This is a genomic window from Xanthomonas cassavae CFBP 4642 (genome assembly GCF_000454545.1).
In the GTDB taxonomy this organism is placed as follows: domain Bacteria; phylum Pseudomonadota; class Gammaproteobacteria; order Xanthomonadales; family Xanthomonadaceae; genus Xanthomonas; species Xanthomonas cassavae.
This window is the reverse complement of the sequence record NZ_CM002139.1, coordinates 2,017,179-2,073,564: the sequence shown is the minus strand read 5'-3', so window position 1 is coordinate 2,073,564 and position 56,386 is coordinate 2,017,179. Positions and strand designations below refer to the sequence as shown.

Here is a 56,386-nt window from a genome sequence, read left to right as displayed (position 1 = left end):
TGCAGCAGCGGCGGGACGCAGTTGACCTGCAAGTGCTCATGCGCATTGATCAGGCCCGGCGCCAGCACATGGCCCTGCAGATCCAGCCGCAAGGTTCCAGTGCCGACCGTGCCACCGAAGCGGCCGTTGCGCATGCCGACCGCCGCGTGCGACACCCCGGCCAGGGTGATCGCGCGCGCGCCCTGCAGACAGACATCGGCCATGGCCATCGAGCTCTCCACTCAGCGCTTGCGCATCACGATCAGGAAGTGATCGCCCATGTCGCGCAGCAACGGCAGTCCGCCCAACCGATCGTCCAACGCGCCCAGGCGCTGCGCCAGGCGCGGGTGGCGCTCGCAGACATCCACCAGGTACGGCGGCGGCAGGAACAGGCTCAACGCGCGATAGCGGTCCAGGACGAAGTGCTTGGCGAAGGCACGGTAGAACTCGCGCGGCAGGTGGTACCAGGTCCAGATGGTGTGGCCGTTCATGCCCACCGCGGCAACCCCGCGCGCGGCCCGCACCGCAGCGCGCTTGAACCGCCCGCGCACGCCGTAATGGCCGATTTCCCAGGGGCAGATGCGCCCGATCACCGAGAATACCAGACAGCCATCGGCGCGCAGCAGACGCGCGCATTCGGCCGCCACCGCCGGCAGGTCCGGTGCGCAGTTGAGCGGGCCGAAGTTGGAATACATGCCGTCGAAGGTGCCCTCCAGTTGGTCGAGCTGCTGGATGCCGACGTGGGCCGCGCTCAGGCGCTCTTGCAGGCCCCGCGTAGCCGCGCGGTGGCGGGTGCGCTCGACCATCGCCGGCGACCAGTCGGTGGCCAGCACGTTGTAACCGCGACGTGCGAATTCGCCGGCATCCAAGCCGGTACCGCAGCCCAGGTCCACCAGATGCGAGCCCACCGGCAGTTCGGCCGCGACCGTGTCCCACAATGTGGTGCGCATGCGCTGGATCAGCGCATTGTTGCCGCGCGGGCCGTCGTAATCGGGGGCGACGCTGTCGAACGCACGTTGCGTCTCCAGCAATTGCTCCGGTGCGACCGTCCCGCCACGCGCCGCATGCTCACTGACCACCGACATGCATCGCCTCCCACACCTGTCCTGCTGAACTCACGACACTCTCCGGACGCGGAGCCGCCGCTGCGGCATCGCTTGATAGACCCGTGAGTGCCAGCGCCCGCCGGTTTGGTTGCAGGCCGGTCGGCACACAGATGCGTGGGAATCACCTGCAAACTGCATTAATGGACTGGGGCCCGGCGCAATCCCGAAAGCAGCGCGCATGACAGCCGTGCGCACCGCAGCTTTGCCGCACGCCGGTCCCAAGCGCCAGCCTGCAGCAGCTGATGTCAGGCGACAGCCGCCGACGTCGCCAGCACACGGCGGCGCCAGGCATCGCGCAGTACCGCCACCAACACCCCCAGCCCCGCACCACCGAGCAGACCGAGCGCCCCCACCATCGCGGTGTTCGGAAATGCGCGCTGCTCTGGCACATACACCGGCCACGCCAGCGAGGTTTGATAGGTATAGCGGTCGGTCAGCCGCGCAACCAGATCGTCGCGCTCGGCCTTGATCGCGCGGATGTTGGTGTTGCTGTCGGTCAGCAGCACACCAGCCAGCACCTGCGCCGGGCTCGTCGCTCCACTCTGCCCGGCGTCGAGTTGCCGTTGCAGCTGTTCGCGGTTGCGCGTGGCAACACGCAGGTCCTCGCTCAGGCCCTGCAATCGGGTGCGGGCGAGCGTGAGCGCGGTGGTATTGGTGTCGCCATGCAGGCGTTTCAGCGTGTCCACCGTCGCCATGGTCAGGCTGCGCGCCTGCTGTGAGGAAGCGGCACGGATGGTGATGCCGATCAGATTGGCATATGGCTCGGGATCGGGCTTGAGGCTGCTCCGATACAGCTGCGCGGCGCGGCCCTTGAGCGGCACGCCGGCCCGCTGCAGTACCGCATCCTGAAACAGCCGCGTCTTCATGCGATCGATCACGCGCTGGAATGGCTCGACTTTCGGGTCGCGGCCGGCCGGCGTCGGGCCGATCTCACCCACCTGGATCCACGCAGCGGCTTCCCACTGTGGTTTGGCCACGCGCAGGAACACAACGCTGAGCCCCACGACCACGACGAACGCGGCCAGCGCCCAGCGCCATTCGCGGCGCAGGATGCGCCACAGGTCGATCAGATAGATTTCGTCGTGTTGATTCATGATGCGCAGGCTCTGCAACAGGAGGATGGAATCGCCGCGTTCACGCGGCAGACGGATATGCGGCGTGGCGGGTGGGCAACAGCACAGTGCAGGCATGCAGCACCAGGCACAGCGCGACAAAGCCGAAGTTGGTCCAGGTAAAGGCCTGCGGCGCGAATGGCGACATCAGGCAGGCATAGGCGATGCGCAGGAAGATCAGCACATGGAAGATCGACAGTGAGCCGTTGAGCAAGCGCACGCTCCACACCAGCCCTGCATACAACGCCAGCAGCGCCAGCAGGGCGCCCGGCGCGCCCCAGGCCATCAGGAACGGAAAGAATTCGGTCCCCACATTGATATTGGGCGCATCCAGCGGGATGCTGGTGCCGGCGGTGGCGACAGAGCCACTGAACGGCACCAGCTGATTGACCAGGAAGCTGGTGTTGACATAGCCCTTGGCCAGGATCGCGCCGAAGTTGTACGGCCCGGCGCTGATGTACAGCAGCAACCACTGCACGCCCTGCGGCATGGCGCGATACAACGCGCCGAACGGCAACGCCACCGTGGCCAACGAGCCCGAACGCAGCGCGCCCAGCACCGAAAATACCCCACCGCCGGCCAGCACCAGCACGCCGATCGTCTTCCACGGCAGCCGGCGCACCGGGTCTCGCCGCAGCAGCATCACCAGCACGAAGGAGAACAGCCCGGCAAAGATGCGATTGCGGTCGATCACCACGATCGGAAAGACGAACCCAAACGCCACCATCGCCGCACGCAAGCCGCGATGGCGCACACAAAGCAGCGCAATCGGCGGCAGGATCCAGCACATGTTGGAGATATGCCGCACATGCGAGCGCAGCGGGCTCAAGGTGGCATACGAGGACGGGTCGCTGAACAATGGAATCGGAAACAGCACCACGTCCGCAATGCAGAACAGCGTGACCACCGCGGCCAGCGTCAGCACCAGGAAGGCGTCGCGGGTGCCGGCGTAGCGGTAGGCGCGAAAGCGCTCCACCGCAGGCAACTGCACGCGCAGCACGGCGTCCAGCACGCAGGTCGTGGCGGCGGCGGCGGCCAGCAGCGCGATGCCGTCCGCGTAGTCGCCGGGCAAGCTGTAGGTCAGCAGCGTCAGCGCGCAACTGAACAGCATCGGCAGTGCCAGATAGGTCGCCGGTCGGCGCAACAGCGTGCTCATGCCGGTTTCACCGTGCTGCGCGCCTGCCTGGGCCGCCACCTGGCCGGCAGCGACACCCAGGCATAGGCGAGCAGATGCACGATCACCCGGTGCGGCCGGCGCTGCAGGAACGCCACCTTGGCCGCGATGTAGTGCGACTGCGCGTGCAGCAAGCTGCGCTCGGGTGCATCGAACAATTCCGCACAGCGCAGTGCCACCTGACGCGACTCGCTCAGGTTGGCAATCCGCGCGTGCACGTCCACGGTCTTGCTGAGATTATGGCCATGCAACCGGTACGCGCACACCGGCACGTCGACAAAACCCAGCGCATCACGCGCGGCCAGGCGCAGGAAAAAATCCCAGTCTTCGATCCGCAACGACTCGTTCCAGCCGGCGCGCGCATCGAAGGCACTGCGACGCAGCAAGGCCACCGCGCCGCCGACCCCCCACTGCTGGATCACCGCGCGACGGATACCGGACGCGGAGCGGTACAGGTCCACATCCACCCGATGCAGGTCGCGCATGGCGCTGCCGTGCAGCAGCTGCCCATGCTGGTCGACCACGCAGGCATCGCCGATCACCGCCAGCTTCTGCGGATGCGCACGCAGGTAGCGCACCTGCGCATCCAGCCCGCCGGCCAGCAGATAATCGTCGCTTGCGCCCAGCCGCAGGTACTCGCCGCGCGCACGCAGCGCCAGTTCGTTGAGCGTGGCCGCCACCCCGCGATTGGCGCGCTGCACGAACTGCACCGGCAGCCGGTGGCCATGGCTGGCGATCCACTGCGCAATCTTCTCGCCGGTCGCGTCGCTGGAGCCGTCGTCGATGATGACCAGTTCCTTGCACGGGTACGGGTCGTCCAGCACGCTGTCCAGGCAGCGTTGCACGAAGCGTTCGTGGTTGAAGGCCGGAATCAGCACCGATAGCAGCGGCCAGCGTGCGCGCCCGAGGGGTTGGGTGGAATCGCTCATGCCGGCTGCACCAGATAGCGCCGCACCACCACGATGTTGAACAGCAGATACAGCACGTAGTTGGCGAGGAAGGCATACATCGCGCCGATCAGCCCCCATTGCGCGGTGAACAGATACACCAGCGCCAGATAGCTGGCGGCAAACACGCATTCGGAGACCACGAACAGCCGCGTCATCGCCTTGGCCAGCATCACGTACGACAGCACGAAGGCGGCGATCTTGATCACATCGCCCAGCAGCTGCGGGGCATACAGCGGGATGGCCTGGGCAAACCGGGCGTCGAACAACAGCCAGGTCAGCCAATCGCGACACAGGTACACGCCTAGCGCCATCACGATCACCGCCGGCAGCACATGGCGATACGCGGCCCGCAGCTCGCGCCCGAGCGCTGCGCGCTCCTGCAGCGATGCCAGCTTGGGCAGGTAATACACGTTGATCGCAGTCGTAAAGAACAGCAGATACGCATCCGACACCCGGCTCACCGCCTGCCAGTACCCCACCTGCTGCCAGCCGAGTTGCAGCGCCAAATGGTCGCGCACCAGCACGGTCACCAGCTGCGGCACCAGCGTGGAGGTCAGCGTCATCACCGAGAACGCCGCCAGCCTGCGCGTCATCTGCGCATCGAAGCGCATGCGCAACATCTCGCGCCGAAAATAACTGCTGCGCCGCAGCGCCGGCACGCCGGCCAGCAACCACAGCACCTGGCCCAGCACCAGCGCCAGCAAGGCGCCCTGCAGTTGTGCCCGGCTGGACAGCCATGCCACCAGTGCCGTGCTCAGCACCGCACCGCTGACCTGCACGAATGCCAGGCGGCGCACGTCCATGAAGCCGTTGATCACCGCCAGGATGTAGTTGGCCAGTGCGATGCCCAGCTGCGCCACCGCCACCACGCAGATCAGCGGCCGGTACGCCGCATCGCCGAGCAGGCGCTCGGCGATGGCGCCACTGAACAGCAACGCCAGCACCGCCATCACGCAGGCCGCGCAGAACGCGTACCAGAGCGCCGCGCTGAGCAGACGTGCCAGCGCAGCCGTATCGTCACGATACTCGGCCACGTACTTGACGATGCCCGCACTGATGCCGCCGCCTGCCAGCACCGCCAGTACCGACATCAGATTGAGGAACTGGCCCAGCCGGCCGACCCCCTGCGGGCCGGCGTAGACCGCCACCAACTTCACAACCACCAGCGCGGCCAGCAGCTTGGCCAGCGTCGCAACGCCGGTGTAGGCGCTGCTGCGCACGACATTCATGCAGCGGCACCAAACGACTGGCATGCGGCAATTACGCGCGCAACCGACGCATCGTCCAGTGCAGGCCCCATCGGCAGGCTCAGCACCTCGCGGTGCAGTCGCTCGCTCACCGGCAGGCAGGCATCGCCCAAAGTGGTGTAGGCCGGCTGCCGGTGCGGCGGCACCGGGTAATGGATCTGGGTATGGATGCCCGAGCGCAGCAGATGCGCCTGCAAGGCATCGCGCTGGGCGCTGCGCACCACGAACAGATGCCAGACGTGCTGCGCTTCGGCCACCACCGTCGGCAGCGTGATCAGGGAGTTGTCGATGCCGTGCAGGTAGCGCTGCGCCACCGCGCGGCGGCGGGCGATCTCATCGTCCAGATAGCCCAACTTGACCCGCAGGAACGCCGCCTGCATCTCGTCCAGCCGCGAGTTCACGCCCTGGCAAAGGTAGTGATACTTCACCTGCGAACCATAGTTGCGCAGCGCGCGGATGCGCTCGGCCAGGCGCGTATCCGAGGTCACCACTGCGCCGCCATCGCCGAGTGCGCCCAGGTTCTTGGTCGGGAAAAAACTGAACGCCGCCGCATCGCCAAAAGCGCCGGCACGGCGCCCGTGCGCGCTGGCGCCATGCGCCTGCGCGGCATCTTCGATCAACAGCAGCCCGTAGCGATGCGCCAGCGTCTGTAGCGCCGCCATATCCACCAGCTGCCCGTACAGATGCACCGCCATGATGGCGCGCGTGCGCGGGCTGATCGCCTTCTCCACGCTGGCCGGGTCGATGTTGAAGGTCGCAGGGTCCGGCTCCACCGGCACCAGCACCAGGTGGTTCTGACTGATCGCAAGAAAGGTGGCAATGAAGGTATTGGCGGGCACGATGATTTCGTCGCCCTCGCGCAATACGCCCAGCTCGCGATAGCCGCGCAGGATCAGCGACAACGCATCCAGCCCGTTGCCCACACCCACCGTCTGCGCGGCGCCGCAGTAGCTGGCGAATTCTTCCTCGAAGGCGGCCAGCTCCTGCCCAAGCACATACCAGCCGGCATCGATCACCCGCGCCGCAGCGACCTTCAGCTCATCCGCATACCGCGCATTGACCGCGCGCAAATCCAGGAACGGCACATCCATTACAGCATCCACCGATAAAAATCCTGCACCACGGCGCGTGCGCCGAAACGTTCCTTTTGTTCGACCAGACCGTCGTTGAGCACCTGGCCGGCCTGCTCGGTCGAGATACCGAAGCTGAAGTAATGGCGCTGCGCATACACCTGGGTGATCAGCTCGGCCAGCAGCAGGCTCAGCGCATCCAGCTGGCGACCGCGCGCGGACACCGCCAAATACTGGGTGTGCACGCTGCGACCAAAATCCAGTACCAGCGCTGCCGCCAACAGCTCCCCTTCGGCCCGCGCCTCATGCAGCACGATCTGCTGCGGAAACCGGCGTTGCAGCAATTGCAGCTCGTCCAGCCGATGGGTCGGCGCCACGTGATGGCGCTGCAACACCTCGGTCAGCAGGGCATGAAATTCATCGAGTCGGGTGCTGGCCTGGATCTGCATACCGGCCTTGCGTGCCTTGCCCAGCGAGCGTCGACGTTCGGCGCTGAAGGCAAACGGCTCGCGCAACGCGATCGCCGAGGACAGATCGCGCCGGTACAGCTGCGCGCCCACGCGATGCAGGGCATACAGGTCTTCTTCGGCCGGATACGCATGAAAGATATGCGGCACCGGCTTGTACACAAGCTCGCGCATCCCGCACGCGCGATAGTGCGCGGCGATCTGTTCGAACACCTGCAAGGTCGCTCCCGCGCGCAAGGCCGTGGACGACAGCAGGCCAGCATAGGTCAGGCCGGCGTGGCTGCTGACACACTCGCCGTCCACGTTCGCCGGCAACACCGCCACCACCTCGCCACCGCGTTCGATCAGCAACGATGCGTCCACGAAGCGGTCGGCGTGATAGTCCATGTAGCCGCGCCGATGCAACACATTGCCATTGCGCGAGGACGCCACCAGGGCATCCCAGGCAGGCGCATCGCCGGGGAGATACGGCCTAACCGAAAACATGGCGCCCCTGCAAGCCCGGCGGCAACGCGGCATCGGCCAGGCCGAAGCCGGCCTGCCCCATCGCATTGCCGTTGTAGAACATCAACACCCGATCATGCTGCTGGATCAAGGCCGGGTAACAGAGCGTCTGCGCATCCCAGCCGTGCTCGGACCGCTGCAGCCCCAGCTGACTGTCATCGCGCTGCCACTGCACACCGTCGCGACTGGACGCGAAACCCGGGAAATAACCGCCGTGCGTATCGCCGCGGGTGAAATACATCAGATAGCGATCGCCCAGGCGATACACGCGCGGGCGGCCGATGCGGTATTCGTCGCCCTGCGGACGCAGGCACACTGCGTCGTCGGCAGGGATATGGCGCAGGTCGTCGGTCTCCGCATAGCGGATGTGGTAGCGCGGATACGGCTGGCCGCCGATGGTTTCCCAATCGTCGCCCACCGCGTACCACAGCCGCCACCGCCCCTCCTCGAAGCGTGCCGAATGCACCGCGGCGATCGTGCTGCGCCCGGGCGCGCGATCCAGCAGCGGGGTGTCCTGCAAGCGCTGGAAACGCTCGCCACCATCGCGGGACAGTGCAAGCCCGGTGAAGGCCAGGAACTTGGCCTTGGCCACACGCTGGAAGCCGACATAGAACATGTACAGCCCATCCGGCCCGGCCACCACATCGCCGAGAATCATGCCGTTGTCGTCGAAACAGCCAGCGCGGCCGATGTCCAGCACCGGCTGCGGGCTGACGCCGACGATCTGCGTCGGTGCTTCGGCGCGTACGTCCACATAGCCGATCCGGCTCACGCCCTGCGCATCGCGAAAGCCCGCATAGACACGCAGCACCTGCGCAGACAACCGATAGGGCGTCGGCGTCAGCGCGGCGTGCTGCATCCAGCCGCCCACGCCATCGCGTGCGACGTCGAAGACCAGGCCGCGCTTGGTCCAGGCAAACATGCTCACAGCTCCACGTCGAAGCTGGATCTGCCGGCCACCGCGCGCGCCGGCGAGCCGACGTAGACACGCTCTGCATCGGTGTGCCGGGTGACCAGCGCACCGGCGCCGATGATGTTGTCGGCGGCGATGCGCACCTTGTCGCTGAGCGTGGCGTTGACACCGATGAAGCTGCCGCGCCCGATCTCGCAATAGCCGGAAATCACCGCGTGCGAGGCGATGAAGACATTGTCCTGCACCACGGTGCGGTGGCCGACATGGTTGCCGCTCCACAGGATGCAGTTGTCGCCGATCCGGGTGAATGGCTGGATCACGTTGCCTTCGAACAGGAAACAGTTGGCGCCGATCTGCGCATTGCGCCAGACGAACGCACGCGAGCTGACATAGCTGGCGCAGCGATAGCCACGCCGTAGCATGTCCTGGAAAAAGCGCGTCCGCAGGCGATTGAGCTGCGTGGCCGGGATGGCGACGAAGACCTCGTACTGTTCGGGCGGATAGCGCTGCTCGAGCTCTTCGTAGGCCACCACCGGCAACTCGGCCAGCGTGGGCCGCAACAGGAAGTCGCGCTCCACGCTGAAGGCCACCACCGTGTAGTCGCTGTCGTGCTGAAAATACTCGCAGGCGATCTGCGCAAATTCGCCTGCACCCACGATCACCAGGGGCTTGTGCACGCTCATGCTTCCAGCCTGCGTGCATCCAGACCGCTGCCAGCGCGCACTTCGCTGAGGAACTGGTCGTAATCGAGAATGTAGTCGGCGGGATCGTAGAACTGGTCGGCCAGCACCATCAGCACGCAGTCGGGGCTGAAGCGATGCAGGTCGCGCCATACCATGCGGCCCAGCAGCAGTCCTTGCGACGGGTCGTCCAGGCGCACCTCGGTCGGGCCATCGCCCTTGCCGTCGTCGAGCAGAATCGTCACCGAGCCATGCAGGGCCACGGCCAGTTGATTGAGCTGCCGGTGCGCGTGCTGGCCACGATGCACGTCATCGCGCGTGCCGAACAGGTAGTACACGCGACGTATCTCGAACGGGACATTGCGCTGCTGCTCCAACGAGATGAGCAGCCCGCGATCGTCGCCGTGGGTATGCAACTGGATGGGTTCGAAGGCCATGATCGGATGGGCGTAACCACTGACTGCACGTAGTGCGACATGCCTGAGTGCGCCGGGATGCGCGAAAGGTTGCGCGACGTCACGACCCTGCGAAGCCGCGTCCGCGCAAGCGCAGCAACCGGTGCTACGCCTCATCGACCGCGCAACGATGCGATAAAAATTCGTTGGCGCGATGCAACCTTTCATCGGCATTGCCGCACATATCGGTGCACGCTCACTTGGCCGCCGTTCGGCCGGCGTGGGGAGCCAAGCCTGGCAGCACAGTGCGAACTGCCGGAACCAACGACCACCACCGGTGAGGACACCGACCAGATGCGTTCATCCCCTCAGGCGCCCGATACGGCAGCCACCGCCAGCGCCCCCACGCTGCCACTGCCGGAACAGACCGCGCCGGCCGCGCGCGTCGTTCCGCTGCCCAAACCCATGCGCGTGCTGCATTGGCTGACGGTGCTGTGCCTGGTAATGGCGGCCACCTTGATCCTGTTGCGCGCCGAGCTGGATGGGCGCGCACTGCGCCAATGGCTGCTGGAAGGCCACCGCCATTTCGGCCTGATGGTGCTGCTGTTGTTCGTGCTGCGGGTGGGCCTGCGCCTGCGGCTGCGCACGCTGCCGCCCGGCCCACCTGCATCGCTGCTCATGCGTCTGGCCGCCGGCGGCACCCATCTGGCGATGTACGGCCTGATGCTCGCGCTGCCGCTGATCGGCTGGTCGCTCAGCAACGCCTTCGGCAAGACGGTCTATCTGTTCGGCCTGGCCCTGCCCAACGTGGTGGAAGCCGACGCAGACCTGGGCGACACCCTGGGTGCCTGGCATCTGAATGCCGCCTGGGCGTTGCTGGCCCTGGTGCTGGTGCACATCGGCGCCGCGCTCTGGCACCACCTGGTACTGCGCGATGGCCTGCTGCGCCGCGTATTGCCCGGCAAGCACGCATGAGCACTACCGGTTCCCCCGCCCGCCGCCGTTTCCGCCCCGCCTTACCCCGTTCCGTCGAACAAGGACTTCCCATGCCTACTTCCCAGCCTGCTTCGCGCCGCGCCGCCGCATCGTGCACTGTCTCCCTGACGTCCTTGTTGTGCGTGTCCGGTCCGCTGTTGCTGCTGACCAGCACGCAGGCGCAGGCGATCCCCTCGTTCGCACGCCAGACCGGTTCTTCGTGCGCGGATTGCCATGTCGGTTCCTACGGCCCCTCCCTCACGCCCTATGGCATGCGCTTCAAACTGGGCGGGTTCACCGATACCAATGGCGAGGGCACCAAGATTCCGGTCTCCGGCCAGCTCACCTGGGCGCGCAGCAATCCCAGCCGCGGCGACAGCACCGCGCGGCTGACCCAGGCCGACCTGTATCTGGCCGGCCGGGTCAGCGACAACGTCGGCGGCTACTCCAAGATCCGCTCCAACAACAGCGGCAACGCCACCTTCGATACGCGCCTGGACGATGTGGATCTGCGCTTTGTCAGCAAGCCGTTCGAAATGGCCGGCAAAGACGCCATGATCGGTGTCAGCGTCAACAATAATCCGGGCATTTCCGACCCGATCCACGTGTTGCCCAATGCCTCCACGCTGACCCCGGCCTCCAACGGCGGCGCGTCCACCATGCTCAGCTCCTCGTCGCTGTCCAACCGCGTGATCGGCGCCAGCGTGTACGGGCTGTTCGACAAGAACTGGTATGGCGAAGTGGGCAGCTACAGTGCCTTGTCGCCCTCGGCGCAAGATCGCCTCGGCTGGCCGATCAACGGCGACCCGGGCAAGCTCAGCGACACCAGCTATGCGCGCCTGGCCTATATGAAGGACATGAAGCGGCAGTTCTTCTCGGTGGGCCTGACCGCGCTCAATACACGCCGCCAGCGTCCGCGCAACGGACCCAGCGACGACCTGACCGACTTCGGTTACGACCTGACCTATCAGTTCCTCGGCACCCGCGAGCATGTGCTCTCGCTGGCCTACGTCAACATCTACGAGCGGCGCAAATACGGCAGCCCACTGGTATCGGCCGACCCGACCTTGCCGATACTCGACCGCGGCAGCGTGCGTGACCAGACCATCAGCATGAACTACGCGTTCAAGCAGACCTACGGCGTGCTGGCCGCGCACATGATCAACAGCGGCTCGTTCGATGCGGCGCGCTACCTGCCGGTGGGCATCCCCGACACCACCAGCAACCTGATCCTTCTGTACTGGACTCCGTTCGGCAAGGACGGCACCTACACCTCGATGGCCAACCTGCGCCTGTCGGCCGGCTGGTTCCGTTTCGACAAGTTCAACGGCAGTACGTCCAACGTGTTCGGCGGGCCGCCACTCACCAATCCGCGCGATCTCAACAGCTTCACGATGTCGGTCAACCTGACGTTCTGACCTCCCCCACGCTGCACGCAACCGTACGGACCCACATGCATCCATTCAACAAGACCCTGATGTGCGCTTCGCTGGCCGGCCTGCTGCTGGCCGGCACCACCCTGGCTACCCCGGCACGTGCCGCCGATGGCAAGAGCGTGTTCACCACCGAATGTGCCGAATGCCACAGCGCCACCCAAGGCAAGAACAAGAAGGGCCCCTCGCTGTTCGGCATCGTCGACCGTCAAGCCGGCACCGTGGCGGACTTCAGCGGCTATTCGCCGGAACTCAAGGCAAGCAAGCGCACCTGGGATGCGGCCAGCCTGAAGGGCTTCCTCAAACAGGATTCCAAGAAGGCGCTGCCGGGCACCAAGATGAAGTACGAGGGCCTGGAAGACGAAAAGGAACTGGACGCCCTGATCGCCTACCTCAACACCTTGCACTGAACCGTGCCCTGGAGCACGGCACCGATGGCAAGATAGGGATGCAGGCAAGGATAGGGTGGGCCGGGTTCGGCGCTCCCTGGCGGAAGTGAGGACATTGCCCACCGCCCGTGCCTGCTTCAAGCCGGGTACAGCCGACGGGCCGCAGTCTTCGCCGCTGGCATACGGATACCCTGTCGCAGCACCGCACAGGTGCACGGGGCCGCGTTGCCTGATGCAGTCCCTTCGCGTATACGGACGAAACCGTCGCAGCTGCGGCGGTTTCGTCCTGCGTGATGGGTCACTATCGCGCCCCGCTCCGTGTCGCCGCCCCACTCTCTTGCCGAACGTGTCACCCGCCAAGCAGCCCCTCTTCCGCACGCGACGCCGCGGCGCCTGCGACGGGCACCCGTGGGCTGCGATCGGTGCGGCGTCATGGTGGCGGCGGCTGTTTTCCGGCGGCCTGCGCCGCCCGCACCCGTGTTGCCGGCAGCTGCGCCCGCCTCGCCGTACCCGGTTGCAATGGGGTTTGCTTCTTGCGTTGGTGGCCAGCCCCTGCGGCAGCGCGCTGGCAGACACCCTGGGCGGCGCAGTCGCCGTCGCGTCCACCCTGATCGACCGCGGCATCGCCATCGCCCCCAATCGCGTCACCCTGCAGGCGGCCGGCTACTGGCTGCCCGCACCCGGCTGGTCGATGTCGGCCTCCGCGGCGCTGCAATCGCCCTCCTTCAGCAGACCGGTGGCGCTCACGTTGCAGGGCGCGCGCGCCTGGATGCTGGACGATCGCTGGCAGATGCAGGCCAGTCTGCTGTACTACCCCTACCCGACCGACCGCCAGTCGCGCACCTTCGACCGCCAGGAGGCGAGCCTGGCCTGGTCCTACCGCGACATGCTCACCTTCTCGCTGTCCACCTTCAACTTCCCGCGTGCGCAGCGCTCGCCCTGGAACAGGGCGGTCGATGTCACCGCCAGTGTGCCGCTGTCGGCCAGTGTCAGTCTCTCGGCCGGCGCCGGCGTCTCGGACTTTCCGGCCATGGCCTACGGCGCCCCGCGTTCCGGCCGCTATCGGTATGGGCAACTGGGCCTGAAGTGGAACCACGCCGCGTGGACCGTGAAGCTGGACCGGGTATTGACCAGCAGCAACACCCCGCGCGCGCAGGGCGGCCCGGGCGAAACGCCGTGGGTGGGCATGGTGTCGCGCGCGTTCTGATCCAACCGCAACCTTTTGCCCGCTTGCGGGCACCTAGACGTGTCCTCTGCCATGCCTGCTTCGATGAATGATTCCGACACCCTCGGCGATGCCACCGATCGCATGCTGCTGCGCCGCATGGCAGCGGGCGATCGCGATGCCCTGGCGAGCATGTACCACAGCTACCACGGTCGGCTCTGCCGGTTCCTGTCGCGCCTGACCCGCCGGCCGGACATCATCGAAGAGGCCATCAACGACTGCTTCTGGATCGCCTGGCAGAAGGCCGGCGACTTCCGCGGCGATTCGCAGGTGTCCACCTGGATCATGGGCATCGCTTACCGCTGCGGGCTCAAATGCCTGCGCCAGCACGACGGCGAGGCCATCGACGACACCGCCGTGGTGGAAGACCACGCCCCCAGCACCGACGACGGCGACGACCGCGAGCTGCGCGACTGGCTGGACAAGGGCATGGAGCGGCTGTCGCCGGACCAGCGCCTGGTGATCGAGCTGGTCTACGGCGTCGGCCACAAGCTGGAAGAAGTCGCCGACATCATGCAGTGCCCGGTGGGCACGATCAAAGCCCGGCTGTTCCACGCCCGGGTCAAATTACGCAATGTGCTGCCCGGCTTGGCCGGCATCGCTCCTTACACGGAGACCCTGCAATGAAGACGTTTTTCATCGCGCCTGGCAAGGAATGCTCGCACGCCTGGGAGCTGATGCCAGCTGTCTTGCTGGATAGCGCCACCGAGGAAGAGAGTACCTGGCTGATCGCGCACGTGGCCAAATGCGCCTCCTGCAGCGCCGAGTTCGCCCAGCAGAACCGCCTGCGTCAGGCGCTGGCATTGCCATGCGCCGTCAAGCTCGACCCCAACGCCGGCTTGCAGCGCCTGCTCGGCCGCCTGGACGCGCCCGAACAGCGCATCGCGCCGCCGCCGGCCGCCCGCCGCTCCGGCAGCTGGACAGTGCGCGCCCTGGCCGCCGCTGCATTGGTACAGGCCATCGGCCTGGGCGTCATGGGCGTCAAGCTGGCTTCGCCGACGCCGTCGCACGACTACCGCACACTCAGCAGCGCCACCGCGTTGCCGGTGCCGCAAGGCGCCATCCGCGTGGTGCCGGATGCGAAGATGACCGTGGCCGACTGGGACCGCTTGCTGCATGCGCAGCAGCTGCAGGTGGTGGGCGGCCCCAACGACATGGGCGCTTACACCGTGGTGCCGGCCGCACCGCAGCCGCCGGCCCAGCCGCAGCAGACCGTGCAGCAACTGCGTGCCAATCCGGGCATCCGGCTGGCCGAGATCGTCTCCGCCCCATGAACCGTCTGTTTCCCATCGGCCTGGTCGCTGCCCTGCTTGGCACGGGCCTGCAGGGCGCCGCGCAGGCCACCGCAGCCCTGCAGGACACCGCGCAAACCGCTGCCGCCGGCACGGCGCCGGCAGCCGCTGCTACCGATGCGCACACGCCCGACAGCAGCCGCGACATCCTGCTGGCGGTGGCCAACCCGCTCAGCGCACCGCCGGCCCGTGCCGGCTCCAGCCTGATCGGCTATGCCTCCAGCTACTACGGCGCCGGCCAGAAGGCCGCCGTGCGCATGGAAGCCATCAAGCAGCGCTACAAGTTGCGTGAAGTGGCCGGCTGGCCGATCACCTCGCTGGGCCTGTACTGCGCGGTGCTGCAGCCGCCGCCGGGCGTCTCGCGCGATGAGCTGGTCAGCACGCTGGCCGACGACGAAGGCGTGGAGCTGGTGCAGCCGGTCCAGGATTTCTCGGTGTTCTCCGCCGATGCCGCCGCAGACAAGCACACCCCACTGTCCGGCTACAACGACCCGTATGTGGACATGCAGCGCGGCTTCATCGACACCGATGCCGCCAGCGCGCAGGCGGTAACCCAGGGCCGCGGCGTGGTCGTGGCGGTGGTCGATACCGGCGTGGACACCCGCCACCCGGACCTGAAGGCGCGCATCCGCGAAGTGCATGACCTGGTCGACAACACCCCGGTCATGACCAGCAGCGATTCGCACGGCACCGAAGTGGCCGGGATCATCGCCGCCGGCAGCAACAACCATCAGGGCATCGTCGGCATGGCGCCCAAGGCCATGCTCAACATCTACAAGGCCTGCTGGTATGCGCCCACCGTCGGCGCCACGGCACGCTGCAATACATTCACCCTGGCCAAGGCGCTGGCGGCGATCAACAACAGCTCCGCGCGTGTGGTCAACCTGAGCCTGGGCGGGCCAGCCGATCCGCTGCTGAGCAAGATGCTGGCGCACCTGGTGCAGCAGGGCCGCATCGTGGTCGCGGCGATGCCGCCCAATGGCCGGCTCGATGGGTTTCCCAATGATGTGCCGGGCGTGCTGGTGGTGCGCAGCAGCAGCGCCAGCGCGGCCATGCCCGGCGTGCTGAGCGCACCCGGCAAGGACATCCTGACCACGCAGCCGAACGGCCGCTACGACTTCACCTCCGGCTCGTCGATGGCCACCGCGCATGTCAGCGGCATGGCGGCGCTGTTGTTGTCGCTGCAGCCCTCGATGGATGCCAGTGCGTTGCGCGAGCTCCTGCAGCGCACCAGCAAGGTCTCCGACGGCCAGCTGCAGGTCAATGCCGGCGCCGCAGTCGATGCGCTGACGCCTTCCAGACATTCCAACTGACGACACCGGCATGACCACGTGGATCCCGTTGTGGCTGCACAAGCTCAGTTCGCCGCCGATGTTTTACCGCTTTGCAGGGGCCGTGCGCCCGTGGGCGCTGGCGCTGGCATTGCTGCTCGGCGCAGTGGCCGCTTATGGCGGGCTGGTGCTGGCGCCACCGGACTATCAGCAGCACGACGCCTACCGCATCATCTTCATCCACGTGCCCAGCGCCTGGATGAGCCTTTTCATCTACGCCGCGATGGGCGTGTCGGCGTTCATCGCGCTGGTGTGGCGGATCAAGCTCGCTGAAGTAGTGACCATGGCCTCTGCACCGATCGGCGCGGCGTTCACCTTCATCACCCTGTGCACCGGCGCGCTGTGGGGCAAGCCGATGTGGGGCACCTGGTGGACCTGGGACGCGCGGCTGACCTCGGAATTGCTGCTGCTGTTCCTCTACCTGGGCGTGCTTGGCCTGTACTACGCGGTGGAAGATCGCCGCCAGGCGATGCGCGCGGCCGGCCTGCTTGCGCTGGTAGGCCTGGTGAATCTGCCCATCGTGCATTACTCGGTGGTGTGGTGGAACACGCTGCATCAAGGCTCCACCGTGCGTCTGCTCGGCCCGTCCAAGATGGGCGCGGACATGCTGTGGCCGTTGCTGACGATGATGCTGGCCACCAAGTGCTACTACGTCGCCAGCCTGTTCGGCCGCGTGCGCGTGGACCTGCTGGCGCTGGAAAGCGGTAAGGACTGGGCACGCCGCATCGTATTGACGGAGCGCACCGCATGAGCACCTTTCTGGCGATGGGCGGCTACGGCCAGTACGTGTGGACGTCGTACGCAGTGTTCATGCTGGTGCTGCTGTCCGATCTTGCAGCACCGTGGCTGCGACGTCGGCGCCTGCCGCGTGAACTGCGTGGCCGGTTGCAGCGGCAAACCCCGCGGCGTCTGCGCGATCAGCCCGTACCACCGCTGGAGCGCGACGCGCCATGAACGCAACGCGCAAGCAACGCCTGTGGCTGGTGGTCGGGGTGCTGGCCGCCGCCGCGCTGGCTGGGACGCTGATCGTGCTGGCGCTGCAGCGGAACATGAGCTACCTGTTCACGCCCAGCCAGGTGCATGCCGGCGAGGCATCCGGCTATCGGCAGTTTCGCCTGGGCGGCATGGTCAAGGCCGGCTCGATCCAGCGCGCCAGCGACTCGCTGAAAGTCAGCTTCACCGTCATCGATAAACATGCAGCCACCCAGGTCGAGTACACCGGCATCCTGCCCGACCTGTTCCGCGACAACCAATCGGTGATCGCCAACGGGCGCATGCAGGGCGAGCGGTTTGTCGCCACCGAAGTGCTGGCCAAGCACGACGAAACCTACATGCCGAAAGAACTCAAGGACGCGATGGCCGAAGGCCATGTCGGCAAGCCGATCCCTGCCATCGCCGCGCCATTGACCGCGCCGCGTTGATGCGGCGTCGCCCGCGTCGTTCCGTCCCGATGACCTTCCTTCTGCCGCACCATGCGACTCGCCCATGACGCCTGAACTCGGCCAGATCGCACTGATCCTGGCGCTGCTGCTTTCGCTTGCCCAGGGCGTGTTGCCACTGATCGGCGCCTGGCGCGGTAATCCCGCATTGATGGCCATCGCACGGCCTGCCGTCGCCGGCCAGGCGCTGTTCGTGTGGCTGGCCTTCGGCCTGCTGGCCTGGTCGCTGCTGTCGCTGGATTTTTCGGTGGCCTATGTCGCCGCCAACGCCAACATCGCCCTGCCCTGGTACTACCGTTTTGCCGCGGTGTGGGGCGCGCACGAAGGCTCGTTGCTGCTGTGGATCGCCATCCTCGCCACCTGGACGGTGCTGCTGGCCGCCTTCAGCCGGCACCTGCCGCAGCATTTCGCCGCCCGCGTGCTGGCGGTGCTGGGGCTGGTGTCGGTGGGCTTTCTGGCCTTCATCCTGCTGACATCCAATCCGTTCGGGCGGCTGTCGCCGATTCCGCTGGACGGCAACGAGCTCAATCCGGTGCTGCAGGACCCGGGCATGACCTTCCACCCACCGGTACTGTACACCGGCTACGTGGGATTCTCGGTGGCTTTCGCCTTTGCCGTGGCGGCGCTGCTCGGCGGCGAACTGGAACAGGCCTGGGTGCGCTGGGCGCGGCCGTGGACCAATGTCGCCTGGGCCTGCCTCACCGCCGGCATCGTGGCCGGCAGCTGGTGGGCGTACGCGGAACTGGGCTGGGGCGGCTGGTGGTTCTGGGACCCGGTGGAAAATGCCAGCTTCATGCCATGGCTGGTGGGCACCGCGTTGATCCACACCCAGGCGGTCACCGAAAAGCGCGGCAGCCTGCGGGCGTGGACCATCCTGTTGTCGATCCTGGCGTTCTCGCTGTCGCTGCTGGGCACCTTCCTGGTGCGCTCGGGCGTGCTGACCTCGGTGCACGCGTTCGCCGCCGACCCGCGGCGCGGGTTGTACATCCTGATCTTCCTGGTCGCGGTGGTCGGCGGTTCGCTGCTGCTGTACGCGTTGCGTGCGCCCAAGATCGCCAGCGGCAAACCCTTCGCCGCCGCCTCGCGCGAGACCGGCATCCTGATCGGCAATTTGCTGCTGAGCGTGGCCGCGGCGATGGTGTTGCTGGGCACGCTGTTCCCGCTGATCGCCGACGCGTTCGGCATGGGCAAGGTCTCGGTTGGCCCGCCCTACTTCGGCCTGTTGTTTCCGCTGCTGATGCTGCCGGTGGTGCTGCTGCTGCCGTTCGGCCCGTACCTGCGCTGGGGCAAGGCCGAGGCCGCGCCGTTGAAGGCGCTGGGCACGCGGGCCGGCATTGCCGCCATCGCCTGTGCGTTGGGTGGCAGCTTGGTTGCCGACGGGCAGGCCAAGGCGATTGCCGGGATTGGTGTCGCCGCATGGGTGGCGGCCGGCACCGCGTTGTACGTGGTCAAGCGCTGGCGCGAGATGCCGCGCGGCCGCCGCTTTCCGGCGGAGATGGCCGGTATGCTGATCGCGCATGCGGGTGTGGCAGTGTTCGTGGCCGGGGTACTGGTGTCCGACAGCCTGTCGGTGGAACGCGACGTGCGGCTGTCGCCCGGCCAGAGCGCGCAGATCGCCGGCTACAGCTTCCGCTTCGACGGCGTGCAGCTGGTGGACGGGCCGAACTGGAAAGCCGAACAAGGCAGCGTGCAGGTCAGCCGCGATGGGCAGGTGGTGGCGCAGCTGCATCCGCAAAAACGCCTGTACAGCAGCGAGCGCATCCAGACCGAATCGGCGATCGACCCCGGCATCACCCGCGACCTGTACGTGGCGCTCGGTGAGCCGGTGGACGATCAGCACATCGAACACGACTGGACGCTGCGGCTGTACTACAAGCCGCTGATCCGCTGGATCTGGGCCGGCGGCCTGCTGATGATGCTGGGCGGCTTCGTCAGCGCCGGCGCCCGCCGCTTCCGCGCGCCGGTGTCCGCAGCCACGGCCGCTACCTCGCCGGCATACGGTGCGCGCCTCGTCGCGCAGGAGTCGCACCCGTGAAGCGCATGCTGCCCCTGCTGGGCTTCTTGTTGGTCGCCGCGCTGTTCGGCTTCGGTATCTACTGGACCATGCAGCACAACCCGCGCGAGGTGCCCTCGCCGTTGATCGGCAAGCCAGCGCCGGCGTTTTCGCTGCCGCGACTGGATGCGCCGGACCAGCGCGTCACCGGCGAACAACTGCTGGGCAAGCCCTATGTGCTCAACGTGTTCGGCAGCTGGTGCGCCGAGTGCGTGCACGAGCACCCGGTGCTGATGGCGCAGGCCGGCACGCTTGGCGTAGCGTTGATCGGCTACAACTACAAGGACGCACCGGCCGATGCCAGCGCGTGGCTGGCGCACTACGGCAACCCGTATGCGCTGGTGATCGCCGACGAGCCGGGCCAGACCGCGATCGACTTCGGCGTCTACGGCGCGCCGGAAACCTTCCTGATCGATGCGCAGGGCATGATCCGCTACAAGCATGTAGGCGTGCTCACCCCCGCCGTCATCGATGCCGAGTTGCTGCCCGCCATCGCCGCGTTGCCCAGGGGGGCGCCATGATTCCGGGCTATCGCCGCCTGCAGGCGCACCGCCGTCGACAGGCCCGGCAGCTGCGCCTGTTGCTGGTGTTGCTGCTGGGCGTGCTGCTGGCGCCGTGCGTGCAGGCGCAGGCAGTGGACCCGCTCCCCTTCAAGGACCGCAGCGAAGAAGCGCGCTATCAACGGCTGACCGCACAACTACGGTGCCTGGTGTGCCAGAACGAGAATCTGGCCGATTCCAACGCCAGCCTGGCACGCGACCTGCGCCATCAGGTATTTGCGCAATTGCAGGCCGGCAGGAGCGATGCGCAGATCAAGCAGTACATGGTCGAGCGCTATTCGGATTTCGTGCTGTACGACCCGCCGGTCAAGCGCGGCACCTGGCTGCTGTGGTTCGGGCCGCTGCTGATGCTGGGTGCCGGGGCCGGCGTGGTGATCCACACCGTGCGCAAACGCGCGCGGGTGGGCACACCGGCAGCACCGCAGGCAGAGGAAGAGTGGTGATGACCGGTTTCTATCTCGCCAGCGCCGTGCTGGTGGTCGCCGCGCTGCTGCTAGTGCTGTTGCCGCTGCTGCGCAACCCCACGCGCCATGGCGGCGGGCGTTACGCGCTGCCGGTCTTGTTGGTCATGGCCCTGCCGATCGCTACCGCCGGTCTGTATCGGCTGGTGGGCGCGCCCGAGGCGATCGTGCAACGTGTGGTCGCTGCGCCGCCGCAACCGGCCGCACCAGGCGCACAAGCCGTGCCCGTGGCCGCGCCTGCGCAAACGCAGGCTGCCAGTGCCGCGGCGGACGCGCAGATGCAGGCGCTGGAGTCGTGGATGCAACAGGCCAAGACGCATGAGCAGAACAACCGCCCCGCAGCGGCCCGCGATGCCTATGCGCAAGCGCTGACGATCGCGCCGCGGACCGGTGCCGCCATCGTCGGCTGGATCGCCGCCGACATGGCAACCCGCAGCGACTTCGCCATCGACGCGGCCTCACGCACGCGGCTACAGCAGCTGATCGCGCGCGAGCCGGACAACCAGCGCGCGCTGTGGTTGCTGGGCATCAGCGATTTCCAGCAGCACGACTACACTGCGGCCAGCGCGCATTGGCGCCATCTGCATGGATTACTGGAGAACGGCTCGCCCATGCAGAAGGCGGTCGCCGACAAGATTGCCATGGTCGAATCGATGGCCAGTGCGCGGCAATCCGGTCGCGCGGCGCGCTGAGCATTGCTGCGGCTGCCTTGATCGAAGCGCGATGTCATCGCGTATGCACGCTTCGAACAGCCCTGGTGTTCGGCAATGCTGCTCGGCACCCTGCACCCACGTCGCCAAACACGCCTGCAGGGGTGAGGCATGCCTGGCCATCCGCACAGCACCATGCCACGCCATGGCTCAGGACGACGGCCCCAGCACCTCGTGCAATTTTCCGCTGAACTCGCCCAGCGTAAATGGCTTGGCGATCATGCTCATGCCCTCGCCGAGAAATTCGCCGCGGTCGCGCGCGGTCTCCGCATAGCCGGTCATGAAGATCACCGGCAGATCGCCGCGCGACTGCCGCGCGATCTCCGCCAGCTGGCGCCCGTTGAGACCGGGCAGGCCGACGTCGGTGACCAGCAGGTCGATCCGTCGCGGCGACGCCAGGATCGGCAGCGCAGCGTCGGCATCGGCCACCACCTCGGCCTGGTAGCCCAACTCGCTCAGCAGTTCGGTGACCAGCAGGCGCACCTGTTCGTCGTCTTCCACCACCAGCACCTGCTGCCCCTGGCCAGCCAGCACCGTGTCGGTCTGCGGCTCCAGCGCCACGCTCTGCACGCTGATGCCGGCCGGCAGATACAGGCTGACCGTGGTGCCCACGCCCACCTGCGATTCCACCCACACCTGTCCATGGGACTGCTGCATGAAGCCATAGATCATCGACATGCCAAGGCCGGTGCCCTGCCCGATCGGCTTGGTGGTGTAGAACGGCTCGAAGACGCGTTCCAGCACATCCGCCGGCATGCCGGTGCCGGTGTCGGTCACCGACACCACCGCGTAATCGCCCGGCGCCAGGGCGATGCCACGCCCCAGTTCCAGCGCGCTGTCTTCCACACGCAGATGCCGTGTGGCGATACGCAACAACCCACCATCGGGCATCGCGTCGCGGGCATTGATGGCCAGATTGAGCAGCGCGCTTTCCAGCTGGTTTTCGTCCACATAGGCCTGTGGCAGCGCCTCGCTCAGATCGGCCTCCAGGCGCACCGACTCGCCAAGCGTGCTCGCCAGCAAATCCTGCAGCGAGATCACCAGATCGTTGACGTGCAGGTGCCGCGCTTCCAGCGATTGCCGGCGCGAAAACGCCAGCAGGCGCTGCGTCAGTGCTGCCGCACGCAACGCCGCTGCCGAGGCCACATCCAGAAAGCGGCCCAGCCCTTCGGTGCGCCCCTGATCGATGCGCAACCGCGCCAGGTCCAGTGCCGACAAGATGCCGGTCAGCATGTTGTTGAAATCGTGCGCAATGCCACCGGTCAGCTGACCCACCGCCTCCATCTTCTGCGCCTGGCGCAGCGCAGCCTCGCTGGATTCGCGCGCCAGCATCTGCTGCTGCAGCTCGGCAGTGCGCTCGGCCACCTTGGCCTCGAGCAGGCTGGCCTGGTGCTGGATCGATTCCATCGCCTGCGCGCGCACCGTGATATCGGTGGAAAACACATGAAACCCGTCCACCTGCCCGTCCGCATCGAAACGCGGCATGTAGCGGATCTCGGCATCACGACGGCGTCCGTCGGCGTGCGGCCAGCTCGCTTCCACGGTGAGCGCCTGGCCGGCCAATGCCGCCTCGATCCAGGCGCGACGCTCGGCCACCACCGCCGGCCCCATCACATCCACCAGCGGCCGGCCGATCACATCCTGCGGCGGAATACCGATCCAGTCTTCGTAGGAGCGGTTGGCGAAGCGGTACACCAGGTGTTTGTCGATAAAGGCGATCAGCACCGGCAAGGCGTCGGTGACCCGGCGCAGCTCGGCTTCGCTCAACGCCAGGGCAGCCCGGCTCTCGGCCAGCTGCGCCATCTGGTCGCGGATCACGAACTGCTTCTGCCGCGACCGCAGCGCGGTGGAGACCGCGCTCAACAAGGAGGCCGAACTGAGCGGCCGCTCCAGCTCGATGACATTGGTCATTTCGGTCGGCAGGTTGGCATGCCGGCCACCATGGCTGCCGCGCGGTGCGCGCAGCAGCACGAACGGGATATCCGACCATGCCGCCTGGTCTTGCAGGATCCGCCGCAGCTCCTGCAGATTGCCGCCCACCGCTTCTTCGGTCAGGACCACCACGCCGGAGCTGTCGCGCAGGTCGCCGGCCAGCGCGGTCAATGCGCCGTAGACCCTGCGCGTCAGCCCGCGCTTGCCGACGATGCTGGCAATGCTGTCGGCATCGCGCCCGAACGGCGCAATGATATGGACAACCGACCCATCTGCATCACACCTGGTCAAGTGCACGATCCAGCAACGGCGCACCGTCTCCAACGAATTGCGGCGTGCCGGTCAGCACCCCATGGAATTTCTCGAGCGGCTCGCTCAGGTGCAGGCCGGCGCTGCCGATCCGCATCTCGCGGATCGAATCTTCATGCGCACCGCTACGGTTCTTGATGACCGACAAGGCCTTGCGAATCCGCCCATGCGCTTCGAAGAAGCGGAACAGGATGACGGTGTCGGCCATGTAGGAGATATCGAGGTTGCCGGTGGACATCGTGCCCACCAGGCCATTTTGCGGATTGATCAGGAACGTGGTCACGCCGCTCTGGTTGAGATACGACAACAGCTCATGCATCTGCAACATCAGCTGCTTTTCCTGCGGCATCGATGACAGATAGCCGTTGAGGCTGTCGATCACCAGCACGCGGCAGTTGCGCGCCTCCACGCTTTCGCGCACCGCCCAGGCGAACTCGCCCGGGGTCAACTCGGCCGGGTCCATCTGATGCAGTTCCAGCAACCCCGAGGCCAGATGCTTGCGCAGCTCCATGCCCAGGTTCTCGGCACGCGTCAGCAGCGTGCCGGTGCGCTCGTCGAACTGCAGCACGCAGCAGTGCTCGCCCCGTTCGCAGGCCGCGCTCACGTATTGCAGGGCGACGTTGGTCTTGCCGGAGCCCGCCGGCCCGGTCAGCAGCGTGATGGTGCCACGCAACGGCCCGCCGTGCAGCAGCGCATCGATGCGCTCCACGCCGCTGGACACCGCATCACCGACGAACGGTACATGGTGGTCGGAGGCGATCAGGCGCGGATAGATCCGCATACCGCCGGTGGCGATGGTGATGTCGTGGTAGCCGGCGATGAAATTGACGCCACGCAGCTTCTGCACCTGCATCCGCCGCCGCGCCGCACCGAAATCCAGCGTCATCCGCTCCAGCGAGATCACCCCATGGCACAGGCTGTGCAAATGTGCGTCGCGCTGGCCATTCTCATCGGTCAGATCGTCCACCAGAAACACGGTGATATTGCGCGGCGCGAAGAATTGCTTGAGTGCCAGCACCTGCCGCCGGTAACGCAGCGAATCCTGCGCCAACAGACGCAACTCGGACAACGAGTCGAACACTACCCGCGTCGGCTTGACCCGATCGACCTCGGCCTGGATCAGCTTGATCGTGCCGTCCAGTTCCATCTCCCAGGGGTGCAGGATGGATTGCTGGCGGCCATCGCCCAGGAAGGCCTCTGCCGAGGCAAGCTCGAAGACGTGCAGCGGCTCCAGCGACCACTCATGCGAGGCAGCCACCTCGTTGAGCTCGTCGATGGTTTCCGACAGCGTGACATACAGGCAGCTCTCGCCCTTGGCGGCGCCATCGAGCAGGAACTGCAACGACATGGTGGTCTTGCCGGAGCCAGGTTGGCCCTCCAGCAGGTACAGCCGGTTGGCCGGCAGGCCACCGCGGAGGATGGTGTCAAGCCCCGTCGTCCCGGTGGTGATACGGTTTGCGATCATCGGCTTCACATTATCCATGCCGTCGAATTTATCACGCAAGCGTAATTGCCCATTGCCTGCAACTGAACTGATCAGCTCGCCTGGATTCAGGGCCGTTGACCGGGCTCACCGTGACCGGTGAGGCATTCTCGACGATTCGATTTGTTGCCGATATTTGCGGATGTGGACATTGGCGACTCTCTCACTCCCGTTGTGACGACTCCGACACATCCGTCACACATGCGCGCATAGCGTGGTACAGGAAGCGGCCGCGCTGTTGCGACCGCTCGAGGATCGCAGTGAACGACGCATCACACCACGCACGCATTCTTTTGGTTGAGGACGACGACGCCATTCGTGCAATGACCGCCGATATCCTTTGCGACAAAGGCTACCAGGTGGTTGTCTCCGCCGACGCCGAACAGGCCCTGCAACAACTCACCACGGCCTGCCCTTTCGATCTCCTGCTGTCCGATATCTGCCTGCCCGGCATGAACGGCCGTGACCTGGCCGACAACGCACGGCGGCTTTATCCCGCGCTCCCCATCGTCTTCATGACCGGCTATGCGGGTGTCAGTGCCCAGCGTGCAGACTTCCTTGACACCGGCATGCGTCTGTTGACCAAGCCATTCTCGTTGCGCGACCTGCTGGGCATCGTGCAGACCGCGTTGTAACCGGGCGCGAGCGCTTCGACTCGACGCCGTATGAGCGTCGATTGGAACGCATCGTGAAATCAGCCGCAGGATGTCTTGACCACATCGCCCGGCATGCCGTCTGGTTACTCCAGTGCGGGCGCCGTGCTGCCCAGCCGTCGCGAACCGAGCGCATTACTGCACATGCCGCTCCAACAACTGCGCCACGCGCCGCTCCAGCTCGGCTGCCGGAAATGGCTTGGTCAACACCTCCATGCCGTCATCCAGTTGCCCCGCGCCCACCGCTGCGGTCGCCGCATACCCTGTAACGAACAGCACCGGCAGACTGGGCCGATACTGCCGGCCTGCATCGGCAACCTGGCGTCCGTTCAAACCACCGGTCAGCCCGACATCGGTCACCAGGACATCGATCGCTTCCGATGAGCGCAGCCATTCCACCGCCGCGCTGCCCTCGGCCGTTTCGATCACGCGATAGCCGGCCTCGGTGAGGACCTCGCAGATCAGCATGCGAATGGCGGGTTCGTCCTCCACCAGCAATACCGTGCAACTCCGCACCGCGGTGCGCAGCGGCTGCTCGAGCACGTCGCTGGTCTCGGCGCTCGCCTGCTCGCCGTCGAACCGCGGCAGGTACAGCGCCATGGTGGTCCCCACACCGACTTCCGACTCGATGCGCACGTGGCCACCAGACTGGCGGGTGAATCCATAGATCATCGACAGCCCCAGCCCGGTCCCCTGCCCGATGGGCTTGGTGGTGAAGAAGGGCTCGAACACCTTGGACATGACGTCGGCGCTCATGCCGGTGCCGGTGTCGCGTACGCTCAGGCACACGTAATCACCGGGCGGCAGATCCAGTTGCTGTGCCGCGGCCTGATCCAGCGAGCGGTTATGCAGGCTGATGGCGAGTTCCCCGCCATCGGGCATGGCATCGCGTGCATTGAGGCAGAGGTTGAGCAAGGCGTTTTCCAGCTGCGGCGCATCCACCAACACCTTCCACGCCTGCGGCGCCGGCAACACCTGCAAGCTGATCGATGGCCCCAGCGTCCGCGAGATGATCTCGCGCATGCCCTGCACCAGCGTATCCACTTCCAATGCACTCGGTGCCAGCGTCTGCCGACGCGAGAACGCCAGCAGGCGCTGCGTCAACGCAGTCGCACGCGCGGCGCTGGTCTGCGCCATCTCCACGTAACGCTCCAGCCGGTCGTACTTGCCCTGCTCCACGCGTGTCTGCAACAGTTCCAGCCCCACCGTGATGGCGGTCAGCAAATTGTTGAAGTCGTGCGCCAGGCCACCGGTCAATTGCCCCACCGCCTCCATCTTCTGGCTCTGGCGCAGTTTTTCCTCGGTCAGCAGCAATGCCGCGCTGCGCTCGCGCACGCGCTCTTCCAGCGTCTCGGTCAGCAGGCGCAACTGTTCCTCGGCCTGCCGCTTGTCGGTGACATCCGATGCCGTGCCGAACCATTCCTCGATCTTGCCGCGCACGTCCAGCAAGGGCACCGCACGCAGCAACGTCCAGCGAACGCGCTGCGCGGGGTCCAGCACGCGGATCTCCAGCTCCAGCCCGGCCTTGTTGGCGATCGCTGTTGCAATGGCATCGGCCAGTTGCCCGCGGTCGTCGGGATAGATCCATTCCAGCTGCCAACGCGCACGGGCGGGCAAGCCATCGTCCTGCAGGCGATCGCCCGCGTGCAGGCGTAGCGCGCTCCAGTCGGCGGTGGCGGAAAAGATCGATTGCGACGACGCGCGCACCAGCGCATCCAGCCGACGCTCGCTCTTGATCAAGGCCTCGCTGGCCAGGCGCTCGGTGGTGCGGTCGCGCACGACCTTGACGAAGCCGATCGCCGCTCCAGTCTCGTCGCGCAATACCATCAGCGAGCCGTTGGCCCAGAACCATTCACCGGATTTGCGCACATGCCAGCGCTCGTCCATGCCGCTGCCGCTCTCCAGCGCAGCAGCGGCTTCGATCAGAATCTGCCGCCGCTCGACATCGTCGGGAGTGAAGGTGCGTTCCAGCGATCGCCCGAGCATCTCGGCCTCGCTCCAGCCCAGAATGCGGTGCGCGCCTTCGTTCCACGAGGTCACCCGCCCACGCATGTCGGTGGCGATGATCGCGTAGTCCATGACGCTGTCCAGGATCTGCCGGTTCCGCACCTCCGCCTCGCGCACGGCGCGCTCAAGGCTGATGCGGTCGGTGATATCCAGGCCCTGCACGAAAATGCCCGAGACAGTGCCGTCGGCGCCAGCAATCGGCTGGTACACCAGGTCCAGCAGGCGTCGCTCGCTGGGCCCGCCCGGCACCGCCTGCACGTCGTACACCAGCGCATTGGCCGAGTAGGCACGCCCGGACTGATACACCTCGTCCAGACGCTGCACATGCCCCTGTTCGACAACATCCGGCAATGCCTCGGCCAATGGCCGGCCGATCACGTCGCGATGGCCGATCAGGCGCGAATAACACGGGTTGGCGAATTCGACACGATGCTGCGGCCCGCTCAGGAACGCCATGAACATCGGCGCCTGCTCGAACAGGCGGATCAGGCGCTCGTGTTCGTCGGCCAGCCGCGCCTGCGCCAACTTGCGCGCAGTCACCTCGTTGGTCACGCAGAACGCGCCGCCCACCTGGCCGTCGTCGAGATAGATCGGCGAGAACGAGAACGTCCACCAGGTCTCCTCCGGCGTGCCATAGCGGTTCATGCCGATCGGCACTTCTTCAAAGCGCGATGCACGCCCTGCGAACGCTGCCTCGATCGGCGCGCGCACCGCCTCCCAGGCATCGGCCCACAGCTCGCGCAGCGGCGCACCGAGTGCATGCGCCTGCCGCGGCCCCAGGATCGGCGCATACGCATCGTTGTAGAAGAACGTCAGCGCGTCGCCCCACACCACATACATGCTCTCGGGCGAGGCCAGCATCAGGTTCACCGCATTGCGCAGCGGCGACGGCCAGTGCGCAGCAGGCCCCAGCACGCTGCCATCCCAGTCATGCGTACGGACCCCATGCGCCATGGCGCTACTGCCATGCGGAAAGGCGGTGCTCATGCAGGGCTCGCGCACGGCGCGGCTTGACGATTGCCACTGCGCGCATCACACCGAGTATTCCCCGCGTGGCGTGCAGCCGGCTTACCGGTCAACCATTGATGCATCGTTTCAACCATTGAGAAGGACCAGGACCCACCACACACGAACGCCCCGCAGCGCATCAACACCACCACCGGCCGCACATCATCTTGCCTGCGACCGCCGACGTCCAGCAGCCAGCGTCCATCCGACTGAATCGATCACATCGCCATTCCGCCTCGCGGGCGCGTCGGTGGCTCCTGGCCGGCTGCACTGGCCCGGAAAGCTGCACCGATACCGCAGGCTGTAGTGGTGCGCGAGACAGCCACGCGAGCGCCACGCGTCAGGCAGGCCAGGCGATCAAACGGGCCTGGGGGTAAGCATTGCCATAGGTGATTCGGCAAGCCAGGCCACCTGCAGCAGATGCGACTGCCGATCGAACCGCATCTGAACTCGCTGCGGCGCAACGTTCAGTTTTTTCGGTCGAGGCCGTTACCGATCAGATCCAGACACATCCGACGCTACGGCACTCCGGCTGCATCCCCGGCCGTATCGTAGGCCCTCCCCCCCCCTGTTGCTGGGACCTCCCGCCCTTCTGCTCGTCGGATCACCCTATGCATTCCCTCTCGAATCTGCGCATTGGTCAGCGCCTGGCGCTCGGCTTTCTCGCCATCATCGTGCTGATGGTGATCCTGACCGTGGTCGGCATCCAGCGCGTGCGGAGCATCGACCAGCAGCTCACTGCCATCAACGAAGTCAACAGCGTCAAACAACGCTATGCCATCAACTTCCGCGGCAGCGTGCATGACCGCGCGATCGCCTTGCGCGATGTGGTGCTGATGGATGAGCCGGCAGACCGCCACGCGGCCGAGCAATTGATCGACAAGCTCGCCGCCGACTACGCCCGCTCCGCGCGACCGCTGGATGCCTTAATTGCGGCGTCAACGGACGCAAACGAAAAGGCGATCCTGCAGCGGATCAAATCCATCGAGCAACGCACCATGCCGTTGATCGCGCAGGTCCGCACATTGCGCGATGCCTCGGACAAACCGCACGCCGAACAGCAGCTGTTGCAGCAGGCCCGCCCTGCCTTCATCGACTGGCTGGCCAGCATCAACGCCTTCATTGACCTGCAGGAAGCCAAGAACCGCGTCGCCGCCAAACAGGCCGTTGCCACCGCACGGGGCTTTGCGATGTTGATGGTGGTCTCCACCGTCGTTGCATTGCTGCTCGGTGCAGGCATCGCGTTCCTGCTCACCCGCAGCGTGGTGCTGCCATTGCGCCAGTCACTGCGGCTGGCCGAGCGCATCAACGAAGGCGATCTGCGCAGCCAGGACACCCCGACCGCCAACGACGAATCCGGCCAGTTGCTGCGCGCCATGCAGCAGATGCAGCACCGCCTGCAGGACGTGATCTCCGCACAGCGCACCATGGCGAGTCGGCATGACGCTGGCGAGATCAGCTACCGCACCGATGCGCAGCGTTTTCCGGGCGAATACGGCCACATGGTGCAGGACACCAATGCGCTGGTGCATGCACATGTACAAACCCAGCTGCGCATGACCGAGGTCATGGGGCGCTACGCCGTTGGCGACCTGGCACCAGAGATCGAACACTATCCCGGCGAAAAAGCCGCCATCACTGCCACCATGCAGCAGGTCAAGCAGAACCTGCGCGCCATCAATGCGCAGATCCACACACTGACCCAGGCCGCATGCGCCGGCGACTTCGCGCTACGCGGCCAACCGGAACACTTCGAGCACGACTTTCGCCTGATGGTGGAAAACCTCAACACCATGATGGCCACCTCCGACACCAACCTGGCCCGGTTCTCCGAGCTGCTGCGCTCGATCGCCGACGGCGACCTGACCGTGCGCATGTCCGGCAACTTCCACGGCGTGTTTGCTTCCATGCGCGACGATGCCAACAGCACCGTGCACTGCCTCACCGACATCGTCACGCATATCCAGACCACTTCCAACAGCATCGGATTTGCCGCCGAAGACATCGCCAGCGGCAACCAGGAACTAGCACGCCGCAGCGAACAGCAGGCCGCCAGCCTCGAGGAAACCGCCGCCTCGATGGAAGAGCTGACCTCCACCGTCAAGCAGAACGCAGAGCACGCCGGCCGCGCCAATCAGCTTGCCCTTGGTGCCGCGTCCATTGCCTCGCAGGGCCGCGATGTGGTCGCCCAGGTCATCGACACCATGTCCGGCATCGAAGCGGCGTCCAGACGCATCGCCGACATCATTTCCGTCATCGACGGCATCGCCTTCCAGACCAACATCCTCGCCCTGAATGCCGCCGTCGAAGCCGCACGCGCCGGCGAACAAGGCCGCGGATTCGCCGTGGTGGCATCGGAAGTACGCACCCTCTCGCACCGCTCCTCCGATGCCGCCAAGGAGATCAAGCGCCTGATCGACGACTCGGTGCAACGCGTGGCCGACGGCTCGGCACTGGTGCACACCGCCGGCACCACCATGGGCGAGGTGGTCACCAGCGTCCAGCACGTCACCGACATCATGGGCCACATCTCCGCCGCCTCGCAGGAACAGGCCAGCGGCATCGAGCAGGTCAACCACACCATCGCCCAGATGGACGAAACCACCCAGCAAAATGTGCGCCTGGTCGAGGCAGCAAGCACCGCCGCGCATGCGCTGGAAGACCACGCCGTGCAGCTGAGCCGCGCTGTGGAGGTGTTCAAGGTCAAAGCCACGGTGATGTGAGCATGACGGCCCAAATGCCGACCATCGTTCGCATGCAACGTCGGGGCCTGCGAGGGAATAGCTGCCGAGGCTGGAAGAAAGGTCGGCCGCTTGATGGCTTGCACTACGGTTGGCGGAGAGAGTGGGATTCGAAGTAACGCCTCGTAACCCACTGATCTGCAAGCAAAACACGAACCGGAATGTGTCCTGGTGAGTGTCTGGGGAGCATACGCCCGCCTTAGCAGCTCAGGCAACTCGCCGAGCGATCTCAAACGGTGATAAGCCTCACTCAATGAAGCCCCTGGTTCTCCACCTGGCGCGAACAAAGCTACCGAAGTCGTAGTGGTCTCCCAAAGAGAGCTTGTCCGCGTGATCAGACACGATGATCTGTGGCATCACCCCTGTTGCCTCTGCCGTCTGATCGCAGAACTTGGCGAGCTGGGTAAACATGTTGTTCACCTCACTCATATCCTCGTCGACTCGCGTCTCACGGCGGGACTGCTTGGCCAAATCTTCCGGATCAAATTGCTCTCCGTCATCCAACGACGCTGGGAAGTAGACCTGGGTTGGCTGATCCAGGAAGAGAACGGGTGGGATCTTGCAATTGGCCTCAGCTGCAAACTGAGCATGCAAGGCCAAAAAGAGCGCCAAGTGTGAGTAGAGCCAGTTCGCACCACTTCCCATCGACCGAAGATAGACCCGGCTCTTATCGTCTTGCTGATACCAAAGCTCAAATGTCTCGATATCAAAGCGCAGCCTCGAAGGCTTGTAGGTGCTTTCAAAGCCAAACCGATCGCCGAACCTGCACAGTTTGGCATCGATGCTTTTGCTCAACGCTGCAAGCCTCTGCTCAATCTCATAGTGCGCCAGCAGCTGACCGAGTCGGCTAACTTCTGCCGACAATCGCGCAGCTTGCTCGGACAATTCCGACTCAGGCTTGTCCAATTGCTCCTGGATTGCAATCTCAAGTAACAGTTTCGCCTTAGTCGCCTGCTCGTCGATGGACCCCGACGATTTAAGCCTTTCGGCCTCTTCGTCAATAGGTTGCATTTCAGCGATGATCGAACGCAGCCGCCCATCGATGACGCCTATCTGTTCTTGAACCTTTCGCCCCTCTGCTGCAAAGCTTTCGCGCGCGTAGGTCGACAGTGTGAGCTCACCGTTGAGCCAGTTGATGGCGTCTACGAGCCGATTGGCCTCAGTTGCCGCTAACGCCGTCTCGGATGCACAGACAGGACAATGGGCTTCAAAAAGCTCAGTCGAAGCAGGTAGACGGTCTGTCCTCGTATCCACGCTAAATTGCGTTGCGGAACTCACCGACTCTGTGACCAGCCTCAGCTGAGCTTGCAGCTGACGCTTCTCAAGAAGTGCCTCCACCCGCCTGCGGTTAAGCGCCTCTTTTCTGAACTCGATCTGATCAGACAGCACATCAATTCTGACCTGTCGCCCGGAGATCTGACGGAGCAGCTCGCGTGGACGCGCATGGATCTGCTCTGGGGTTGCCTCGATCAGGTCCACACCGGCCAAAGCCTTGAACTGCGCGAGGAGCTCCCGGTATTTCCCTATGGCAACGGCTTTGCGTTCGGCTTGTTTTGGGATCTGAGTTTGAACTCTTCTTAGCTCATTCCTGGCAATTTCTTGCTCTTTCAGAAGATCGAAATAGGCCTCATCGACCAAGCCCATAAAGATCTTGAAGTGATTGATCGCTTGGTCGCGTTTTTCCTTCTCATCAAAACGATAAAAAATCGCATGTTTATTAGCGACGAGGTTCTGATGTTGAAGCATGAACGAAGAGAAGCTTCGCACAGACGGGGTGGCAGCCTTCTTCCGACCAGCGAGCTTGAAGTATGGATCCTCATCGATATTTTCTAGCGTAATTGAGAAGTAGCGACCGAGGCTCTTGATGAAATCAGCCAGCGGCATGAAGTGCTTCTCAGCAAAAAAAGCCGCCGGCTGCTTGATTAGCGCCAAGAGTGCATCAGGATCAGTGCCTTGCTGTTCAAGCAAGAAGCATCGATTGGATTTCTTGTTACGTGCAGTTACCAAAAAATACCCATGGAACTGCCAGACCACAAAGAACGTCTCTGCTCGCTCCGTGATAATTCCAACCGGGATCGTATCTTCGCGACTGCCCAGACAGTAGTCAAAAATCTCAAGAATTGCGCTCTTGCCAGTTGAGGACTTGCCTGTAATGACATTAAGGCCCTGCTCGAACTTGACATGGTGCAGATCGCCATCCGTGTCGACGACACCGATGTAGCGGACAAAGGGTAATCCCCCCACTTCTAGCGGTCGCCAGAAGTGGAGCTAAGCGGCCATCGCCAACTTCATCGCTGGTGTGATGCCGCCGAGCGCCATATTCGGGCGCTCGTGGNCTGGCTGTCGGTAAAGCGGGACTTCTTCATGGAACCTCCTCGGGAAAGGGTACGAGAAAATTCCACTTCTGGCGTCTGCTAATGGGCGGGGGGATTACCAAAGCATTTCATAGTGACTTAAACCCCAACGTCCTGTAAATGGACACAACATCCGCCTCCGCAAAGATCAAGGATAGCCGACGGGCCGCATCCAAGTACTTCTGGACCGCATTGATCCCACGAACTTCACCGACGGACTTCACGGCCAACGCGTCAGTGATCTCGATCCTGCGCTCGGCTTTTAGAACAAGCAGCGCGGCATGAGTCAGCGCCTTGAACCGAGCGGTGTTCTGGACCAGACCCACAAGCCTGGACTGCTCGTGACAAAGCGTGCGCAGGCTGCTTCGACTATTCGCCGAGAGGAGATAGCTTTGCATCGCCGGAAAAAGAACCATCGGAAGAACCAAGTAGCTCAGCAACAGGTCTCGCTCACGAAGCACCGCCCCATCGTAAAACTGATGAATAACGGGCGCCAGCGCAAAGGGCGAGCGTTGAAGCGTATAAAGATGCTCAATGGCACCTGGCATCATTCCCAAAGCCTCCACTGGAAGTCGCTAGGCGAGCCCAGCGCATCCTGATCGGCCAAGAGATGGTAGATACCGTTGCGAAAGGCAACAGGTGTTAGATCAAAGCTCCCAAAATCCGTCACCGGTCGAGCGCATGACTCGTGATAGAAAGCGCATGACGCTCTTTGTCGCTCCGGATGGGTCAGCGATGTGTCACTCCGATAGATCAGAGCTAGGCGGGAAGAACAATGCAATCTCAGGTGATCGTTGCTATATCTCGCAACATCCTCCTTTGATGTCGCACCGTCTTTATAAAGCTCGACGATGAACTTCTCGGCGGACAAACGATCGATTGTGGCCTGTTGAATGGCGACCTCACCCGCTCCGATTTCGTCCAACTTCTTGACATACAAACGATCACGCACAATGGCTTCTTGCGCCTCCAAACCCAACGCTCGCTCGTCAAGGCGAGGGAATTTGACAGTGCCAGTCAGGTATCGCTTGCTGAGTTCAGCGAACTTCGTTGTGAACTGAGAACCAGTGAAGCTCCATCCGCTAGTCATCTTCATTGCGTTGGTCATGAACCCGAAAAGATCGTCCAGGAACTCATCCTGTCGATGAGGCAGCACAGCCCTTAGGTATTCCTGATTAGCCCCATCCCTCAGCCATGGAAGTTGCTTGCCATACGCAAAACGCGTTCTGGGCAAGGTGTGCAGCGCAGCAGCGCCGTCGCCAGCCGCGGCAGCATCTGTTNGCGCGTTCTTCGGAACCCAGGTGCCTGTACTGTGTGCCCATGCCGCTACCCTACGTCAAGGCGGGGTGTTGCACTTGGAAGTTGAGTCTAAGCTTCCCGCACATCCGGCCCCATAACGAGCCTTTGAAGTTTCAGAACATCTGGAACGCGTTGTTGTTCTGGCTTCTTGGAATTAGACCCGTCGCCTTCTGCAACGCCACTTTCCCGGGATGAGGATCGGTCCTTGTGCCTCTTTTCAGCTTCTTGATGGATATGCTCTAACGTCCCTAGACGTTGATCCACATCCATGTCGTTCCAGTTTTTTAGCGTAGTCCGATCGCCGAACTTCTGCGTTGTCAGCAGCACCAAAGAAACATAGTCCTCTTGCCGAAAATCGGAATTCAACCAGTTATTGAGCGTCTTCCAAATGTTCTCGTGACTGTCGGTCAGATCGCCATGGTAGTCCTTGACCTCAACTTGCTCTCGCCCCTCGACCGTGACGTCTCCATACACCTCGATCCAGAGAACGTCATCGGGTTTTAGCGTATGACAATAGTCAATGGCTACGTGCACCTGATATTTCAGTGCTTCTGAGAGCCGTGTGGCATCGAAGGGGAGCTTACCACCTAGGATCAGCTCGCTTTTGGCGAGTGCTAACTGGCCAGATGTGACCAGCGGCAGCAGCCCTTGACTAGGCGCGCTACTACGCTCTGATGACATGAAAACAGCCCCCTGTTTTATCAACTTCAAATCTTACCAACGATGCGTCGCGAAAATCCATTCTCAGGCTACGCCCATACTTTGATGCGTCGTGGCGCACAGGGTTGAAGGTGATTGAATGTTGTCAACCGCGACTTCGCCACATGTATGAATCAAGAAGATGGCCTTTGGCGCGCAAGAATGGCACTAAGAAGGTGATCGAGCGAGGCCCAGCCGTCCGTCCCTAGGCGTCATCATTGCTTGCAAGCGCCGCCTTTACCTCAATCAAAGCAAAGTCCAGCGTCTGGTAAACCACACGCACCGCCGTGGCGTAGCCCACTGCGACCGTGAAGACGAACAGGAACACGAGCACCCCAGCGATCGTTGGCCAGAGACTGGCCTCGAACACCTCTGGTGTGACTGTTGGTGAGAGCAAGCGAGCGCCGGCAAACCAGAACAGCGCACCCCACAAGATTCCAGCAAACACATTGAAGCGTGCTAAACGCTCCATAGCTTGAACTTTTACTAGCTGCACGCCAGAGGAAAGCCTTTCCAACTCGTCCTTGTCACCGGTTTGTTCAACGATAGCCGCAGCAAGCGCATCGATGGCCTTACCGCTGACTCCTGCCAACACTGTGCGACTTGGAAGTCCGAAGTAGACACAAAGCATCGCAATCGTCAGCGCCGCGAATCCCATCGCGGCGCTGAAAGCATGCTCGAACAATCGGAGGTATACAGCGATGATAAGCGCCAGAACCAAGGCCCAGACCAGACGCTTCCAAAGGATCCCAAGACCGCTGAGGATTAGCCATGGGCCGACCAAAAGCTCTTCCGATAGCGCGCGAAACGCATCATCCCGCTTTCCAAATGGTGTGCTCTTTACGACTTCGTGTTCCGCGAGCCGAATCACCGCTCTGATCCTATCAAACTCCATCTTGTGAATACTCCTGTTCTCACATCGTTGGCGGCAGCGCTGGCCTGAACTTTAACGTCAAGGCGACATGCGCGGCCTGCGGGGCTTCAACTGCCACCCACCTCCTTGCTCGATGCTGGCTTCAACGTCATCACTAGCAACCACAGCCGGCGGCGTTTCGGCCCAATCCGTTGTGAAACTCTTCTCCAACGCCTGGCGGGCCTCTGTCATGTCTTGACGCGCTTTGTTGATCCGCCAGTTCTGGATTGCCACGATCCGAGGCGAGACATGCACCTTCGCACGCGCTAAGCGTCTGCGTGCTCGGTGAGCGGCTTGCGTGTTCGAAAAAGGATCATGATCTGCAAGATCCGCTTTTGCCTTCAACACTCTCATACGCGCGCGATGCGGGCTCACCATGGCGTGAACATAACGGCTTACTGCCTTCGCCAAGACTTCCGTATCTTCGAACAAGAAGGGCTTTGTGGCGTAACTATCTGTTCGCCGGCAAAGTAGGCTTGCGTATGCTTGCTGAAAAGCGGGCTCGACCTGGATGCCAGGAATGAGCCTCAACACCTCCAATGATTGCTGCGCGACTTCACGCTGAGCTTCCAGCCAGTCTTCGATGAGCTGCGCTTCTGCGTTTAAGATCTCCGCATCTTTGCCCGTGGAGCGAGCCAAGCGCGTCACGCGGCTCAGTTGGAGCGTCTTGCCGGTGTAGGGCGTATACAGCCCAGACCGAGGCGCAGGCTGACGCGCCAAGCGCTCTTTCGCCTCTTGCACAGGACTGACCCTGTGCTTCATAGCAAACGCCGCGCTTCCGCTAGACCCGGCAGCCTCTCTCACTCTGTCTTTGAGTGCTGCGGCATGACTATGTGCGTTAGGCACATCTTGGACGATGCTGCCGCTTTGCTTCATGTGGTCCATGACGATCTTCGAAAGCTCCATGGCCGCTTCCCGCCCACCGACACCTCTGACCTCTGCGGTGAACTTCGCTTTGCGTATGATCGCAACCTTTGCTTTGCCCAAGTGCCTGGTCGGTGCTCGCGTCAATTCGCGGGCCCGATCAAAGTCACCTCGCAAAGCCGCATCTCGGGCTTGGTCTTTGAGCGAGCGATGATCGACCCTTGCCGCCGCTCCGGCCTTGGCCAAATGCCGATTGATGACCTGGGCGATGTCCTTACGAATTTGCCGAAGCTCACGTGTTCCGCCCCCCTGCCGCGCATCAAAGACTGCGCACGCCCGCTCGCCTAGGCCGTGCGGCCCGACCTTGCGAGCGCTCATGAGGAGATGGACATGATGGTTGCGTTGATCCCCCAGCTTGCTCGGGGTATGGACTGCGACGAGCACCGCCACATCGTAGCGATCGACAAGCAGCTGCCCGAGCGCCAGGGCCAGAACCTTCCGCTGCGAGTCATCCAGGCTGTGCGGCAGTGAGACTTCAACCTCACGGCACACTCTTGCATTTAGTCGCGTCTCGGCCGCTTCATTGGCGACCCAAAATTTCTTAGCGTCCAGGCACCATGCAGGTGCGCCCTTGGGTGCCAGCATCTGATAAAACGCCACGCCATGGCGCCGTGTGTAGTCGTGGCCCAAACCTGTGCTGGTATCGACTAGGTCAAAGCCAGCGCGGTAGGCCGCAGCAGCGACGGACGAGTCGCCTTTTCCTCTACTGAAAGATTTCATCGTTGCGTGATAGATCGCCATCTTCAAGCTCCTTGGTTGTTGGATAACCCAAGGAAGCGGCGAAACAGATCCTGTCTAGGCTTCGATCGCCTCGGCGATTCTGAGCTTTACGTCTCAGGGTTTTTCGCCCTGTTGAGCAGCGCTAGCAGCTCAACGAGGTGGCCAACGGCCACCGCACCGACGACCTGTCGGCGGCGCACGGTTTTCGAGAATCGAAAACCATAAGTGCGTTCTTGCTTGTCGTTTTTGGGTTTGCCCGGATGCTGGCTTGCAACCCAACCAAAAGCTGCCGTGGCGTCTGTATCAAGTGGCGAAAAAAGCGCCAATTCAAATATGAACGAAAAATGAATTTATCCTATTCATTTTCGCCTCTATTCCGGCTACTCACTGCCTCGCCCTCACTCCGTGGCATTGCGTCGATTGACGTTCCCTCTTCATGCGCCTGGGCCTCTGGCGCATCGCAATCGGTCGTGGGCTTCGGCAAAGCAGCCAGTAGCGTTTCAAGCTCTTCTAGCTGGCTCTCCGACAACTGACGCACCAATTCGAAGATCTGGCCGAGCCGATCGGATTCGGCAACTAGCGCGCTCAACGACACGCCAAGTGCCTCAGAAAGCTCGTAAGCCGTTTTGAGGTCGGGGGCGTGAAGCTCAATTTCATAGCGGCTGATGCGTGACTGAGCGATGCGGCCCTCCAATCCCAGAGCGGCACCCAGTTCCTGCTGAGTCAGACCAACGGCTTGACGACGCGTTTTAAGGCGCGCAGCAAACAGCGACAGGATTTCAGGGTGGCTCGCACTCATCCCTACAAGGATGAACGTGAGTTACGCGCCTGGCAAAAATTCGTTGAACGAATGATTCGTTGAACGCATACTCATGCCATCCGGCGGCGGTGTCAACCGCCCCGGCAGGCGGTTGATGCCTCGACTTCTGAGCCTGACCGCCAAGCCGGCTTCTCCTCCACGTAAGGAAACACATATGTCCAAAGCACGCGTTGCAGTTATCGGGATGTTGGCGTCCGTTTTGGCTTCCTGCTCTGGCGGTGGTCCATCTGAGTCGGAAAGGGAGCATGCGTTCTTGCAGCATGTAAAGGAGAACGGCAGTGACGAAGGCCGCATCGAAGACTTTGAGAGTCATCAGTGCACCAAGGCAGAAAGCGCGCCGAGCTACAACTGCGATGTGAGTGCCAAGGTGCAAGATCTTGGGCGCGATTTTGGACATCAGATGGACGGCATCTATGCCTTCGACGTCCCCCCAAGTTTGAGTAGCGCCTTAGTTTGGAGTCCAATTCCCTACCCCGAGGAGATTGGACGTGAAGAAGCGTTTTTCCGAAGAACANAAGCAATCGGCGGAATGACGCCGACGGCCTATGCCCAGCACCTGGCCAACAGCGATATCATCAACCCCGGACTCTAAACCCGACTGCTACTCAGGATGGGGGGACGTCGCCTTCTCCAAAGTGGGTGGCGTTTGGAAGGTCACTGGACGCGTCCAGTGATACGCCAACAGCCGGCGTAACCATCCCACTTAGGAGCCTCAATGACCGTCTGGACCTTCCTTTTCATTCTTCTTGTTGGTGGCGCAGCGGCCATCGTCATTGCGTCAAGCATGGCTTTGAAGCTGCGCAGTGAGCGCGCAAACTTCAAGGGCGATTACCAACGAGGCCACTTCCACAAAGGCACTGCGGTTGCGCTGTCCACTGCGCGCAGTTCGATCAAGCTCAAAGCTGGCCGTGCGTCCAAGACTTACTCGTTCACCGATGTGCGAGCTTGGGAAAAACACTGGCACAACTACAACCGCGAAGGCACGCTCACCATTGATGTCAAGGACATTGATCATCCTGTTTGGACGATCAAATTCGCGAACCAGACTGAAATGAACAAGTGGTATGAACTCGTGCGACAGTCGGTCAACGAGAAGTTGAAGCTCTGATCTAGTATCGATCAAGAAAGTTGCCTAGGCTTGACGGCGAAGCCTTCTGTGCTACGAATCGAAAGACCTCATTACTAGGATTCGTAGCCATGCCTTCTGCCGTCAACTCTTATATTTCCCCAATAGACGAACAAGAAAGCCAGTTGCGCCAGGCACATGTCGAAAGCTGGATCATTCAGCAGCAAGGGGCGGGCTTTGGCATCGATCAACACATGACCGACGCTCTCAATGCCTATCTTGATGGCCGGTTCGATCTGCCTGGGCTGCTGACGGAGCTTCGTCGCCCCTACTTGAACTGATCTCGCCAGCGGGTGCATGCACGACCTGCGAGCCTACCGGGGAACTTTCACTGAAAGCAGAAGCATTCAAGCTCAGGTCTTGGCGTTCTCGATGTGCCTGCTCTGCTGTGTGTCCGGTCGGCACGCCTAAAAGTCGTCCTTCTTGACGGTAGCGAGTCAAAAGCTGCTCAAAACCTGCCTGCCCTTGCACGAATATGGCCTCCCCTCGCCTGACTGCCAAACGCTCCGGCAAAGACCACGGCTTCATGCTCAACTCAGAGGGCTTACTTGGGGCCAAGTGCTCTTGGACGCGCTGGTTGATCATGGCCCGGATCCATTCCACTTCGCCTTTTCCATTGATCCGCCCATCCAAGACACGCGTCTTTTTGGTCAGACCCGACGCTTCCATGCGCCTGGTCGTGGCGAGCAGATGAGCATAAAAGTAGCGAGGATCATCCTTGACCGGTCGATGATGACTTGCTTGCAGCGCAAAGCCATATCGCTCGACCAAACGATGCGCGATATCCAGGGTCAGATCCCAGCGCTTTGAGTCATCCAGTTCATGCGGCAACGCGATCGTGAAGTCACGACACACGGTGCTGTTCTTCCGGTGCTCAGCCGCCTCGGCGGCAGACCAGAGCGCTTGCGGGTCATCAGTCCAGCTCGGTGAGCCAGGGGGAGCGAGACAACGCGATTGGATGATGCCTGCCCTGCCCCGGTAGTCGTGCCTAACGCCTGACTTGGGGTCTACAAGCAAATAACCGCCGCGATAGGCGGCAGCGGCCAAGGCGGAATGCCCCTTGGCTCGGCTGTAAGTTTTGATGCGGATGTGTTTGATAGCCATATGTGTTCCTGAGTCAATGCCATTGGTTGTGACTCAAGATTTCTCCAAACGCAAGAGCTAAAAACGCTTATTTTTAAGTAATTTTTGCTGCCTCTTATGGAATCTCAGCGAGCTTTGTTTGCTTAAAAAAAAACGCTGCGGCCTTGCGCGTTGTTGCTGGTATTAGCCCTATCGGAGAGGGCGGTCGAAAGTCTACGGGTTCGCTTTTACCATCTCAGGCGTAGCCCGCTCTCAGCCATCCAAGATCGCTTTCAGCTCGTCTCAGGTCTCAGTGGGCCCCTTCTTGACACCCGCCTCCTGATAGCGCGATAAAGGCGCTGCCGCGTGGGCAGAGCCCCCGGTGTTGTGCCTGCTTAGCCAATGGCACCAGGTGCCCGATCCGTTCTCGCAACGAGACGTCGGGAAAGAACTCCTGTTCCCTATGGACTAAGCATGCCCAAACTCCAACGCCTAAGAACCGACGCTTTCCACGCCCAAAAGGGTCGCTGCTGCTACTGCGACATGCCGATGTGGAACGCCTCTCCTGATGAACTAACGGTTTTCGGTCTACGCGCCCGAACGGTCGCACCGCTGCGCTGCACCGCAGAACACTTGATTGCCCAGCAAGACGGCGGCAAGGACGTGGCTGGGAACATCGCGGCTGCGTGCTGGCTGTGTAACCAACGCCGGCACAAGCGCAAGTCTCCGCCCCCACCCGACGCATACCGCGCATTTGTGCAAAAGCGCTTAGCCAAGGGAAAGTGGCACACGCCCGGCCTGCTCAAACTGTGTGTAAAGCCACGCGCCGATGCAATCCCGCAAAGAGGATAGCTCCATGCCTGTATCCCCAGATAACGCCTATCGACTGCTTCATGCCTTTGGAATGATGGAGTTCATCCTCAAACAGCGGCAGGGATTTCTATCTGCGGGTGGGGACCCTCGCGAGCCGAAGCGGGCTAAGGCAAAGGCCAACTGGGATGCCGTGGACAGAGCGGTGCGCTACTTGCCCCATGAAGACTTCGCCGGCCGGGTGTCACCGGCAACGGTCAGGAAAATTCTTGGGGACGCACGTAATCGACCCCAGGTGCAGTTCGTGCGAATGAACGCAGACGGGTCTTGGCATGCGAATTTCGAAGACAGCCCATTACCAGCCGATGAGGCCGAAGCATTAGTGGTCGCCATGCGACGCGTCCGCAATAACCTCTTCCATGGTGGAAAGGAAGATCCTCTTGAAGAGCGCCACCCCAATGACGATAACGAGTGGGCAGCAGCGGCGGCGGAAATCGCAGAGCTATTGCTGGATCTGTTAGATCGGCAAATATTGCGACCAAGGGCAGCACCCTAATGGCTTAAACGCTGCGATATGGCGGTCATAGCGTCTGGGAGACGAATGAATGACAAGGGACCAACTATTCAATTGGTCATGGGACATGCGTCCGGCGACGGGCGAAGAATACGACGCGATGATGGTGTCGCTCGACAGGCACCTGGCGAGCCTTGGACTTACGCCAGCACAGCGCCCGCTCAATGCTGCGCTCGTGGTGTCATCCACGCTTGGACTGTCTGGAACGCCCATCATCGGTGGGTCGGGTGATCGTGGCGAGCCTTTCTCACCCCAAGATCTGCTGGCACGTGTGCATGAGTGGTATTCAGATACCTATGGCGACAAGACGAAGATCGACTTCTCCCCGGGAAGTATCGTGGTGTCTTTGCACGGCAACCTCTGGGAAATGAAGATGCCCAAGGTGTGGGGTTCGTTTGATCTCTTCATTAGCCAGGACCTGAGCAATCAAGGCAATTACATTTCCTCTAAGGGGTCGCCACCGGTAAGGCACAACATTCTCAGATCAGTTCAAGGCATGACCCAAGCCTACGCATCACGCTTACAGAAGGACGATCTGCTGCTCCTTGCCGACAAGTTTATCAATAGCTACCCAGCGATCGTCTGCCTCGATGACTTGAAAGGACATGACTTGTTCGAAGAGGCTCGGGGAGACTATCGACATAGCGTGGATGCTCTGCTGACGGGCCGGGAGCTGGGCAAGGCTAGATGGGACACGGCGCAATGTGCCGAGAAGGTCTTGAAAGGCTTACTGGCACGCGAAGGCCACGCATTTCCAACGTCAGGAGCCAAGGGCCATGATATTTCCCATCTAGGTGCGCTCGTAGCGGAAAAGCTTGGGATTTCGCTATCTGCTGCGGATCTGAGTGCCGTGCATTGCACGCCCGCCGTTCGTTACGGCGAGAAGAAGAGCAGCATGGAAGAAGCATTGGCGTCGCATGGGGCCTTGGTTCGAATACTAGGTGCTCTCGCAAAAGCCGAAGCTCACCACGCCCATTGGCCTGAAACCTGATGATCGCCTAGAACGGCGGCGGATCATCTTCGGTGTAATGCTGTGGCTCGGGGATGAGCCCAGCAAGCTCGGGGAACGCCAGACGAAGTGCGCTATCGAAACGGTGCTCTTCCTGGTAGTCAGAGCTTCCAGATGCTACTCCTTCGTCCCACTTCTCCATCTTCTCAACCCAACGACCCTTGGTGTCCTGCTCCTCGATACCAGCCAAGCGACCATAGTGTCGAAGAGCCTCAACGAACAGCCAAAGACTAGGCTTTTCAGCGTCCGGGACATGGTGCACTGCTGGCCAGAACTGCTGGTATTTCCAACCCACTGCTCTACCTAGCTTGGCCAAGAACATTGACCTGACCATGCCGACGAACGCGAAGTCATGGCGGGAGGGAAGCTGGACGCCCTTCCTATTAAACCTCTGCCGCAAGTCTTCCCACTGGCGATCGATTGTGTCCACATCGGGGCGCACCCGACCCTCAAATGCCTCGTAGGTGAGCCAGAAGTCCTCGAACCGTTTCCACAGCGGCGGCCCATCAATCTCTTCTTGTAGCTGCGCTTCCAGTGCGTCTGTATCAACGTAGAACGCCCTCTGCCGCTCCTGGTCGATGGTTAGCTCATTGAAGCGCACCAGCTTACGCTGTCGCGTCCAGATAATCTTGTCTTCATGGCGAGACGGCTGCGCCCAATGACATTCAAGGACCAACGCCCCTGCTACCTTCGAGGCTTCCTCGGTCGTCTCGTTGACCACGAAGGCGTTTCGATTGTTGTTGTCGAAGATAACTTCCATCATCAGCCGCGCATGATCTAGGTCGAACTGTCCGAACACCCAGACAAGCAATCCACCCTCTGATTTGTAGAAGACTTCTCGCTCGGCCATGACCCGGCCGAAGGTTGTGGACAACTGGACTTCGAAAGCGACCTTCAACTCATGCTTAAAGGTCGAGCGGACATCCGGACGCCGATATTCCTTGCCCTCACGACCCTTCCATGTGCCCTCAATAACCGGTTCGGAGAACTGTGGGTCATTCCGCAGGCTATCGGCCACGAGATTCTTTATGCGGATGTGCCGCTTACTCTCGCGCTGCCCATGATAGCGAAGCGCGTTGATCTGATCCTCTGTGAGGCGAGACCGCGTAACCGCCGGGCAACTACCGTCTTCCTGGAAATGCTTGAAGTAGAAGTGCTGGCGATCTGGGGCGGAGCAGAGATAGACGGGCACGCCGCACAACGCACATAGCAAACGACCCTGCCCGCTCTTGCGGGAAATGTGCAGTGCTTTGTAAAGCACCATGACTAGGTGTCGGTCGTCCCCCACCACATCAACGGCATCGAGGGGCTTCCCGGTCTCGTCGTCCAGGAGGCGGGTGATCTCGGGAGACTGGACTAGGAGAGTGGCCATCATACAAAGATGGCAAAGGTCAGTCGCAGAGTGTAAGACCGGCCACTCTATGGCTTGGCCTCGCGCTCACGATACGTCTCGGAAATGAAGTCGATGAAGGCGACCGCAGCACCCACGGCCAGCCTGGCATGCCGCGGTTGGAGACCGCGATGTTTTCCGTCGCGACCATGTCCCGTCCCGTAAAGTCCACGCAACTCCGCCAGGTTGTGAGTGAGCGAGGTGAGGTTGCGCAGAATGAGCTTGATGTTGTTTGCACCCTTAGCCTCATCAGTGATCCCCTCGGGAACCAGGTTCAATTCCTTCACGAGCATCTTGGTTAGGTCAGCGAGGTCCGCAGACTTGCCGTATTCGACGCCACGCTTGGTGAGGATGGTCTTGCAGCAGGTCTCTACAAGTTCTTTCGCGGTGCCAATCGCCAAGTCAGGGTCGGCGTCCACCGCATTCTCGAGACGCTGAATCTCCTTCGCCATCCAACCTGCATCCAAGGCGTCGGCAACGGTGCGAGCGCGGGAGACCGAGCGGGTTCCGTGGTTGGATACCTTCCGAAATGAGAAGCGTGGTCGACCGCCAATGCGCTCCTCCTCCGCAAGCTCCCAACCGGCCCGACGAAGCTGATCGTTGAACTGAGAAACTATACGCATCATCTCATCACGATCAGGGCGAATCACAGGATGCACGATCTCACAGAGAAAGCGCAGGAAGTCCTCTGCCGAACCGCCAAGCAAGTTGAATCGTTTGTCAGTGAACACCCAATCAGCATCCCAGTCGTCATTGTTGACGGTGTGCTGCCAGATATCCCCAGAGGCATCGGTGAACCGACCATCGCCAGAAGGAAGGCTTTCCAGATCGTAAAGGCGACTCAGGAATTCGACGTCATTGAGCTGCCCCTGCCAATGGACGCCTTCAAGCCGCATGCCGTCCACGATGTTCTTCCGGATATCTTTGCCTAATTGCGCTCCTTAGACTCAACTTCCAAGTGCAACACCCCGCCTTGACGTAGGGTAGCGGCATGGGCACACAGTACAGGCACCTGGGTTCCGAAGAACGCGCTTTGCTTCAAATTGAACTCGGTAACGGAATGAGCATCAACTCCATTGCAAGGCGACTCAATCGCAGTGCGTCCACCCTGTCGCGCGAGATAAGGCGACAGGGCGAACCTGTCTATGCGGCAACCAGCGCAGCCAGCAACTATCGGCTGCGCCGCAGAGCGTGCGTTCGAAGGCGCCGGCTTGTTGAAGGCAGTGCGCTCTTTCAGCAGGTGCGTGACGACTTGGTTCTGTATCGTTGGTCGCCCCAGCAAATTGCTGCCAAGCTCAAGGCCATGCATCCGGATGATCCAAGTCAACGCGTGAGTCACGAAACAATCTACGCCGCTATCTACGCGCATCCGCGTGGTGGTTTGAAGAAAGAGCTTGTGGAGGCGCTTCGTCAGCACAAGCCGACGCGAGGCTTGCGCCGTACAACCGCTGCCAAGCGCACGTGGGTGCCGGAGGAGCTGCGTATCGTCCATCGGCCTGAAGAGGTGGCGCAGCGCTTGATTCCTGGGCACTGGGAAGGCGACCTGATCAAAGGGGCTTTCAACCGCTCGTGCGTAGGCACGCTGGTGGAGCGAAAGACGCGCTTTGTGGTGCTGTGCAAGATGGATGGCTGTACTGCACAGGATGCGCTGGAGGGCTTCACGCGACAGATGAAGAAGCTGCCGCGTTTCCTACTGGGAAGCCTCACCTATGACCGCGGAACCGAGATGACGTGTTATCCAGAGCTGATGAAGCGGCTCAACATCGATCTTTGGTTCGCCGATCCACATGCGCCCTGGCAGCGCGGCAGCAATGAGAACACCAACGGCCTGCTGCGCCAGTTCATGCCAAAAGGCGCGGACTTGTCCAAGGCGAGCCAGGAGTATCTCAACAACGTCGCCGACCTGATGAACGCCCGGCCACGGCAGACGCTTGGCTGGAAGACGCCGAACCAGGCGCTGGAAGAAGAGATCGCTCAATTCAACTCACGTGTTGCACTTGCAAGTTGAGACCGCCCTCCTTCGGTCCGCCACTCCTTGGACACTGCTCTTGATGGAACAATAGACGTCGAATACCAATCTGACGTCTCATGCTCCAAAACAGTCTTCAATCGTGCATTGATTTGCTCTTGAAGCTGCTCGCGCCTGGATCCTAGTCGGGCATAGTCGTGTGGCGGTAGATCGAAGAATATGGTCCAGATCTCGGTGCCGCCATTCCAGTTGTCGAATCCGGTTTGCTCAGCGCGAGCTGGATAGGTGCGGACAAACGCCGCCACCTCGCTCATGCCTTCTGCATCTAGCAGTGCAACGACAGTTCCTAATACGACGTCAAGGCTATCCTTGTTCATAAGCGGCTACGGCGCTTCAAATTCCAAGTTCCTTCTTGCAACAGTCCCAGGGAGCGCATCAGAAGTTAACGCGGATGCGCCTCTGCCCAACCGGATACATGGCCGGCCAGCCGTGCAGCAAATGCTCGCAAACCCGTGGTCTGCGATAGTTCTCGATAGTCGCCACCCGCGCGGGCAGTGCGGGACGAGGCAATCACAGTGGCCTGGGTGTAAAGCCCTTCTTGAATGAGCTTGCGACAAAGCACTTCATAGCGCGCTAAATAGGACGCACCCTTAAACTCAGGGAAGACGGGGAAATGCGGCGAACTGTCCCGCACTGCCTTCTGCGACTTCTCGCAATCCTCAACAAGGATCAGCCAGCCAGTGAAGGGTGGAAGCTGGTCGCCGAGAATGCCCTCGCGGATCGCGGTCGAAAGATCGTGCGCAGTGCCAATGGCTTCCTCAGCGCGGTTGTTGAAGTTGTTGCCGAAGGATGGGCCGACATGGCTTTTGAGTTCGACAGCAACGACGAGCTTCTTGCCATCAAACACCAGCACATCCCACAGCTTCGTCGGCCGGTAGTAGCCGGGCAGCGTGAGATTGGGTCGCCCTTTGACGCAAACCTCCGCGTTAGGCAACCCATTCTTGCGAACCAGACCTTCAATCATGGCCAGGAAGCCGTCCATGTTCCGGCCACCTAACACGCCAGATCGCTCACCACCCTGGCTGCGCTCTTCATCGTTTTCGAGCGCGCTACTCCTACCGTCCCAGAACTGAGCAACGCCCAGCCGCGCCAAGCGGTCGTAGTCAGCCAGATCCAATGCCATGTTTGTTCCCCTCAGACCGTAGTGATAATGTCTCGCTCGGCCGCGTTTAGTCCGTAAAGTTGATAGGTGGCACGGTTAGCGGCTTCGCGGTCCCCAGCGACTGCCGCCTCATGCAAGGCCTTCTGCAAAGGCTTCGGCACATTTTTCCAGTGAGGCACTCGGATCCGGCGCAGATACTGCGCCTGAAAACGCAAGAAACCTCCCATCATCGTGGTCGAATACGTGCCAACAAACAGCCGCGCTATCCCCGACATCAGCACGGCTTGTAGTGCACGAAGATCCCACTCGTTCGCTGTGATGAAGTAAAGATTGTGATGCGGATAGAGCTTGCCTTCCTCATAGACGATATGAGCATCGCCTTTGATGTCTGGAACCAACAGCTTGGGGGTTTTGGCTAGCGCAGGATAGATGCGGTCGATCGTGCGGAACCATCGCTCCGGATTTTTCTTGGCGACGTGCCGCGCCTTGATGTGCGCCGCATGCTCGTCAAGATAGGCCGCGAATTTCGGATAGCGCGCAAGATCTACAACCTGTCCACTGTCCTCGAAAGGATTGAGAACGCCCTTACCCTTCCAATCGACGCTCCCGCCACGCAGGTCTTGCGTTCGAACCAAGGGCAGCTTCCGACTCGGCTCAACATTGAGTGCCTTCATATCGTCGATGTAGACGCCATCGTTGCCGGTCGCCACACCAATGCCTACCTTGCAGCCTGCTTCTTCGAGCGTGGGCAGCGCCTCTTCAAGCCGACGCACCAAAGCCAAGCGATCAGCTTGATGCAATATCCAAGGCTCCGAGCCGTTGACCACCCCAGGCATCTCGACCACGCCTGCCTTCTGGGTCAACTTCGTGCCCGTCATTGCCTTCGCAAGCGGACCGAGCACCTCAGCAGAGATGGCCGGACGATAGGCCACCCGCGTAGCCCGCGTCTTAGCCTTGGGCTTTGGCCGCTCAATCACGGTGATCGCTGGATAGGTCATCACGTCCGAGAGAAATGCCGGCGTGTCCACCAGGTCAACAAAGTGCGTCAAGGCGAACTCGTGGGACACCATGGCTCGAAGCGGGCCGCCGTATTTGTTCTTAGTCCAGCGATCAGTGCAGATGAAGCCCAAACGCCCACTAGGCGCCAGAACCCCTAGGCAGCGCTCATAGAAGGGGATGTAGAGGTCAGCCCGGTCGTAAAGCGTTTTAAAGCGCGAACGGTATTTGGCAAGCAAAGCTGAGGGGATCAGCTCCTGGCGGACATAAGGCGGGTTGCCCACCACGAAATCGAACGTGTGTGGCAACGGCGCCATGAGGAAGTCGGCGCGGACTAGCCAATCCCGTCCCAGCGTTTCGGCAGCCGCCTTCTTGACTCCCAGGCGCAGCAGCTCCGCCACCACCACAGAGCGGGCAGTTTCAAGGCTCGACTCATGCACCTCATAGGCGCGAATGGCAGGCACCAACTCGTGGGCACCACGACTCAGGTCGCCCCCGTGGGTCACGTAAGACCGGACGAGTCGGCCAATGATCGGAAGCAGGAAGTCTGCGTGCCCAGCAGAAGGCTCGAGCAGCCTGGTTTGGGCCAAATCGCGGTCTTCGGTGTAGCCGACCAAGTCCAGGATGAACTCGACCACCTCCCTACGAGTAAAAATCGCCCCCCGCTCGTCGGCACTGGCCATAGAAAACTGCTTGGCGGACTCGCTCTCGTCGGCCAAAACGTCGGGGATGCCAGCAAGTTCAAGGTTCACGCAAGACTACTCGATTAGGTCGTTTGAGCAACCACAAGATTAGCCTGTCATGGCACTCGCGACCAGCTCTCCTGCCGCTTCTACAAAGCAGATTGACCGCTGTCAAAACAAACCACTGTCCCTGCGACGTCCCCCCAAGTTTGAGTAGCGCCTTAGTTTGGAGTCCAATTCCCTACCCCGAGGAGATTGGACGTGAAGAAGCGTTTTTCCGAAGAACAGATCATTGGCTTCCTTCNCGCCGACGGCCTATGCCCAGCACCTGGCCAACAGCGATATCATCAACCCCGGACTCTAAACCCGACTGCTACTCAGGATGGGGGGACGTCGCCTGCGATTGTGCTGCACTCAAGAAGGCCTTAGTTTGGACGCAGTCAGCATAGAAGCCTAGGCTCTTGGGGATGTAAGCTCCAAGCGACGCTCTGTTCGTTCGATCAGCGTTTGCTGGCGCTTGATGTAGGCCTCACCCTTCCTCAGGCGCGCAATCATGCCAAGCGGATAGATCACACACCCGTAGATCGACAAGCCAAGCAACCCTAGGCCTGGCACGATCCACTTCGCTCCACCAGTCATAAAGGCCAACGGGGCAAGCATGATGGCAATGCCCAAGATCCCGAAGCAGCAAAGCACCTGGATTAGCAGGAATTGCATGACATGAAGCTTGTCCTGGCCAAGGTGCTCAATCTTCCGCAGCTCAGCTCGATTGATGGCAAGGCCTATCCGATCGTTCCAGAAGATCGCTTTGCCGTAGGCCCAGCGCGCCAAGTAGATGACCGTCGAAGCCACCACGCCCCCGATAACCGCTTGCGCTAACCAATTGTCCATGAGTGATCCCCGTCAGTGAGTTTGGGGCTCGTGAGGTCTGCTTGCGATCCTCCTGCCCAGGACTCATTTCAGACGAGTTATGTCTCAAATTCTGCGACGCCTGCAAGCTCATTGCTGTCGACCTTGGATGACCAAATTCGAATTGCCTAACTGCCTTCTTAAGATAAATTAGATTAGGCAAAAGATATCTCATTTATCTGGCGTTCATTTTATTTGCGAGAGATATCTCTCGCTTTTTTGTCAGTTTGTTACTTTTAAACACTACAAGGTGGCAAGTGTCTACGCACGCTCGGCTTGGCACGTGCGAAGGTGGTCATCGGATTGAAGGTTGCCGGCCATAACCTGCTGCGTCTGGCACGATTGCAGCAGGCCGGGATGCGGCCGGTATGAATGCCGCAGGCCAGAAGAACGCCTCGCGCGCAGCGTCGGCGAGCTGAGAGCTTGGCCGACCATGTCAGAGTGCTGATGTTTCCAAGCATCGTCACCTCCATGCATGCGCCACATCGACTCCGGCATGGTTATTCGAGGTGCCCTTACCCCGACTTGACATCCGCTTGGCAGCAGAGATATGGGTCACACCCATCCCCTAGCCGCCAAGCTGGTGTGCTGACGCCCGCCGATGACCAGGTGGTCGAGCAGCCGAATGTCCAGGAGGCACAAGGCCTGCTGCAGGCGCTCGGTCACCTTGCGGTCTGCTTCGCTCGGCTCCGGGTTGCCGGAAGGGTGGTTGTGGAAGAGGATGACTGCGGCAGCGCTAAGCTCGAGAGCACGCTTTGCTACGACTCGCGGGTGAACATCGCACCCGTCGATGGTGCCGCTGAAGAGGTGCTCGGTGGCCAAGATGTGGTGCTTGGTGTCGAGGAAGACGACGCCGAACACTTCGTGCGGCAGGTGGGCGCAGCGGGCGATTAGGTAGCTGCCGGCCTGCTCCGGGCTGTGGATCCGACCTTGGCGTTGAAGGCGCTGTTCCAAGATGGTCGCGGCGGCGAGCAAGATGCCCTCCTCGTCCATCTGGAGCTGGTATTGAGCCTTCAGGTCTTGGGTGCGCTTCATCGGTTCTTCTTCACCAGCGCGTTGTGCGCCTCGTGGGAACCGGCAGGCGAAGCGTTCGGCTCGACCGCACCCGGGAGTGAGCACCGCTTGCGGCGCGCAGCGGAGGGCCGCAACAGAGCGTCAGCGACGAGAAGGAGGCCTGCCCTTGCGGATAGGGGCAGCGAAGCTAAGGTCCCTTGAGAGGCCCAGCGCTGGTGTAGACAGCACCATGCATGCCCTACAAGACCTGCGGGCTAAACGGTATTCGGATGGACGGGGGCGATTGATGTCAGCAGGCAATGGCTGGGCTTTGCAGCCAGTGATGGGCTACTGCGGACCTGAGCTTGCTGCCTTACGCATGCATCGCTGCGCATGAGAAGCACGCAGGCATCGGGGTGGGCTGGTCGGCACCAATGGGTTCAGAAGTGTTCGTCCGTGTTTTCCAGCCCGTGCCAGGACAAGATTTCCTCGGCCCGACGGCCAACGAACTGCGCGTCCTCGCTCGTCATCGCCTTGCTCTCGATAGCAGCAGCCATGGTGGCAAAAGCTTGCCAAAAATGACGGCGATCAGGACTTGAGGCCCGCAGGGCGGGCACCGCAGCATCCAGGCGTTCGAGGTGATGGCGAAGCTCAGCTCTGTCCATGGGCCTGAGTATCGGCAGTGCGGTCGCACCGCTTGAGACGCGCCGCAGCCAGCGCCGATCAGCACCCCGCCGCCACCCGTTCCAGCGGAGCCAGCACTACCACCATCGCCGCTCGAAGGCTGCTGTGCAATCTTCTCGGCCATTTCCTTTGCCTTCTTTCCGCAAGGCTTCTCAATGTAGACCATACATAACTGCTTCTACTGCCAGAAAGGCTCCAACATCCACCCATCGTGACAACCCAAAGACTTGATGTCGCAACCAGGCACCGCAATTTGCGGAAAGCTAGCTAAATGATCTCGGAACCGGTGGGACCAAGAGGTAGATGGACATATGGCTTGCATCAGATAGGATATGACGCAAAAAGTTGCATATGGCCGATACTTATTTATATTATGAAGAACTGAATCAAAAATCTGGATTTCCCCTTCTACTGGAAACTCCGGATAATCAATCATATTCCTGTTGAAGAGCCTGCCATGGTGTGCGGCAATATTCCGAATGTAGTTCACGGCGCGCAACCATGTCTCCATAATTGCTGAATCCTTTACGCCAAACCTCTCAGAAAGATCTAATCTATCCTGAGGCTTCATCCCACCATAGAATCGAGAGAGCAGGCCAAAATCCCATATTTCTATAGCCACCCATATCGGCAATGGAAGCCCATATGTATCTTTATAATGCTTTACAAAGTCTTCTTTGGATCGCGCCGTCGTTTCACCCAATTTCTCCAGCCAGACCTCATGATCGGTTCTACCTTGAGGCCCCCTTCTTTTCTTGGAAAAGTGACCATGGAGTTCGTTCGGATCACAGTGAGCAAATGTGTTTCGCTTCCCTAATCCATAGGCGATATCGACTCTTAGCGCGACCTCAATCCTCTCAATGGCATCGAGAGCGAGCATTCTTAATCGCTTATCGAATACATAGAGTTCTACAGCGCTCTGAAAGGAGGCCCCTTCATGGAAATCGTCTTCAACCTTCCTCGAAAATTTTCCATCCACTGTCACGATTGTGGACTTTCGGAACGGATACCAATAGGCACTTAGCCGGTAGTATCCGAGTCTGCGCAAATAGGATAGGGCGGCATCATCATCCGTGACTTCCAGGCCGCGAGCTTTGAGGCTCTCCAATTGCCTCTCGTAGGTCAGATGTGGACGCGTATAAGTAGACACTTCCGAGCCCTCCTTCGCCCAACAGAAAACCCACCCGTAGGCGGTAGTCTGCCAAGAGGGGTGGGTCGTGTTGAGCACATTTTTACTCAGCGCTATGCGCTTGTCAAGCAACTGGATCTCTAGCGGCAAGGAGACTAGCAAAGGCTTGCTAGAAGTGCCGGCGATCAAGGCTATAGGCCCGCAGAGCGGGCACAGCAGCATCCAGGCGTTCGAGGAGACGGCGAAGCTCGGCTCTGTCCATGGGGCTGAGTATCGGCAGTGCGGTCGCACCGCTTGAGACGCGCCGCAGCCAACGCAATACGGTCAAGCCTCTTCAGGTGCCGAGATGGCGCTGCTCAAGCGCCCCGCAGGGTGAGCGACCATCGGGTCCCACGTCCGGCAAGGTCAGACTGCACTCCTGGCATTCGTCGCACCATCGGTGTCGCGCCCTATCGGATGTCAGAAAGTTCCGATCCAGGCATATCGCTGCTTTGAATATAAATTCAGACTAACAATAATGAGCTAACATTTAACTTAAATTCATTTTAAAGATCGAGAAATAAGGTCATTTAGTTAGCTTATTTACTGCAAACAGTACGGAATTGACTGCGATAAATTTACACAAATTCCCTCGCAACCCTTGTTCCATAAGGTTTCCTGATTAGCCCTGACCATCAGCCGCCTGTCGCAGGATCTGCGCCGCGCTGGGTGGATGCTGCTGTCACCTGAAGCCAACGAGGTGGCGTGATGAGTATCAATGCCGTGCNCCTGATTAGCCCTGACCATCAGCCGCCTGTCGCAGGATCTGCGCCGCGCTGGGTGGATGCTGCTGTCACCTGAAGCCAACGAGGTGGCGTGATGAGTATCAATGCCGTGCAGTTCCAAGCGGGATTGTCGATGCCTGAGTTCTTCGCGTCCTACGGCACCGAAGCCAAGTGCTATCGCGCGCTTTACAAGTGGCGCTGGCCGCAAGGCTTTCGTTGCCCTGTTTGTGCCGGACGCGTGCGCTCGCGTTTCAAGCGGGGTGCTGCGATCTACTACCAATGCAGCGCGTGCCGGCATCAGACCAGCCTGATTGCAGGCACGATGTTCGAAGGCACCAAGCTGCCGCTGCGCACCTGGATGCTGGCGTTGCACCTGCTGACCTCGACCAAAACCAACATGGCCGCGCTGGAGTTGATGCGGCATCTGGGCGTCAACTACAAGACGGCCTGGCGGATGAAACACAAGATCATGCAGGTTATGGCCGAGCGCGAATCCATGCGGAAACTGGCGGGTTTCGTGCAGATCGACGATGCCTATCTCGGCGGCGAGCGTAACGGTGGCAAGGCCGGACGCGGATCGGAGAACAAACAAGCGTTCCTGATTGCGGTGCAGACCGATGCCACCTTCACCGCGCCGCGCTTTGTGGTGATCGAGCCGGTGCGCAGCTTCGACAACACCTCGCTGCAGGACTGGATTGCCCGTCGCTTGGCGCCCGAATGCGAGGTCTACACCGATGGGCTGGCCTGCTTCCGCCGGCTAGAAGACGCCGGCCACGCGCACACCACGCTGGACACTGGCGGTGGTCGTGCCGCGACCGAAACGGCCGGTGCACGTTGGCTCAACGTGGTGCTGGGCAATCTCAAACGCGCCATCAGTGGCGTGTATCACGCCATCGCGCAAGGCAAATACGCAAGGCGTTACCTGGGAGAAGCGGCCTATCGTTTTAATCGTCGATTCCGCTTGCGCGAGATGCTGCCACGACTTGCCACGGCCATGATGCAATCCACACCATGCCCAGAGCCGGTTTTNTGCTGCCACGACTTGCCACGGCCATGATGCAATCCACACCATGCCCAGAGCAGGTTTTACGTGCAGCGAGCAATTTTCATGGCTGAGAGTCGGGGCTAATCAGGTAAGGTTTTCCGCCAGGTAACGGATTAGCGAATCTGGCAGGCACCCCAGAGGGGACACCCCGACGCCTAAGGACTGCGCCGACACCGCAGATTTTTGTATCGCCCCCGTTGACGAATTTTCGTCCTGTCATATCCCTACTTCCATCTTTCGATGGAAGTGACCCATGACCAGCAACCCCTCCGCAGCACTCAACGATTACATTGCTTCGCCCTTCGGCCTCCTGCATTTGGAAGGCATCCACATTGGCCGCTACCGTATTGACCTCGCTATTGTCCGAGGCCGGGAAGCCGCCATCAATCTGCAAGAATGCATCCTCGCTGCGCTCGACGAAACCGGGCGAAAAAACGGCCTGAGGAACAGCACGCGCTATCCCGCGCAGCTGCCCATGGGCACGCCGGCGCGCCCTCTGGCCAAGGAGATCGAGGATCATCTGGAGGACATGCGTCGCCGGCAACTGGAGCCCAAAACCATCCAGTCCACCGAGCGCACGTTGAAGCTCCTGCTTCTTACCTGCGGCAACATCTCCGCGGCCCGAGTGGACTATTACCACATCCAGGCTTAGACTCAACTTCCAAGTGCAACACCCCGCCTTGACGTAGGGTAGCGGCATGGGCACACAGTACAGGCACCTGGGTTCCGAAGAACGCGCTTTGCTTCAAATTGA

The 56,386-nt window shown here is 61.9% G+C and carries 52 protein-coding genes and 4 pseudogenes (1 of these 56 running past the window's edge); 24 read left to right on the top strand and 32 right to left on the bottom strand.

Going from position 1 to position 56,386, the window contains the following annotated elements:
• From XCSCFBP4642_RS0109355 to XCSCFBP4642_RS0109305, 11 genes are all read right to left on the bottom strand, one after another.
• On the bottom strand, nt 1-209 hold the 5' end (the start) of the coding sequence (locus XCSCFBP4642_RS0109355; protein WP_029219553.1) for an amidohydrolase family protein. It extends 1,012 nt beyond the left edge of the window; only the first 209 of its 1,221 coding nucleotides appear in the window; the start codon lies at nt 207-209; its stop codon lies off the left edge, out of view.
• A 12-nt stretch (nt 210-221) separates the two neighbouring features.
• Nucleotides 222-1,064: a class I SAM-dependent methyltransferase gene (locus tag XCSCFBP4642_RS0109350; RefSeq protein WP_029219552.1), complete on the bottom strand. Its 843-nt coding sequence runs from the start codon at nt 1,062-1,064 to the stop codon at nt 222-224.
• Nucleotides 1,065-1,330: 266 nt separating this feature from the next.
• Nucleotides 1,331-2,179 (bottom strand): Wzz/FepE/Etk N-terminal domain-containing protein, encoded by an 849-nt coding sequence (locus tag XCSCFBP4642_RS0109345; protein WP_029219551.1) that lies wholly within the window; start codon nt 2,177-2,179, stop codon nt 1,331-1,333.
• Nucleotides 2,180-2,219: 40 nt separating this feature from the next.
• Entirely contained in the window at nt 2,220-3,353 is a 1,134-nt protein-coding gene (locus tag XCSCFBP4642_RS0109340; protein WP_029219550.1) for a hypothetical protein, read from the bottom strand.
• On the bottom strand, nt 3,350-4,300 hold the full coding sequence (locus tag XCSCFBP4642_RS0109335) for a glycosyltransferase (RefSeq protein ID WP_029219549.1): 951 nt from the start codon (nt 4,298-4,300) through the stop codon (nt 3,350-3,352). Before XCSCFBP4642_RS0109335 ends, XCSCFBP4642_RS0109340 begins: the two co-directional genes overlap by 4 nt.
• Complete coding sequence (locus XCSCFBP4642_RS0109330; RefSeq protein WP_029219548.1) at nt 4,297-5,550, bottom strand: O-antigen translocase; 1,254 nt, start codon at nt 5,548-5,550, stop codon at nt 4,297-4,299. Before XCSCFBP4642_RS0109330 ends, XCSCFBP4642_RS0109335 begins: the two co-directional genes overlap by 4 nt.
• On the bottom strand, nt 5,547-6,659 hold the full coding sequence (locus XCSCFBP4642_RS0109325; RefSeq protein WP_033898200.1) for a DegT/DnrJ/EryC1/StrS family aminotransferase: 1,113 nt from the start codon (nt 6,657-6,659) through the stop codon (nt 5,547-5,549). The genes XCSCFBP4642_RS0109330 and XCSCFBP4642_RS0109325 overlap by 4 nt, the downstream gene beginning before the upstream one ends.
• The gene (locus XCSCFBP4642_RS0109320) at nt 6,659-7,591 is read right to left on the bottom strand and encodes a GNAT family N-acetyltransferase (protein WP_029219546.1); all 933 of its coding nucleotides are present in this window, start codon (nt 7,589-7,591) and stop codon (nt 6,659-6,661) included. Before XCSCFBP4642_RS0109320 ends, XCSCFBP4642_RS0109325 begins: the two co-directional genes overlap by 1 nt.
• Nucleotides 7,578-8,531 carry a glycoside hydrolase family protein gene (locus tag XCSCFBP4642_RS0109315; RefSeq protein WP_029219545.1) on the bottom strand — a complete coding sequence of 318 codons (954 nt, stop codon included), beginning with the start codon at nt 8,529-8,531 and terminating at the stop codon, nt 7,578-7,580. The genes XCSCFBP4642_RS0109320 and XCSCFBP4642_RS0109315 overlap by 14 nt, the downstream gene beginning before the upstream one ends.
• A gap of 2 nt (nt 8,532-8,533) precedes the next feature.
• On the bottom strand, nt 8,534-9,205 hold the full coding sequence (locus tag XCSCFBP4642_RS0109310) for an acetyltransferase (protein WP_029219544.1): 672 nt from the start codon (nt 9,203-9,205) through the stop codon (nt 8,534-8,536).
• On the bottom strand, nt 9,202-9,639 hold the full coding sequence (locus XCSCFBP4642_RS0109305; RefSeq protein WP_029219543.1) for a sugar 3,4-ketoisomerase: 438 nt from the start codon (nt 9,637-9,639) through the stop codon (nt 9,202-9,204). Before XCSCFBP4642_RS0109305 ends, XCSCFBP4642_RS0109310 begins: the two co-directional genes overlap by 4 nt.
• A gap of 312 nt (nt 9,640-9,951) precedes the next feature.
• Here XCSCFBP4642_RS0109305 and XCSCFBP4642_RS0109300 point away from each other — a divergent pair, with 312 nt between their 5' ends.
• From XCSCFBP4642_RS0109300 to XCSCFBP4642_RS0109235, 14 genes are all read left to right on the top strand, one after another.
• Nucleotides 9,952-10,572, top strand: a complete 621-nt coding sequence (locus XCSCFBP4642_RS0109300) for a cytochrome b (RefSeq protein ID WP_152527242.1) — start codon at nt 9,952-9,954, stop codon at nt 10,570-10,572.
• Nucleotides 10,573-10,643: 71 nt separating this feature from the next.
• Nucleotides 10,644-11,990 (top strand): hypothetical protein, encoded by a 1,347-nt coding sequence (locus XCSCFBP4642_RS0109295; RefSeq protein ID WP_029219541.1) that lies wholly within the window; start codon nt 10,644-10,646, stop codon nt 11,988-11,990.
• Between the two features lie 35 nt (nt 11,991-12,025).
• Nucleotides 12,026-12,415, top strand: a complete 390-nt coding sequence (locus XCSCFBP4642_RS0109290) for a c-type cytochrome (RefSeq protein ID WP_029219540.1) — start codon at nt 12,026-12,028, stop codon at nt 12,413-12,415.
• Between the two features lie 469 nt (nt 12,416-12,884).
• Nucleotides 12,885-13,601, top strand: a complete 717-nt coding sequence (locus tag XCSCFBP4642_RS0109285; protein ID WP_425480187.1) for a hypothetical protein — start codon at nt 12,885-12,887, stop codon at nt 13,599-13,601.
• 51 nt (nt 13,602-13,652) lie between these two features.
• Entirely contained in the window at nt 13,653-14,246 is a 594-nt protein-coding gene (locus XCSCFBP4642_RS0109280; protein WP_029219538.1) for a sigma-70 family RNA polymerase sigma factor, read from the top strand.
• Nucleotides 14,243-14,893 carry a zf-HC2 domain-containing protein gene (locus XCSCFBP4642_RS0109275; RefSeq protein WP_029219537.1) on the top strand — a complete coding sequence of 217 codons (651 nt, stop codon included), beginning with the start codon at nt 14,243-14,245 and terminating at the stop codon, nt 14,891-14,893. Before XCSCFBP4642_RS0109280 ends, XCSCFBP4642_RS0109275 begins: the two co-directional genes overlap by 4 nt.
• Nucleotides 14,890-16,224, top strand: a complete 1,335-nt coding sequence (locus tag XCSCFBP4642_RS0109270; RefSeq protein ID WP_029219536.1) for a S8 family serine peptidase — start codon at nt 14,890-14,892, stop codon at nt 16,222-16,224. The genes XCSCFBP4642_RS0109275 and XCSCFBP4642_RS0109270 overlap by 4 nt, the downstream gene beginning before the upstream one ends.
• A gap of 10 nt (nt 16,225-16,234) precedes the next feature.
• Complete coding sequence (gene ccmC, locus XCSCFBP4642_RS0109265; RefSeq protein ID WP_029219535.1) at nt 16,235-16,993, top strand: heme ABC transporter permease CcmC; 759 nt, start codon at nt 16,235-16,237, stop codon at nt 16,991-16,993.
• Nucleotides 16,990-17,196, top strand: a complete 207-nt coding sequence (gene ccmD, locus XCSCFBP4642_RS0109260; protein WP_029219534.1) for a heme exporter protein CcmD — start codon at nt 16,990-16,992, stop codon at nt 17,194-17,196. The genes ccmC and ccmD overlap by 4 nt, the downstream gene beginning before the upstream one ends.
• Nucleotides 17,193-17,663, top strand: coding sequence for a cytochrome c maturation protein CcmE (gene ccmE / locus XCSCFBP4642_RS0109255; RefSeq protein WP_029219533.1), 471 nt, complete (start codon nt 17,193-17,195; stop codon nt 17,661-17,663). The genes ccmD and ccmE overlap by 4 nt, the downstream gene beginning before the upstream one ends.
• Before the next feature lie 64 nt (nt 17,664-17,727).
• On the top strand, nt 17,728-19,716 hold the full coding sequence (locus XCSCFBP4642_RS0109250; RefSeq protein WP_029219532.1) for a heme lyase CcmF/NrfE family subunit: 1,989 nt from the start codon (nt 17,728-17,730) through the stop codon (nt 19,714-19,716).
• A complete protein-coding gene (locus XCSCFBP4642_RS0109245; RefSeq protein ID WP_029219531.1) occupies nt 19,713-20,255 on the top strand; it encodes a DsbE family thiol:disulfide interchange protein in 543 nt (180 codons plus the stop codon). The genes XCSCFBP4642_RS0109250 and XCSCFBP4642_RS0109245 overlap by 4 nt, the downstream gene beginning before the upstream one ends.
• Nucleotides 20,252-20,737, top strand: a complete 486-nt coding sequence (locus tag XCSCFBP4642_RS0109240; RefSeq protein ID WP_029219530.1) for a cytochrome c-type biogenesis protein — start codon at nt 20,252-20,254, stop codon at nt 20,735-20,737. The genes XCSCFBP4642_RS0109245 and XCSCFBP4642_RS0109240 overlap by 4 nt, the downstream gene beginning before the upstream one ends.
• A complete protein-coding gene (locus XCSCFBP4642_RS0109235; protein WP_033898197.1) occupies nt 20,737-21,447 on the top strand; it encodes a tetratricopeptide repeat protein in 711 nt (236 codons plus the stop codon). Before XCSCFBP4642_RS0109240 ends, XCSCFBP4642_RS0109235 begins: the two co-directional genes overlap by 1 nt.
• A gap of 168 nt (nt 21,448-21,615) precedes the next feature.
• Here XCSCFBP4642_RS0109235 and XCSCFBP4642_RS0109230 read toward each other — a convergent pair whose 3' ends face one another.
• Complete coding sequence (locus tag XCSCFBP4642_RS0109230) at nt 21,616-23,688, bottom strand: PAS domain-containing sensor histidine kinase (protein ID WP_029219528.1); 2,073 nt, start codon at nt 23,686-23,688, stop codon at nt 21,616-21,618.
• A complete protein-coding gene (locus XCSCFBP4642_RS0109225; RefSeq protein ID WP_029219527.1) occupies nt 23,675-25,189 on the bottom strand; it encodes an ATPase domain-containing protein in 1,515 nt (504 codons plus the stop codon). Before XCSCFBP4642_RS0109225 ends, XCSCFBP4642_RS0109230 begins: the two co-directional genes overlap by 14 nt.
• A gap of 323 nt (nt 25,190-25,512) precedes the next feature.
• Between XCSCFBP4642_RS0109225 and XCSCFBP4642_RS0109220 the strand changes: the two genes are divergently transcribed.
• Entirely contained in the window at nt 25,513-25,824 is a 312-nt protein-coding gene (locus tag XCSCFBP4642_RS0109220) for a response regulator (protein WP_235048298.1), read from the top strand.
• Between the two features lie 153 nt (nt 25,825-25,977).
• Here the strand turns inward: XCSCFBP4642_RS0109220 and XCSCFBP4642_RS0109215 are convergent, their stop codons facing one another.
• Nucleotides 25,978-28,836 carry a hybrid sensor histidine kinase/response regulator gene (locus tag XCSCFBP4642_RS0109215; protein WP_029219525.1) on the bottom strand — a complete coding sequence of 953 codons (2,859 nt, stop codon included), beginning with the start codon at nt 28,834-28,836 and terminating at the stop codon, nt 25,978-25,980.
• Between the two features lie 632 nt (nt 28,837-29,468).
• Between XCSCFBP4642_RS0109215 and XCSCFBP4642_RS0109210 the strand changes: the two genes are divergently transcribed.
• A complete protein-coding gene (locus tag XCSCFBP4642_RS0109210) occupies nt 29,469-31,580 on the top strand; it encodes a methyl-accepting chemotaxis protein (RefSeq protein ID WP_029219524.1) in 2,112 nt (703 codons plus the stop codon).
• A gap of 264 nt (nt 31,581-31,844) precedes the next feature.
• Here XCSCFBP4642_RS0109210 and XCSCFBP4642_RS0109205 read toward each other — a convergent pair whose 3' ends face one another.
• The 8 genes and pseudogenes from XCSCFBP4642_RS0109205 to XCSCFBP4642_RS30735 all read right to left on the bottom strand — a co-directional run.
• A complete protein-coding gene (locus tag XCSCFBP4642_RS0109205; RefSeq protein WP_029219523.1) occupies nt 31,845-33,842 on the bottom strand; it encodes a DUF3732 domain-containing protein in 1,998 nt (665 codons plus the stop codon).
• 199 nt (nt 33,843-34,041) lie between these two features.
• On the bottom strand, nt 34,042-34,503 hold the full coding sequence (locus XCSCFBP4642_RS0109200) for a three component ABC system middle component (protein WP_029219522.1): 462 nt from the start codon (nt 34,501-34,503) through the stop codon (nt 34,042-34,044).
• Nucleotides 34,500-35,060 carry a hypothetical protein gene (locus XCSCFBP4642_RS28435; RefSeq protein WP_235048286.1) on the bottom strand — a complete coding sequence of 187 codons (561 nt, stop codon included), beginning with the start codon at nt 35,058-35,060 and terminating at the stop codon, nt 34,500-34,502. Before XCSCFBP4642_RS28435 ends, XCSCFBP4642_RS0109200 begins: the two co-directional genes overlap by 4 nt.
• A 260-nt stretch (nt 35,061-35,320) precedes the next feature.
• Entirely contained in the window at nt 35,321-35,962 is a 642-nt protein-coding gene (locus XCSCFBP4642_RS24465) for a hypothetical protein (RefSeq protein ID WP_053329539.1), read from the bottom strand.
• A gap of 193 nt (nt 35,963-36,155) precedes the next feature.
• Nucleotides 36,156-36,845 (bottom strand): hypothetical protein, encoded by a 690-nt coding sequence (locus XCSCFBP4642_RS0109190; protein WP_029219521.1) that lies wholly within the window; start codon nt 36,843-36,845, stop codon nt 36,156-36,158.
• Between the two features lie 57 nt (nt 36,846-36,902).
• Nucleotides 36,903-38,528 carry a MobA/MobL family protein gene (locus tag XCSCFBP4642_RS0109185; protein ID WP_029219520.1) on the bottom strand — a complete coding sequence of 542 codons (1,626 nt, stop codon included), beginning with the start codon at nt 38,526-38,528 and terminating at the stop codon, nt 36,903-36,905.
• A gap of 86 nt (nt 38,529-38,614) precedes the next feature.
• Complete coding sequence (locus XCSCFBP4642_RS29175) at nt 38,615-38,833, bottom strand: hypothetical protein (protein ID WP_160170366.1); 219 nt, start codon at nt 38,831-38,833, stop codon at nt 38,615-38,617.
• A gap of 314 nt (nt 38,834-39,147) precedes the next feature.
• Nucleotides 39,148-39,306: pseudogene (locus tag XCSCFBP4642_RS30735) on the bottom strand (helix-turn-helix domain-containing protein); the annotation flags it as partial.
• 175 nt (nt 39,307-39,481) lie between these two features.
• Between XCSCFBP4642_RS30735 and XCSCFBP4642_RS24455 the strand changes: the two are divergent.
• Nucleotides 39,482-39,748, top strand: a pseudogene (locus XCSCFBP4642_RS24455) (hypothetical protein); the annotation flags it as partial.
• 294 nt (nt 39,749-40,042) lie between these two features.
• Nucleotides 40,043-40,435 (top strand): hypothetical protein, encoded by a 393-nt coding sequence (locus XCSCFBP4642_RS0109170; protein ID WP_029219517.1) that lies wholly within the window; start codon nt 40,043-40,045, stop codon nt 40,433-40,435.
• Nucleotides 40,436-40,660: 225 nt separating this feature from the next.
• Here the strand turns inward: XCSCFBP4642_RS0109170 and XCSCFBP4642_RS26780 are convergent, their stop codons facing one another.
• Nucleotides 40,661-41,557, bottom strand: coding sequence for a MobA/MobL family protein (locus XCSCFBP4642_RS26780; protein ID WP_084624458.1), 897 nt, complete (start codon nt 41,555-41,557; stop codon nt 40,661-40,663).
• 360 nt (nt 41,558-41,917) lie between these two features.
• On the opposite strand from XCSCFBP4642_RS26780, the gene XCSCFBP4642_RS26775 reads away from it, so the two are divergent.
• The 3 genes from XCSCFBP4642_RS26775 (at nt 41,918) to XCSCFBP4642_RS0109150 (ending at nt 43,890) form a co-directional block, all read left to right on the top strand.
• The gene (locus tag XCSCFBP4642_RS26775) at nt 41,918-42,367 is read left to right on the top strand and encodes an HNH endonuclease (protein WP_084624457.1); all 450 of its coding nucleotides are present in this window, start codon (nt 41,918-41,920) and stop codon (nt 42,365-42,367) included.
• Between the two features lie 4 nt (nt 42,368-42,371).
• Complete coding sequence (locus XCSCFBP4642_RS0109155; RefSeq protein ID WP_029219514.1) at nt 42,372-42,881, top strand: hypothetical protein; 510 nt, start codon at nt 42,372-42,374, stop codon at nt 42,879-42,881.
• Nucleotides 42,882-42,966: 85 nt separating this feature from the next.
• A complete protein-coding gene (locus XCSCFBP4642_RS0109150; protein ID WP_033898192.1) occupies nt 42,967-43,890 on the top strand; it encodes a HEPN domain-containing protein in 924 nt (307 codons plus the stop codon).
• A 7-nt stretch (nt 43,891-43,897) separates the two neighbouring features.
• Here XCSCFBP4642_RS0109150 and XCSCFBP4642_RS0109145 read toward each other — a convergent pair whose 3' ends face one another.
• Together XCSCFBP4642_RS0109145 and XCSCFBP4642_RS0109140 are read right to left on the bottom strand one after the other, a co-directional pair.
• Nucleotides 43,898-45,280: a DUF6035 family protein gene (locus tag XCSCFBP4642_RS0109145; protein WP_228325840.1), complete on the bottom strand. Its 1,383-nt coding sequence runs from the start codon at nt 45,278-45,280 to the stop codon at nt 43,898-43,900.
• Nucleotides 45,281-45,327: 47 nt separating this feature from the next.
• A complete protein-coding gene (locus tag XCSCFBP4642_RS0109140) occupies nt 45,328-46,194 on the bottom strand; it encodes an abortive infection family protein (protein ID WP_029219511.1) in 867 nt (288 codons plus the stop codon).
• 95 nt (nt 46,195-46,289) lie between these two features.
• On the opposite strand from XCSCFBP4642_RS0109140, the gene XCSCFBP4642_RS0109135 reads away from it, so the two are divergent.
• Nucleotides 46,290-47,306, top strand: coding sequence for an IS30 family transposase (locus XCSCFBP4642_RS0109135; RefSeq protein WP_029218148.1), 1,017 nt, complete (start codon nt 46,290-46,292; stop codon nt 47,304-47,306).
• On the opposite strand, the gene XCSCFBP4642_RS28430 is transcribed toward XCSCFBP4642_RS0109135, so the two are convergent.
• The 7 genes from XCSCFBP4642_RS28430 to XCSCFBP4642_RS26765 all read right to left on the bottom strand — a co-directional run bounded on the left by XCSCFBP4642_RS28430 (nt 47,273) and on the right by XCSCFBP4642_RS26765 (nt 53,844).
• Nucleotides 47,273-47,644 (bottom strand): hypothetical protein, encoded by a 372-nt coding sequence (locus XCSCFBP4642_RS28430; RefSeq protein ID WP_152527240.1) that lies wholly within the window; start codon nt 47,642-47,644, stop codon nt 47,273-47,275. The two genes, XCSCFBP4642_RS0109135 and XCSCFBP4642_RS28430, sit on opposite strands and share 34 nt — an antisense overlap.
• A 65-nt stretch (nt 47,645-47,709) precedes the next feature.
• Nucleotides 47,710-48,450: a PaeR7I family type II restriction endonuclease gene (locus XCSCFBP4642_RS0109130; protein WP_029219510.1), complete on the bottom strand. Its 741-nt coding sequence runs from the start codon at nt 48,448-48,450 to the stop codon at nt 47,710-47,712.
• 11 nt (nt 48,451-48,461) lie between these two features.
• On the bottom strand, nt 48,462-50,177 hold the full coding sequence (locus XCSCFBP4642_RS0109125) for an Eco57I restriction-modification methylase domain-containing protein (RefSeq protein ID WP_029219509.1): 1,716 nt from the start codon (nt 50,175-50,177) through the stop codon (nt 48,462-48,464).
• A gap of 384 nt (nt 50,178-50,561) precedes the next feature.
• Nucleotides 50,562-50,999: a hypothetical protein gene (locus tag XCSCFBP4642_RS0109120; protein ID WP_029219508.1), complete on the bottom strand. Its 438-nt coding sequence runs from the start codon at nt 50,997-50,999 to the stop codon at nt 50,562-50,564.
• Nucleotides 51,000-51,572: 573 nt separating this feature from the next.
• A complete protein-coding gene (locus XCSCFBP4642_RS0109115) occupies nt 51,573-52,052 on the bottom strand; it encodes a JAB domain-containing protein (protein ID WP_029219507.1) in 480 nt (159 codons plus the stop codon).
• Nucleotides 52,053-52,450: 398 nt separating this feature from the next.
• Nucleotides 52,451-52,675 carry a hypothetical protein gene (locus tag XCSCFBP4642_RS0109110; RefSeq protein WP_029219506.1) on the bottom strand — a complete coding sequence of 75 codons (225 nt, stop codon included), beginning with the start codon at nt 52,673-52,675 and terminating at the stop codon, nt 52,451-52,453.
• 197 nt (nt 52,676-52,872) lie between these two features.
• Nucleotides 52,873-53,844 carry an Abi family protein gene (locus XCSCFBP4642_RS26765; protein WP_160170364.1) on the bottom strand — a complete coding sequence of 324 codons (972 nt, stop codon included), beginning with the start codon at nt 53,842-53,844 and terminating at the stop codon, nt 52,873-52,875.
• An 837-nt stretch (nt 53,845-54,681) separates the two neighbouring features.
• On the opposite strand from XCSCFBP4642_RS26765, the pseudogene XCSCFBP4642_RS0109100 reads away from it, so the two are divergent.
• Nucleotides 54,682-55,639 (top strand): annotated as a pseudogene (locus XCSCFBP4642_RS0109100) (IS1595 family transposase); the annotation flags it as partial.
• Nucleotides 55,640-55,885: 246 nt separating this feature from the next.
• Nucleotides 55,886-56,281: pseudogene (locus XCSCFBP4642_RS0109095) on the top strand (integrase); the annotation flags it as partial.
• Nucleotides 56,282-56,386 lie beyond the last annotated feature (105 nt).

Bases quoted from the DNA above. Each gene is read 5' to 3' on its own strand.
- XCSCFBP4642_RS0109350 (WP_029219552.1), bottom strand. From the start codon at position 1,064: ATGTCGGTGGTCAGTGAGCATGCGGCGCGTGGCGGGACGGTCGCACCG.
- XCSCFBP4642_RS0109345 (WP_029219551.1), bottom strand. From the start codon at position 2,179: ATGAATCAACACGACGAAATCTATCTGATCGACCTGTGGCGCATCCTG.
- XCSCFBP4642_RS0109340 (WP_029219550.1), bottom strand. From the start codon at position 3,353: ATGAGCACGCTGTTGCGCCGACCGGCGACCTATCTGGCACTGCCGATG.
- XCSCFBP4642_RS0109335 (WP_029219549.1), bottom strand. From the start codon at position 4,300: ATGAGCGATTCCACCCAACCCCTCGGGCGCGCACGCTGGCCGCTGCTA.
- XCSCFBP4642_RS0109330 (WP_029219548.1), bottom strand. From the start codon at position 5,550: ATGAATGTCGTGCGCAGCAGCGCCTACACCGGCGTTGCGACGCTGGCC.
- XCSCFBP4642_RS0109325 (WP_033898200.1), bottom strand. From the start codon at position 6,659: ATGGATGTGCCGTTCCTGGATTTGCGCGCGGTCAATGCGCGGTATGCG.
- XCSCFBP4642_RS0109320 (WP_029219546.1), bottom strand. From the start codon at position 7,591: ATGTTTTCGGTTAGGCCGTATCTCCCCGGCGATGCGCCTGCCTGGGAT.
- XCSCFBP4642_RS0109315 (WP_029219545.1), bottom strand. From the start codon at position 8,531: ATGTTTGCCTGGACCAAGCGCGGCCTGGTCTTCGACGTCGCACGCGAT.
- XCSCFBP4642_RS0109310 (WP_029219544.1), bottom strand. From the start codon at position 9,205: ATGAGCGTGCACAAGCCCCTGGTGATCGTGGGTGCAGGCGAATTTGCG.
- XCSCFBP4642_RS0109305 (WP_029219543.1), bottom strand. From the start codon at position 9,639: ATGGCCTTCGAACCCATCCAGTTGCATACCCACGGCGACGATCGCGGG.
- XCSCFBP4642_RS0109300 (WP_152527242.1), top strand. From the start codon at position 9,952: ATGCGTTCATCCCCTCAGGCGCCCGATACGGCAGCCACCGCCAGCGCC.
- XCSCFBP4642_RS0109295 (WP_029219541.1), top strand. From the start codon at position 10,644: ATGCCTACTTCCCAGCCTGCTTCGCGCCGCGCCGCCGCATCGTGCACT.
- XCSCFBP4642_RS0109290 (WP_029219540.1), top strand. From the start codon at position 12,026: ATGCATCCATTCAACAAGACCCTGATGTGCGCTTCGCTGGCCGGCCTG.
- XCSCFBP4642_RS0109280 (WP_029219538.1), top strand. From the start codon at position 13,653: ATGCCTGCTTCGATGAATGATTCCGACACCCTCGGCGATGCCACCGAT.
- XCSCFBP4642_RS0109275 (WP_029219537.1), top strand. From the start codon at position 14,243: ATGAAGACGTTTTTCATCGCGCCTGGCAAGGAATGCTCGCACGCCTGG.
- XCSCFBP4642_RS0109270 (WP_029219536.1), top strand. From the start codon at position 14,890: ATGAACCGTCTGTTTCCCATCGGCCTGGTCGCTGCCCTGCTTGGCACG.
- ccmC (WP_029219535.1), top strand. From the start codon at position 16,235: ATGACCACGTGGATCCCGTTGTGGCTGCACAAGCTCAGTTCGCCGCCG.
- ccmD (WP_029219534.1), top strand. From the start codon at position 16,990: ATGAGCACCTTTCTGGCGATGGGCGGCTACGGCCAGTACGTGTGGACG.
- ccmE (WP_029219533.1), top strand. From the start codon at position 17,193: ATGAACGCAACGCGCAAGCAACGCCTGTGGCTGGTGGTCGGGGTGCTG.
- XCSCFBP4642_RS0109250 (WP_029219532.1), top strand. From the start codon at position 17,728: ATGACGCCTGAACTCGGCCAGATCGCACTGATCCTGGCGCTGCTGCTT.
- XCSCFBP4642_RS0109240 (WP_029219530.1), top strand. From the start codon at position 20,252: ATGATTCCGGGCTATCGCCGCCTGCAGGCGCACCGCCGTCGACAGGCC.
- XCSCFBP4642_RS0109235 (WP_033898197.1), top strand. From the start codon at position 20,737: ATGACCGGTTTCTATCTCGCCAGCGCCGTGCTGGTGGTCGCCGCGCTG.
- XCSCFBP4642_RS0109225 (WP_029219527.1), bottom strand. From the start codon at position 25,189: ATGGATAATGTGAAGCCGATGATCGCAAACCGTATCACCACCGGGACG.
- XCSCFBP4642_RS0109220 (WP_235048298.1), top strand. From the start codon at position 25,513: ATGACCGCCGATATCCTTTGCGACAAAGGCTACCAGGTGGTTGTCTCC.
- XCSCFBP4642_RS0109215 (WP_029219525.1), bottom strand. From the start codon at position 28,836: ATGAGCACCGCCTTTCCGCATGGCAGTAGCGCCATGGCGCATGGGGTC.
- XCSCFBP4642_RS0109210 (WP_029219524.1), top strand. From the start codon at position 29,469: ATGCATTCCCTCTCGAATCTGCGCATTGGTCAGCGCCTGGCGCTCGGC.
- XCSCFBP4642_RS0109200 (WP_029219522.1), bottom strand. From the start codon at position 34,503: ATGATGCCAGGTGCCATTGAGCATCTTTATACGCTTCAACGCTCGCCC.
- XCSCFBP4642_RS28435 (WP_235048286.1), bottom strand. From the start codon at position 35,060: ATGACCAACGCAATGAAGATGACTAGCGGATGGAGCTTCACTGGTTCT.
- XCSCFBP4642_RS0109190 (WP_029219521.1), bottom strand. From the start codon at position 36,845: ATGGAGTTTGATAGGATCAGAGCGGTGATTCGGCTCGCGGAACACGAA.
- XCSCFBP4642_RS0109185 (WP_029219520.1), bottom strand. From the start codon at position 38,528: ATGGCGATCTATCACGCAACGATGAAATCTTTCAGTAGAGGAAAAGGC.
- XCSCFBP4642_RS0109170 (WP_029219517.1), top strand. From the start codon at position 40,043: ATGACCGTCTGGACCTTCCTTTTCATTCTTCTTGTTGGTGGCGCAGCG.
- XCSCFBP4642_RS26780 (WP_084624458.1), bottom strand. From the start codon at position 41,557: ATGGCTATCAAACACATCCGCATCAAAACTTACAGCCGAGCCAAGGGG.
- XCSCFBP4642_RS26775 (WP_084624457.1), top strand. From the start codon at position 41,918: ATGGCACCAGGTGCCCGATCCGTTCTCGCAACGAGACGTCGGGAAAGA.
- XCSCFBP4642_RS0109155 (WP_029219514.1), top strand. From the start codon at position 42,372: ATGCCTGTATCCCCAGATAACGCCTATCGACTGCTTCATGCCTTTGGA.
- XCSCFBP4642_RS0109150 (WP_033898192.1), top strand. From the start codon at position 42,967: ATGCGTCCGGCGACGGGCGAAGAATACGACGCGATGATGGTGTCGCTC.
- XCSCFBP4642_RS0109145 (WP_228325840.1), bottom strand. From the start codon at position 45,280: ATGGCCACTCTCCTAGTCCAGTCTCCCGAGATCACCCGCCTCCTGGAC.
- XCSCFBP4642_RS0109140 (WP_029219511.1), bottom strand. From the start codon at position 46,194: ATGCGGCTTGAAGGCGTCCATTGGCAGGGGCAGCTCAATGACGTCGAA.
- XCSCFBP4642_RS0109135 (WP_029218148.1), top strand. From the start codon at position 46,290: ATGGGCACACAGTACAGGCACCTGGGTTCCGAAGAACGCGCTTTGCTT.
- XCSCFBP4642_RS28430 (WP_152527240.1), bottom strand. From the start codon at position 47,644: ATGAACAAGGATAGCCTTGACGTCGTATTAGGAACTGTCGTTGCACTG.
- XCSCFBP4642_RS0109130 (WP_029219510.1), bottom strand. From the start codon at position 48,450: ATGGCATTGGATCTGGCTGACTACGACCGCTTGGCGCGGCTGGGCGTT.
- XCSCFBP4642_RS0109120 (WP_029219508.1), bottom strand. From the start codon at position 50,999: ATGGACAATTGGTTAGCGCAAGCGGTTATCGGGGGCGTGGTGGCTTCG.
- XCSCFBP4642_RS0109115 (WP_029219507.1), bottom strand. From the start codon at position 52,052: ATGAAGCGCACCCAAGACCTGAAGGCTCAATACCAGCTCCAGATGGAC.
- XCSCFBP4642_RS0109110 (WP_029219506.1), bottom strand. From the start codon at position 52,675: ATGGACAGAGCTGAGCTTCGCCATCACCTCGAACGCCTGGATGCTGCG.